We start from the raw sequence: 57,671 nt of genomic DNA, 5'->3' as shown, positions 1-57,671 counted from the left end.
CATGCTGCACCTCGGCATGCTCAGTGCGTGGCAAACCTTCGAACATGGCGGTATACAGCTGGTACACCACCTTGGCGGCGTGCAGCACCGCCTGCTGGTCGGCCACGTCGTCCAGCCGATCCATCAGGCTTTTGTAGGTGACCATGTGGTCCTGGTCCAGCGCGCCGTGGGAACTGAGGTAGCTGAAGGCCTGGTTGGGCAACCCGAGGGTGCTCTGGATCGCCCCGGCAGCATGGGTGGCCAGGGCGATGCTGGTGCCCTCCAGCACGTTGACCATGCCGAACAACCCCACCGGGTTGCCCCGTGCGATAAGGTCGTACAGATAGGCAACCATCAACTCGATGGGCAAGGCAGGCCGGCCGTCGCGTACCGCCTCCCAGTCACCGCCACAGGCCTTGATATCGTTGAGGATCCACTGCTCGTGGCCGTACTCCTCCTGGATGTACTCGCACACCGCGCCGCGCAACCACTCCAGCCGCGCCGGCAGCCGAGCGCCGCACGCCATCATCAGCGGCACGGTATGGCGCACGTGGTAATAGGCCTGGGTGAGGAAGGCGATGTAACTGGCCCGGCTTACCTGGCCGGCCAGCGCCTCGCGAATGACCGGCACCGCGAACAAAGCCTGACGTTCGTGGCTGGTTTGCAGCTGCAGGGTGTCGAAAAATGACATGGTAGACCTCATGACGGAATGTCGGACAACAAGGATTGATAACGCTGCAGGATCGCCTCACGGCGTGGGCGGCCATTGGCGGTCAGGGTGTGCTCGGCGACCGAGAATGGCGCTGGCAAACGCCGCCAGGCATGCACCCTGGCGTAGTCGGGCAAACTGGCATTACTGTGCTGCACGGCCTGCTCGATAGCCGCGTCCGTGGTGCCCGGGGCGAGCGGCCAGAGCAACGCCACGTTGCGCGGCATGCCCTCGCCATGAACGAACGCCTGGGCGATCACCCCGCTCTGGGTCAGCTCGGCTTCTACCCATTCAGGGTTGACGTTGCGCCCGAAGCTGGTGATGAACTGGTGTTTCTTGCGCCCGTTCAGGTGCAGGTAGCCTTCATCATCGAAAAAGCCCAGGTCGCCGGTGGCCCACCACGCGGTTTGGCTGGGCGTGTCGCCCAGATAGCCAAGCAGCAGGGTCCCGGCAACCAGCACTTCACCGTCTTCGGCAATACGCACCTGCACATGCGGCAATGGCCGGCCGACACTGCCCGGGCGCACCGCACCGGGGCGGTTCAGCGCCACCACAGAGGCACATTCCGACAGCCCGTAGCCCTCGAATACCGGCAAGCCTACGGCCTCGGCCCGCGCCAGCAGGCTGGGCGCCACACGGGCGCCACCCACCGCAACGAAACGCAGCATGCCAACCCCCATCAGCCCGCGCTCGATTGCCGTGACCAGCCCCAGCAGCAGTTGCGGAACCAGAATCAGGCTTTGTGCGCCGCTCAAGGCGATGGCCCCGAGCAGCCGCTTGAAATCGACCTGGCTGGCCCCCCCCATGCCCAGCTGGGCCTGTGGGTACAGCATGACACTGGCCCCTGCCAGCAAGGCGGCGTAAACGCCCAGGTTCTCCAGCAACACGCCCAGCGGAAGCACAGCGAGGTAGCGCCGAGGCTGCGTAGGCCGGCTGGCCTGTTCCAGTTCGTGTGCGACCCGCAACATGGCCTGCGCGCTCAGGCACACGCCTTTGGGGTTGCCGGTACTGCCAGAGGTGTAGGTGACCTTGGCGGTACCTTCAGGCAGGGCCACCGCAGGCAGCGCTGGCCGCGACCAGAAGCCTTGCTGGTCGACGAAACCCAACCGCCCGAGCAAGCTCTCCCAGGTGGGCGGGCCGAGCACCAGGCTGGCCCCGCTCTGTTGCAGGCAATGCTCCAACTGGGTTGGGCTGAAGAAGGTGGGCACCGTCACGCAGGCGCGCCCCGAGACCAGCGCGGCCAGGTCCCACAACAGCAGTTCGGGACCGTTATCCAGCCCCAGCACCAGCACACCGGCCTGACGCTGGCGCAGGGCCTCGGCACGCTGTAGCACCTCGGCAAGCAGCTGCTTGTAGGTGTAGCGTGCACTGGCCCCTTCCAGCGCGGGCGCGTCACCATGGGCCAGCAATGCCTGCCAGAAACGTTCAAGTTCAAGCGGCATGGCCGGTCTCCTCGTCCAGCACCGGAAAGCCCAGGCGGCGAAACACACCAGCGCTACGCAGCAAGTCGAAGCCTTGGCCGATTTCACCCGCGTACACCTGCGGATGCTGGGCGTAATAGCTGCCCCATTGCGCAACGGGCTCGTCCAGGCGTGCCGGGTCGGCCTGCGCCAGCACGGTAGGTGCCAGGCCCAGGCGCTGGAAACTGTTGATCAAGGTGGAGGCACCGGTGAACGCCACCCACTTCAGCCCACGGGTGGCAAGCAGCCAGGTCACGGCGGTGATCATGATGCGTGCGCTGCCAGCGCTCAGCGACGCCAGGTTGCCGACCTCGACCATGCACTCGCGGGCAACGGGCAGGCTGGTCAGGCGGGCAACCGCGGTTTCCAGGGGCACGTCCAGGTAACGCTCGAGAAACAGCGGCCCACTGCTGGCCGGGCGCAGACCCGCCGCCGCGATCAAGTGCCCGTGGCTATCACGCAAGGCCAGCAACTCGGGCAGGTAATGGTGTACATCGGCGTGGTGAACTTCAGCGAAACAGCGATGAATGAACTGCTCGAGCGCCTCCCGGTCAGGGTCGTCCGGCAGGTGCAGGGACAAACAGCCGTGATGCGCTGCATGGGTGCCTATCGGCAATGGGAGCAGGTGGCTCCAAAGGGTATGGGTCATGGGACTCCCCCCTGATTAATGGGTTGGGCGAAGTATCAGTGACGAATCTGAAGGGAATCTGAAGCCGGCAGAACAAACGCCCGGAAACCGAACGGTCGATAGCCAAGCCGTTGCTTTTATCTACCGCCTGGCCCAAGCTCAGCCCTTCTTGCCGCCATGGACCCCCCGATGCCCAGACGCAACCGCTACCTGATCGCCGTGCTGCTGTTGATCCTGGTATCGGCCCTGTTCGGGTACCTGTGGCGCGATACTCCGTCAGCCCAGCCGACCTTGCCGGCGCATAGCTATGCCAAGGCCCTGCGCCAGGCCCACGACGGTCGGCCTGGCGCTGCCAGGGTGCTTTACCAGCAGTTGCAACGCACCGACTTGCCCGCGATCCGGCGCGCAGCCCTGTACGCCGAGCTGCCCAACTACCCTTCGCCACTGGCCTTGAAAATCGCCCGGCAAGACCTGGAACACGCCGAGCCACTGGTGCGCCGTGCCGCCATCGCAGGTATCCGCCGGCTGCTGCCTGCGGCGCAGCGCAGCCTGGTGCTTGGCCCGCTGCTGGACGATGACGACCAAAGCGTGCGCTTCGCTGCCGTGGACGCCTTGCTTGGCCTTTCCCCGGATGACATAGGCCTGTATTTCGGCCCGCTGCAGGCGGCCCTGGAGCAATACCAGCAAGCGCTGGCGCAACAACCCGAGGAAGCAGACGCGCAAGTGCACCTGGCGCGCTTGTACATGCACGAAAATGACTACACCCAAGCTGCGGTAGCCCTGCAACGTGCACTGACCGTCGCCCCAGGCAACCTCGATGCGCTAGCCACCCAGGTGCGCCTGCTGGAACGTCAAGGCCAACACGATGCCTCACGCCAGGTGCTCGGCAAGGCATTGGCCCTGAGCCCGGACTCGGCCTTCCTGCAATACCAGCTGGGGCGCTGGCTGATCCGCCACCAGCAACGTGAGTACGCCTTGCTGGCACTGTCCCGCGCGGTTGAACTGGACCCGGACAACGTCGATTACCGCTATACCCTGGCGGTGACCCTGCATGCGCTTGAGCAACTTGATGCGGCGCAGAAGCAGCTGGAAACCGTGCTCAGCCAGCAACCGGCCAACCGTCGCGCGCGGGTGTTGCTGATCCAGTACTGGAAAGAATCCGGCCAACTTCAGAACGTGCAGGTGCTGCTGGCCGAGCTGGAGCAGCAAAACCCGGATGACCCCGCCCTGCAGCAAGGCCTCTAGGTCTGCCTGAAACCTGTTGAACCCTGAGCCCGTGCCCAGGGTCCAGTGGTTATCAGGCCACTCTGCAGGAGAATTGCCTTGGCCAGTTCGTTGGCGCTGGATGAACGTGCGTTGATCCTCGCCCCACCGCCGTTGGCGGCGCAAACCTCGCACCTGCTGTCGGCGGCCGGCATCAATTGCCTGTGTGCCACCGACCTGGCGCACCTGCATGCGCGCCTGGCAGAAGGCGCCGGCCTGGCGATCATCGCCGAGCAGGTGTTCAACGCAGGCCCTAGTGCCCTGCTGCAGGCCTTTATCGACCAGCAACCGCACTGGTCGGATCTGCCCATCGTGCTGGTGACCCAGGGTGCATGGTCGGCCAGCCGCGTGCACAATCACCCGGTCGGCAACCTTATCCTGCTGGTGCCCCCTTTCTGCGACGACCAACTGCTGCACATGACCCAGTCCGCGCTGCGCCACAGGCGTCGGCAATACCTGACCCGCGACCAGCTCAAAAACCTGCAGCAGCGGCTGGATAACGGGCTCGCCCAGCCTGATGAGCCGGCGGAGCGCTACGCCCAGGCCCGCTTCCAGGCGCGCAAGATGGAAGCTATCGGCCAACTCGCTGGCGGCGTGGCCCACGATTTCAACAACCTGCTCACCAGTATTGGCGGCAGTTTCGAGCTGATAGACCGGCGCCTCAAGCAAGGCCGCGCCGACGGCCTGGACGGCGTGTTGCGCCTGGGCCGCGAAGCGGTGTCACGCGCCGCCCGCCTGACCCATCGTCTGCTGGCCTTCTCATGTAGGCAGTCGTTGCACAGCCGATGCGTCAACCTGCACACCCTGTTGCAGACCAAGCAGCTGAAGGCTCAACTCAAGCCTGCGATAAAGTTGCAGGTGAGCATCGCCAAAGGCCTGTGGAACGCGGAAGCTGACGACCAGCAGTTGCGCGAGGCCCTCGACAATCTGATCCTCAATGCCTGTGAAGCCATGCCCAGCGGTGGCCTGCTGCGGATCGAGGCAACCAATCAGCCTATCTACAGCAGCCCCATGGCCGATGGCCCCCTGACCGCCGGCGATTACCTGCGCCTGAGCGTGATCGATAACGGCCAGGGCATGGCGCCAAGTACACTGGAGCACGCATTCGAACCCTTCTTCAGCACCAAAGCGACCAGCCAAGGCATCGGCCTGGGCTTGTCGATGGTGTACGGGTTCAGCAAGCAATCCCATGGCCATGTCACCCTGCACAGCCAAATTGGCAAGGGCACGCGGGTAGACCTGTACCTGCCGCGTCACATCGACCAGGCACCCTCGCCCGCCCAACCGTTGGTAACTGCGCAAGCCACACACGGCCACCGGGTGCTGTTGGTCGAGGACGACCTGCATGTTCGCGAACTGCTGTGCCAGGCCCTGCGTGACAATGGCTTCACGTGCCTGAGTGCGGCCAACGCCGAGGAGGGGCTTGAGGTGCTACGCGCCTCGCAACCCATCGACCTGCTGATCAGCGACGTAGGTTTACCCGGCATGAACGGTCGGCAACTGGCGGAGATTGCACGTAGCTTGCGCCCCCGGTTACCGGTGCTGTTCATTACCGGCTACGCGGAAACCGCGATGGCGCGCGAGGGCTTTCTGGGGTGCGATATGCACCTGATCTGCAAGCCATTCGAACTGCGACAGCTGCAGGAACAGGTGGCCATGATCCTTGGCCAACCCTGAGGGGCTCACTGTTCAAGCATGCGCAACGCCTGGTCTGCCAGGTCTGCCAGCGAAAACGGCTTGTTCATCAACGCTGTGCCAGGCTGTTCGAGCAACTGGGGCTCCACCGGTTGCCCCGCATAGCCCGTGATGAACAGGATGTTCTGCTGCGGCAGTTGCATGCGCATGGCCTTGGCCACCTGGCGCCCGCTGAAGCCTCCCGGCAAACCGATATCGGTGATCACCAGGTCGAACGGACCGTCATGGCGAAACCGCTCCAATGCGGTATTGGCGTCGCTTGCGTCAACCACCTGGAAACCGCGCTCAACCAGGTATTCACGCATCACCGCGCGCAGATTGAGTTCGTCATCCACCAGCAGCAGCCGCTCACCCTGGGCCATGCGTTGCGTACTTTGCACCGGTTTGCACTCATCAGGAAGCGGCTCGAACGTTCTGGGGAACAACATCGACACCTTGGTCCCCTGGTTCGGCGCAGACTCGATCCACGCATAGCCCCCCGACTGGCCGACAAAACCGTAGACCATCGACAGCCCCAGGCCGGAGCCACGGCCGATGGGCTTGGTGGTGAAAAAAGGCTCGAACGCCTTGGCGATTTCCGCAGCCGACATGCCGTGGCCATCGTCCTCGACATGCAAGGCCACATAGTCACCCGGCGGCAGCCCGTTCTCGTCCGGGAACGCCGCGATCAAGCGTTCGTTGACGCTGCGGATCGTGACATTGCCCCGCTCCAGGCACGCCTCGCGGGCGTTGGTACACAGGTTGATCAATGCATTTTCGAGCTGGGTGACATCCAGGTTGACCACCCACGGGGCGACGTCCAGTTGCCAGTGCAAGCACAACTCCGGACCCAAGGTCCTGCGCAACAACGGCTCGCACAGGCGCAACTGCCGGTTGAAATCCAGCGGCTTCGGCGCCAAGGGTTGGTGGCGGGAAAAGGCCAGCAAACGGTGGGTCAGCTCCATGGCCCGCATCACCGAATCGCGGGCAACATCCACATAAGCACCGATCCGCTCCGGGCGCCCCTCCTGGAGGCGGCGCTGGAGCAGCTCAAGGCTACCGCCGATACCAGACAGCAGGTTATTCAACTCATGGCCCATGCCCCCGGCCAGTTGCCCCACGACTTCCATCCGTTCAGTGTTGCGCATCAGCGCTTCGGACTGGCGCGCTGCCTCCTCGCGGTCCTCACTGATATCCTGGCCGACTACGGTGAGCAAGCGCCCATCGAAGCGCGCGCTCCAGCGGAAGGTATGGTAATGCCCATCGCGGTGCCGCAAGCGGGTCTCGATCGGGTCTGCGCTGCTGGCTTGCAGTAACGCCGACACCACCACCTGCACCTCGGTCCGATCTGCCGGGTGCACCAGTTCCAGTACCGACACCCCCTGGATCTGCTGTTCGTCCCAACCCAGCACCTGGTGCCAGGCGGGGTTGGCGGCATGCACCTTCAGCTCCGGGGTAACCCTCATCATCGCATCGCGTGACATCTGCCAGATCTGCTCGTGCTCCAGCACATGCCGCTCGATCTGCTGCTCGAAGCCTTGCGCCTGCTCGCGCCAATGCCGGTGTGCCTCGACGCTGGCAGTGGTCTCGATCACCGTGTGCAGAAAGCCCGCGACATTGCCTTGCTCATCGTGCAGGGGCGCGTAACCGAATGCGCACCACAGTGGCTCGCCGCACGGGTCACTGCCGATGCGCAAGGGAGGGTCCTCGACAAAGTTCGACTGCCCTTCCAGGGCCTTGAAAACCCACGGCCCCACTGTCGGCCAGATTTCGCGCCACAGCGTGTCGAACGCCTGGCCGAGCCCATCCGCAGCGCCGCCGCGCAATGCACGGTAGGCATCATTGTGCACCACCGTCAGGTCTGGCCCCCAAACCACGGCACAGGGGAACGGCGACAGGTGCATCATATCCACCGCGATGCGCAACGAAGCCGGCCAGCGCGGCAGCGGCCCTAGCGAGGTGCGGCTCCAGTCCAGCTGCACGATGCGGTCGTCAACCGGCCTGCGGGCTGCGGCAGCAGGCGGGTGAAGGCGGATCTGTGGCTCAAGGCCAAGTGATGATTTTTTGGTGACCAATGTCATGGCTCCAGCATGGCCAAGGGGGCTGGGGGTAATGCTATTGAAGGTAGCACAGCACGTTCGGCCCACCATGGCGGAGTTCAAGGTGCTGGCCCGGCTGGCAGGCCGATAGGGCTTACGCAGGTTTGCGCAATTACTGTCACGCGCGCTTTCTTCGGCCTACAGCCGAACGACCATCGAAGACCTAGGCTTTGGGCTCGGCTGTTCAACTGGAACAGCGTTGCAGCGGAGCGCAATAGGTCTATGTCGTACATCGTCAACGCCGGGCGTAGCATGCTGGAGTTGCTGTTGCTGATCGTGGTGGGGCTGGTACCCGTGGTATCCGGGTTGCTGGTGATGATCCTGCAACTGCAAACGAAACTTGCGGAGAATGCGGCTGTTTCCGTGAAGGAAGCGGTTTACAGTGTCGATCAGGCATTCAACCGCATGCAGGAAACCGCGTTGCGTTCACTACCGCTGGCCGGGCAGCCTTGTGCCAGCGCCCTGAACACCTTGCAGGATCATGTCACCAGCCTGTCCATGCTCAGGTCCCTCACGCTGGTAGAGGACGAGCAGGCCTATTGCAGTACCACGCCGGACCCGCTGGAGGATTTGACCGCATTTGCCACGTCTGGCCGCCAGGTCGAGATTTCCTATGGGCTCGCAGACACCCGCCGCAAACTGCTGGTGAACCTGTATACGGCCGACAATAACCAGGGTGTCATTGTCACGGCGTATGCCTCCCAGCTTCGCAGCGAGCTGGACGCTTTCCAGGACGGGTTGACGCTGCTGCTGGAATTCGACGACCGCTACCTGTGGAGTGGCGGCGACAGCCGCGCCGGCGCACGCCCCTCGCAGGACGAGTTTTCGACCAGCATGCTTTCGCAGAAATACGGCTATCGGGTCGTAGGCGGCTATGCCGAAGGTTTCACCGCGCGGGAGATTCGCCAGTCGATGCGCCAGACCCTGCCCTCCTTGCTACTGGTGGGGGTTCTGACCGCCTCGGTGGTTTTCCTGGCGCTGATGAAAGGGCGCGCGAACAGGCGTAGCCGCGCCGCCGAAGGGACATGACGGCGGCGCCACTACCAGCGTGTCAGTCGGTGCTCAGCACGCCGCGACGCACCTGGTCACGCTCGATGGATTCGAACAGGGCCTTGAAGTTGCCTTCACCAAACCCGTCGTCGCCTTTACGCTGGATGAACTCGAAGAACACCGGCCCGAGCAGGGTTTCCGAGAAAATCTGCAGCAGCAGGCGCTTGTCTTCCGGCTGCGAGGCACCATCGAGCAGGATACCCCGCGCCTGCAACTGATCGACCGGCTCGCCATGGCCGGGCAGGCGCTCTTCGAGCATTTCGTAATAGGTTTGTGGCGGCGCCGTCATGAAGCGCATGCCGAACCCCTTCAGCGCGTCCCAGGTCTTGAGCAGGTCATCGGTCAGGAAGGCAACGTGCTGGATGCCCTCACCGTTGAACTGCATCAGGAACTCCTCGATCTGCCCGGCGCCCTTGGACGACTCTTCGTTGAGCGGAATGCGGATCATGCCATCCGGGGCGGTCATCGCCTTGGAGGTCAGGCCGGTGTACTCACCCTTGATGTCGAAGTAGCGGATTTCACGGAAGTTGAACAGCTTCTCGTAGAAGCCCGCCCAGTAGGCCATGCGCCCACGGTAAACGTTGTGGGTGAGGTGGTCGATGACCTTGAGGCCGGCACCGACCGGGTGGCGGTCGACACCCTCGATGAATTTGAAGTCGATGTCGTAGATCGAGCTACCTTCCTCGAAACGGTCAATCAGGTACAGTGGCGCACCGCCAATGCCCTTGATCGCCGGCAGGCGCAGTTCCATCGGGCCGGTTTCGATTTCTACCGGCTGCGCGCCCAGTTCCAGCGCACGGGCATAGGCCTCATGGGCATTGCGCACACGGAAGGCCATGCCACATACCGATGGGCCATGTTCCGCGGCAAAATACGACGCGATGCTTCTGGGTTCGTTGTTCAGAATCAGGTTGATGCCACCCTGCCGATACAGGTGCACATTCTTGGAGCGGTGGGTCGCGACCTTGGTGAAGCCCAGCATCTGGAATACCGGCTCCAGCACGCCAGGGGCCGGGGCCGCCAGTTCGATGAATTCAAAGCCCATCAGGCCCATTGGATTTTCAAAGATATCTGCCATGTTCGTGTCCTCATCTGCAGCTAAAAATTAATGATTGCTTGGGATGCGGAACAGAAATGGCGGGGAGCACGGGATCCCTCGCACGCTGCGGGCGAGGAAGTCACCTATGATCAGCTTGAACCCATGGTATGTCATATGGACCCATTCTCGGCGGGCTTGATCCTTCGGAACTGAAGGATCTTATTGTTTTATTCGTAAACCGATTCTACATTGCGTAAATCCCTTTGTCGCGTTTTTGTTAAGGCCTCTGCCCGACTAACGGCTATGCTCTGTTGACCCTTCAGCGTAGCCCTTCAACGTAGCCACCCAGCATGCCCCTTACAGCCAAACACCGCAGCGTCTTCAGTCGGCGCACCCTGCTACCGCTGGTGGTCGGCATGGTGCCGGTAGTGAGCGGCCTGGCGATCATGAGCTGGCAGATCGAACGGGAAATGCAGGCCAGCAGCCACGCCACCACGCAGCACGTGCTCGGCCATATCGAACACATCCTCGACAACCTGTCGAGCGCCGCCGACAGCTTGCTGGCGCACACCGATGTCCCCTGCGAGCAAGCCCAGTTGCTGCTGCGCACCCAGGTCACGCGCAATGCCTTCGTGCGCTCCACCAACCTGTTCAGGCACAACAGCATTTTTTGCACGTCGCTGTTCGGCGCATTCGATGAGCCAGTCAACCCCGCCGACTATGTCGATGGCAAACTGTGGCTGATGGATGGCAACTCGATCACCCCCGGCCACCCACTGTTGGTGTACAGGGCCAGCCAAGGGGACCACGGTGCGATCAGCACGGTCGACGGCGATCACCTGCTGACGGCGCTGCGCCTGATAGGCGCCGACGAAGCGCTGTATATCCGCGTCGGCTACGCCTGGATGGGCAAGGACGGCATCGTGCACCATGGCCAGCCGCCGGTCGCTGATCACGCCAATGTGCTGCTGGCCTCCACGCGTTATCCGCTGAGCGTACAGGGCGGGTACAGCGCCGCCGAGCAAAGCCGCCTGTGGCGCAGCCATTACCCTGCCCTGCTCGGCATGCTGCTGGTGCTGGGCGTGATCGCCGGCCTGGTATGCCACTGGCAGGTGCGCCGCGCCAACTCACCCCGCGCCGAGCTGAGGCGGGCGCTGGAGGCCGACGAATTCCTGCCGTACTTCCAGCCGGTGGTACGCAAGGGTGATTACCGCTGGGCCGGCGTCGAAGTGTTGATGCGCTGGAACCACCCTCAAGAGGGGCTGGTACGCCCAGACCTGTTCATCCCCTACGCAGAGCACAGCGGGCAGATCGTGGCCATGACCCGGGCACTGATGATGCACACTGCGCAAGCCCTGGCGCCCTATGCAACGCTGCTGGAGGACGGCTTCCACGTCGGCATCAACATCACGGCCGACCACTGCCGCGACCTGACCTTGCTGGAGGAATGCCGCACGTTCCTGCAGCACTTTCCCCCAGGCCGGGTGGTGCTGACCCTGGAGCTGACCGAGCGCAAGCTCATCGAACCCACGCCCGTGGCGCTCGAGCTGTTCGAAAAGCTCGATGCCATGGGGGTGAAGATCGCACTGGACGACTTTGGTACCGGCCAGTCCAGCCTCAACTACCTGCTTCAGTTCAAGGTCGATTACCTGAAGATCGACCAGCGCTTCGTGGCCATGATCGGTGCCGATGCGCTGTCGGTGCATATCCTGGAAACCATCATCGAATTGTCAGCCAAACTGGGCCTGGGCATTGTCGCCGAAGGCGTGGAAACCGAAACGCAGCGCGATTACCTGGCTCGCCATGGCGTGGACTATCAGCAAGGCTACCTGTTCGCCAGGCCCATGCCTGCAGAGCAGTTTCTCGAAGCGCTGGCCACCCGCCCCGGCGCCTCGCGGTTGCCGCAAGCCGCGCCCCCTGAGATCATTGGCGGCTGACCTAACCGCTCCACTCCTGTATTCGAGGCATTCGTGTCAAAAGGCATTGTTTCATCCGTCGTGGCGTCCTGCATGTTCGCCGTGATGTACTTCTATACCTCGTTACTCAGGCCACTCGATGGCGAAGAGATATTCGGCTGGCGCACGCTGCTGACCCTGCCCTGCCTGACCTTGTTCATGCTGGTTTCGAAAGACTGGAAACGCGTCGGCCAGTTGCTGGGGCGCGTGCGCCGCACGCCGGTGCTACTGCTCGGCATGCTCGGCACTTCGTGGCTGATGGGGGTGCAATTGTGGCTGTTCCTGTGGGCGCCCCTGCACGGGCGCAGCCTGGAAGTGTCGATGGGCTACTTCCTGCTGCCACTGGCCATGGTCCTGACCGGGCGGCTGGTGTACGGCGAGCGCCTGTCACGCCTGCAGGCAGTGGCCGTGGCCTGCGCCGCACTGGGTGTGGGCCACGAACTCTACCAGCATGGCAGTTTCGCCTGGGAAACCCTGGTGGTGGTGACCGGCTACCCCGTCTACTTCGTACTGCGCCGGCGCTGCGGCACCGACCACCTCGGTGGCCTGTGGTGCGACATGTGCCTGCTGCTGCCCTGGGCGCTGTATTTCGTGATGCAGGGACCGCTTTCCAGCGCTGACCTGCAGGCGCACCCAGGGTTGTATGCGCTGATTCCGCTGCTGGGGGCGATCAGCGCCTGCGCCCTGATCGCCTACGTGCTGGCCAGCCGCTTGTTGCCGTTCAGCCTGTTCGGCCTGCTCAGCTACGTCGAGCCCGTGCTGCTGGTGGGCGTGGCGTTGCTGCTGGGCGAAACCATCGGCCCAGACCAGTGGTTGACATACCTGCCGATCTGGGCCGCCGTGCTGGTGCTAGTGCTCGAAGGCGTCAAGCACCTGCTGCGTCAGCGTCGCCGTTCGGTGTAAGGCGCACCTGCCTTACCCGCCGTTCTTCGATCGCCTCCACGGTCAACGTCCAGCCATTGCAACACAGCTGATCACCCACCATTGGCAGGCGGTCGAGCAGGCTCATCACCAGCCCGGCGAGGGTCTGATAGTCCTCGGTGGCCCGGGCGCTGAAGCCGGTACGCGCCTGCACCTGGCTGAGGTTCAAGGCACCACTGACTACGAAACCCTCACCTTCCTCCACGATGCCAGGGCCGTCAACCTCGCTGGCATCCGGCAATTCGCCAGCGATCGACTCCAGGATGTCGGTCATGGTCAGCAGGCCGGTGAAGTCACCGAACTCGTTGACCACGAAGGCAATGTGCGTGGACTGGGCGCGCATCTGCTCCAGGGCGTTGAGGATACTGAAACTTTCCAGCAGGTTCAGCGGTACCCGGGCCATGCCTTCCAAGTCGGGCTGGTTACCCGACAGCAGCTCCTTGAGCAGCTCTTTCTTGTGCACGAAGCCCAAAGGCTCGTCGATTCGGCCGCCGCGTATCAGCGGCAGGCGCGAATACGGCGAGTTGGCCAAGGCCTGGGCAATGGCCTCGGGCGGCTGCGCCAGGTCAATCACATCGACCTCGGTACGTGCGGTCATCACCGTGCGAATCGGCCGCTCGGCCAGGTTCAGCACGCCGCTGATCATCACCCGCTCACGGCGGTCGAACAGCACCTGTTCTTCGCCACCCTCGACCAGGTCGGCGATTTCCTCGCCCACCTCGTCAGCTTCGACGCGGCGGCCGCCCAGCAGGCGCAGCACGGCATGCGCAGTGCGCTCACGCAGCGGCTTGTGCTGCTGCAGGCTGCGCTTGCGCCGGGCGCGCGCCAGCTGGTTGAACAGCTCGATCAGGATCGAGAAGCCAATGGCCGCGTACAGATAGCCTTTGGGTATGTGGAAGCCCAGGCCTTCGGCGGTCAGGCTGAAACCGATCATCATCAGGAAGCCCAGGCACAGCATGATTACCGTGGGGTGGGCGTTGACGAAGCGGGTCAGCGGCTTGCTGGCAACGATCATGATGCCGATCGAGAAAATCACCGCGATCATCATCACCGACAGGTGCTCGACCATACCCACCGCAGTGATCACGGCGTCCAGCGAGAACACCGCATCCAGCACCACGATTTGCGCGACGATTGGCCAGAACGCAGCATGACGCAAGGTGCCGCTGGCTTGGGTCACATGCCCTTCCAGGCGTTCATGCAACTCCATGGTGGCCTTGAACAACAGGAACACACCACCGAACAGCATGATCAGGTCACGGCCAGAGAAGCTCTTGCCGAACACCTCGAACAGCGGTGCCGTGAGGGTGACCATCCAGGAAATGCTGGCCAGCAGGCCCAGACGCATGATCAGCGCCAGGCTCAGACCAATGACCCGGGCACGGTCGCGTTGATGCGGGGGCAGCTTGTCCGCCAGGATGGCGATGAACACCAGGTTGTCGATACCCAGCACCAGCTCGAGGACGATAAGCGTCAACAGGCCTAGCCAGGCCGTAGGATCGGCTAGCCATTCCATTAGCGGGTACTCACGAGGGCAGCGTCACGAGGACGGGGAAGGTTTGGCCAGGACGGCCACGAACTGGGGGGCTCCGCGAAGGTGCTCATATAGACCTTGATAACAATTAGGGAGAATGATGCTACAAGGACATCAGGATTGTCCGACAGCGTAAAACTATTACAAAACCTGTAACAGACCGGCGGGCGGAATGAGGCCGGCCGCTGGGCGCGCATTTCGACGGGTCGCCTGGTGCGGGTACTTTTGTTCAATACACCCCACCCCGCGACCGGCCAGCATAGCCGCCTCACAACAAAATGGATCTCCTTCATGAGCTTGTCCCTCTCCATGGCCGCCTTCGCACTGGCGGCCTCCATCTCCCCCGGCCCGGTCAACATCGTCGCGCTCGGCAGCGGTGCCCGCCATGGCCTGCGGGCCAGCCTGGGCCATGTGACCGGCGCCACGCTGGGCTTCTGTGTGTTGCTGGTGCTGGTCGGCCTGGGCCTGCACCAACTGCTGGTGCGCTGGCCGGTGCTGGGGCTGCTGTTGCACTGGGGCGGTGTGGCGTTTCTGCTGTACATGGCATGGAAACTGGCCAGTGACAGCGGCGAGCTGAGCAGCACGCACCCCGAGCAGGCACCGTCGGCCTGGCACGGCGCCGCCATGCAGTGGCTCAACCCCAAGGCCTGGTTGGCAGCGGTGGCCGGGGTTGGCGCCTACACGGGCGGCGAGCAGCAGCTGCTGTGGCTGTTCACCTGGATCTACGGGCCTATCTGTTTCGTTTCGGTAGCGTGCTGGGCCTGGGCCGGCAGCGTTATCCGCCAGTACCTGGGCAACCCGCGGCATATGCGCCTGCTCAACCGAGGGTTGTCCGTGCTGCTGGTCGGCAGTGCGCTTTACCTGGCGATCTGAAGCCGGCCCAGCCGCCGCCTTTGGCGGCAGGCGCTGCCTAGGCAGGCGTGCACGCTTTGGCGCCAGCATTGCGGTAATGCCCCGGTGTTGCCGCCAGGTGCTGCTTGAAGGCGCGCTGCAAGTGCGCCTGGTCGGCGAAACCGGCTGCTTGTGCCACCTCGGCGATAGCCCGCCCTTGGCGCAGCTGCGCCCGCGCCAGTTGCACGCGCTGGTCGAGCAGATAGCCGTGGGGGGTCAGCCCGAAATGCTGGCCAAACGCGCGGATCAGGTAGGAACGCGAAAGGCCACAGGCAGCACAGATATCCTCAAGCCGCAGTGCATCGCAGCGATGGGCACGGATGAACGCGGCTGCGGCCTCCAGCCGTGGGTTACGCACTTCGGCGGCCTGCGCACTGCCCTGCAGCAGGGCGGGCAATTCGCGGAACAGCGTGGCCAGGCGCGCCTCGCGGTCCGGCACACTGGCATCGAACAGCTCGGCAAAAGCCTGCAACAGCCGCTGGTACAGCACGGCAGAGGTGCTGAGTGTCTGCACCGGCAAGGTGAACCCCAGCGCCTGCAGCCACGGCCAGTCGACGAACAGCATCAGATAGGACCACGGCTCCCCTGCAATCGGGTTGCAGGTATGCACGACCCCAGGGTTCATCAGGACGGTAGTGCCCGCCGCAACCTCATGGCGCTGATCGCCATTGAGGTAGGTGCTGCGCCCACCGGTGATCACCCCAATGGAAAAGCTTTCGTGGGAATGCGCGGCATAGCACACCTGGCGCCCGTCGCCTACCTTGCGGGCCTCGACAAAGGGTAGCGCAGGGTCGCGCCAGAACCGTGATACCTCGATCATTGCCATCCCCAGTTGCCGTGTGCCTGGATACTACACAGTTATTGCGGGAACAGGTCCAGAGTGCGTTCCACTTCACCGATATCGACCCTGAACCCGTCGCCCTCCGGCAGACCGACCACGAAGCCGAAGTGCTGCTGATCACGGTCGGTCAGGTACTTGTAGTAGCTGACGAAGCGGTTCGGCGGCTGCAGCGTCAGCAGGCAGCCGCCGGGCTGCAGCACATTCACGCCATGCACCAGTTGGCTGCCCTCCACGCCAATCACCACCTTGGCCCCGGCGCAGGCGGCGATGATGCTCGGCACATCCGACTTGAGCGGGTTGACGATGCGAAAACCCCGAGTAACTCGCAGGTGCTCGGCAAGCGCCAGCTCGTTGCGCAGCAGGCGCAGGTCACCATCACCGCCGCGCAGCAGGAACACACCCGGGTGCGGCGCATGGGCGACATGCGCCAACAGCTTGTCACCCATGGCACGGTAGCGGGCATGCCGGCTGCGGTTGTTGCTCTGATCGTCGAACAGCACCAGCTCCCGGAAAAACGCACTGCGCAGGCGCAGCGGCTGCATGTCCAACCAGTCTTCGTAGGCCGGCGCCTGGGTGAACAAGGGGTACCTGGCCGACGGTGCCGTAGTCACCGGCACGCCCTCGTTGCAGGCCAGCGCATACGTGGGGCAATCCTCCATCAGCCAGGTGCCGAACCACGAGTTGCCATTCTGCGTGCAGTAGATGGCAGCGCGGTCGATTTCATGGTCCACCACAATGCGCGGGAAAGTGTTCGGCTTCTGCGACAACCAGTGGCTGGCCTTCCCCTTGTACAACGCCCCGTCGACCAGCCAGACATCCTTGATCAGGTAGCCACGGGTGGGCCCTTGCGACGCACTGATGCCACCCTCCATGGTGCGCGCCGGGTGCACGTAGGGGTAGAACCGCTTGCCTTCCCATCCGGTGACCCGCTCCAACTGCCCCGGCAGGTAAATGGCCGGTGGCGACACCGTGGTCTCGCCCGGGGCGATGTCCCAACTTTTGCTGGCAAGGCTCTTGACGTCGATTGGCGGGGTTCTACCCAGCCGTTTGCGGGCGATGTAACGGTAGGCAGCCAGGGTCCAGCTGCGTGGCGCAGCGGCCGACGAAGCATTGAACTGCGAGATGTCGCTTGTCATGAAGCGTCCCCCTTGATGGCGAGGTTCAGCGCATGGCGCAATAGGATGACTCAACGCATCCGTGCGCCCCTTCAACTGCACATGACGCGCTGCATGATGGGGGGTGACTGCTGGTTGGCGTAGCGGTTGCGCAGGGCTTGCACGAAGGTTTCGCCAGTGGCGTTGTCGCCGTAGAGGTAGATCTTGTGCAGGCCGCCGAACACCATCTCATGGTAGCGGCTGGCAACTTCGTCATCACTGGGGCCTGCTGGCAGGCCCAGGTGCAGGGTCAGTTTGTCGCCTTCCATTGCAAACATGGGCGTGTCCCACAGAAACTTCGCCGTACCGGTCTTTGGCAGCCGCACGAACAGGTAAGCATGGTTGCCCAACGAATCGATGTCGCCCCCACGCCGCCGCTTCCACTTCAGCAAGCCGTCGTCCGGGCGCGCCAGGCACAGGCCGATGTCGTAATAATCGAAGCCGTGTTCCAGCGCCCATTCCAGGGCCATGAAGGTGGTGATCGAGTTCACTTCGCGCAACTTCCTGGCGTCTGAAAACACCGCTTCGCAATAGCCGAAGCGCAAGGTGCTCCAGTAACGCTTGCCATCACGCACCACCTCGCAGCCGAGGTGGCAGCCGATAACCTCATCGCCGCAGGTAATCAGGTCGAGCCGCCCGACACTCTGGGCAATGCGGAACACTTCGTCGGTGGGAAACTGCGCCGCATGAATGCCCTGCCTGGCAGTCGCGTACGGCCGCAACAGCTCACGGTCGGCCATGGCAATTTCGTCATCGGCAAGTGCCTGACGCATCTGGTAAAGCGGGCGGTTCTTGCGAATGCTGCGCCGCAGTTCACTGTCGTAGCGCGCGGTGATGTCTTCCAGGGGGCGCCCCAGTGGCACCACGGCGCTCAGATAGTGCGGCACCGACAGCGCGCCAGTGGTGGGCATTTCGCTGATCAGCACCACATGGTCGGCAGGTGCGCTAGCACTGGCGCTTTCCACGATCGCCGCACTGCCCTGGCCCTTGCCGCCAATCAGCAGCTTGGCCATTTCCCGTTGGTGCTTGCGGCCGATGTAAAGGATCTCGTAAGGGCTTTCCTGTTGCAGCCGAAACCTGGCAACTTCCCAGCGCCACAAACAGGCGCGCGCCATTACCTCACGCACTTGGCTGCCCAACTGTCTGATTTCGTAACGGGTGGAGGGCGATATGAATTTTCGCGCCGCTGCGGTCAAGGTCGCTTTCATTTCTTCTTCCACGTCCTTTGAAGTGCCAGGGTGTATCGGAACAAGACAGATAAACAGCGGAAAAACAGCTAACGCATTGATATTCAAAGGTTAGGCCGCACATTAACTTCACATTCAGTAACAATTTAAGGTGGGCGAAATCACTTTGGCAAGTGGCACTTGGCTGGTATTTGTCTGAATTATTCTGGCGTCAAATTTCCTGCCGCCACTGCGTTTAGTTGCAACAGATTGCTATAAGCGTGCCGACATCACGATAACCGGTTACCACTTCGCTATCGATAACTGGCGTTTGATGCCTTCTTTGCATAAAGAGGTGCATCATCATGATAGGCAACAATCCACACCACGCCCTGCTCGCGGCACAACTGCCGCATTGGGCACGCCGTGCCAACCCCGGGCAATGGGGCGCTTTACAGGCCAGTCAACATGCCCCGTGGCAGTTGCAGGACTGGTTCGACAATGCCGCACCCGACCTGCGCGAGGCGGTTATCGCCAGCCACAACCAGTTGCTGCATGCGCAAGCGGCGTTGGCGAAGGCGCTTAAAGGGCTCAAGCAGATCAGTGAGTTTGCCGAGCCACTGCTAAAAGGCCGCCTGGCAGAACATGGGCTGGACACGCCCTTGCTCCACACCCAACTACTGCGGGTCGAGCATGATTGGCATTGGCTGGGGCTGCGTCATCTTTACAGCCATCGTCGCGATAGCCTGCTGCAGGCTGCCCTGCAGAACTTCGCCGATGATGAAACCTTCACACCCGAAAGTGCCATTGCCCTGGGTAGTGATATACAGGTGGTTGCAGTTGAAGTACCCGGCACGGTACCGATTGGCATGCAAGCGCCCCCAGCACACTTCACCCTGCGCTCCGAGCGCTACCTGGTGAAGCGCCTGCCGCTGGCACCCCAGGCATTCGCGGCGCTGTGCCGGGAGCTGGACCTGGGCGGCACCTACCAGACCCACCTGGAGCAGCAGCTGGCCCGGCCCGAAACCCGGGCACTGGCTGTGCGCGCGCAGCAAGCACGCTTGCGCCTGGCCGCCGACCTGGCCTACCTGCGGCACCTGCTGGACGGGGCCTCACGGGACGAAATCCAGCGGCTGCTGCAAGGGCACCCCGTGCAATGTTGGCAGCTGGCGCTGTTCGGCATCACCCTGCACGAGGTCATGCTGATCGATGCCGGCGCGCACGGGCTGGTGTTGCATATGCCGGGCCACGAACCGGCCCTGCACCCGTGCAGTGACCTGGCGGCGGTGCACGCCACACTGGCAACCCTGCTGGTGGAACCCGCTGAACGCCAGGCATTCGCCGCCTACATCCGGCAGGATGAACAGGCGCACTTCTTCGACATGCTGCAGCAGAACCTGGATGCGGCCGGCAACACCACCTTCGACCGCCCATGGCCACGCGCAGCGCAGGCTGACCTGCGCCTGACCCGCCAGGCGATCACGAGCGAACCGTTCGGCTACTGCCATGACCAGTATCTGCTGCGCCTCAAGCATGAGGCCAGCCTGCTGGCCGTGCCCACCGCAGCAGCGGACGCCAGCGCCAGGGCCAGGCGGCTCGAAGCGTGGGAAAACCTGGGCTGGGACGCGCTCAATGCCGCCGCATTCTTCGTGCCCGGTGTCGGCACCTTGATGCTGGCGGTGACCGCCTGCCAGCTGCTGGGTGAAGCGGTGGAAGGCTATGAGGACTGGCAAGCAGGCGACCGCCAGCTGGCCCTGCGACACCTCGAAGCGATTGGCCTGAACCTGGCCCTGCTCGGTGGCTTCGTGGCGGCGGGCCAGGCGCTGCCTAAACTGTTCGACAGCCCCTTGATGGACAGCTTGCAGGAGGTGCGCAGCAATGATGGGCGCTACCGGCTGTGGAACCAGGACCTGGCACCTTACCGCAGTGACGTGCAACTGCCGGCCGACGTGCATGCCAATGCCCAGGGCCAGTACCTGCATGAGGGGCGCCTGTTCATCCGGATGGACCGCCACCTCTACGAACAACGCTTCGATGACGCCCGGCAACAATGGCGCATCGTTCATCCGCAAGCAGCCGAAGCCTGGCAGCCGCCACTGGAGCACAACACCCAAGGCGCCTGGCGCGGCGAACACGAGCAACCCGGTGATTGGGCGCTGGAGACAAGCGTACGCCGCCTGGGCGAGGCCTACGCCGCCTTTACCCCAGAGCAGGTCGAACACGCCGGCCGCATCTGCGGCATCGACAGCGAGCAGCTGCGCCAGGTGCATGTCGAAGGGCTGCCACCGCCCCCGCTGCTGCTCGACACCCTGCAACGCCTGAATGCGCAAGCCGCGGTGCAGGCCCTTGGCGACAGCGCACCGCCTGGGCTTTTCCAGCATCTTTACGAGGGTAATGGCGCGGTAGCGCCGGCGGTGCAGCAGTTTCTCGACACCTACCCACGGCTAACGTCCACCCTGGCCCGGCGCATGCTGATGCGCTTGAACGCCGCCGACACCGCTGCCTGGCAAGCGCATGGCAAGCTCCCTGCGTGGTTTGGCATGCAGCTGCAACAGCTGGACAGTGAATTGCCACTGGTGCGTGCCCTCGAGGGTGTGGTGCAACCGGCGTTTGCCAACGACGACAGCGAACGGTTGTTGTTCAGTGCACTCGACGCTCTGCCAGGCTGGCCCCGCGACCTGAGCCTGCAACTGCGCGCAGCCAGCCCTCAAGGGCCGCTGCTGGCGCGGGTTGGCAGTGAACACGCCGGCAGGCAAAGCCGGGTCATCAAGTCGGCCGAAGGCTACGAAGCTGACCTGGGTCAGCGGCCTGCCCCGGCAAAACGGGATCGGGACCTTTGCCGTGCGGTGGCGCAGGCGCTGCCAGCGCATGCCCGGCAATCTCTGGGTACGGCTACCGACGGCAATGCCTTACGCGAGCACCTGCTAGGCTGGGTTGCCGAACACCGACAGACCCTGCCACAGCGCCTGTGGGGGCCGCGGGCCGTGCAGCCCAGGCCAACGGGTGGCTTGCGCGGCGGTCGCCCGCTGGCGCCGCTTGCGCCTGAGCCCCGGCAAACCGGTTCCGTAGAAGGCGCTTATCGGCGGATCTACCCCAATGCCAGCGATGCCGAAATCCAGGCCTGGCTGGGCCATGACGAGGACGAGCCATTGGCCGACGACCTGAGCTCGACCACCCAACGCCTGCGCGATCTGCACCAGCGCCTGCAAGACCTGCGCGGCGACCTGCAACGCTGGGTGCAGGCAGACCCTGCGCGCGCAGCGCAGCGCCAGCCCGCGGTACGCCCATTGGTCAACGCCTGGCGGCGCCTTTCAACCCTGCCTTTTGCCGCCACGGGGCGCATGTACAGCCTTGAGCTTTCCGGCCTGGGGCTGAACGACGAGGACCTGGCAAGCCTGGCGCTGCCGGATGATTTCGCTCATATCGAGCATCTTTCGCTCAGCCAGAACAGTGAGTTGAGCCACCTGCCGGCATCGCTTGCGCAGCGCTTCCCCAACCTCAGGCGCCTGATGCTGTCGGACTGCCGCTTAGACCGTGTACCGCGCCTGCCCCAGCCGTGGCAATTGCACTGGCTGGACCTGGACAGCAACCGCATTACCTGGGATGCCAGCGCCCAGCGAACACTGGACCGCTACACGCGGCTGGTGCAACTGGACCTGTCGGACAACCCGCTGATCAGCGCACCGGACCTGCGCAATCTTGCGCAACTGAAAACCTTGTTCCTGTCCGGTTGCAGCCTCGTCGAGCTGCCGCAAGGCCTGGACCAGATCAGCGAACCGTTCGTGCTGGACCTGGCTTCCAACCAGTTCCAGCACCTGCCTGCAAACTTCGCGGTCACCCGGCCTGTCGCCGATGCCTTGCGCCTTGAAAGCGAGTGGCTGGGCGCGCCCGTGCGGGCTCAGATCGATGCCTACAACGCCGCGCACCAGGTCGACCTGCTGGTCAGCGAAAGCGACTACCTGGATTTCTTCGACGAAACAGGCCCCGACGAAGCGGCGCTGTGGCAGCGCCTGCCGCTGCCGTACCGCCGTGACCTCAGGGCATTGCTGGACATGGAGCCATTCCAGTCTCAACCGCAGCATGCACGCGTGGAGTTCTGGCGACGGCTGGCCGTGCTCGACGCCGATCCGGCGCTGCGCCAGCAAGGCCTGATGCGCCCGGCCCAGGCACTGTTCACCCTGGCGCTCTGAGCAATCCGCAGCGCCTGGTCGAAACACCAGGCGCTGCGCTCACGGGTGTACCACACTGGTGTTTTTCCCGGCGCCGGTGCATGCTCAGTGCTGAAGCGATTCACCTGGCTTGAAATCCGCCCTGTAACGTGAGGTGCAGTAACCATGGACCGTCTGCTCGATTCACTCTTCCCCACCGCTGATAGCATCCCGGAAACCTGGCGCCTGGGGGGCCCACTGGAACAACGCGAATACCTGGTCAACGGGCAACTGCGACGCTGGGAAGGCCCGCTGGCCACGGTGCGCAGCCCCGTGTGGCTCAAGCAGGGTGACGAGGAACAGCAGGTCATACTGGGCAGCGCACCCTTGCTCGATGCCGATACCGCCCTCACCGCCCTCGATGCCGCCGTGCAGGCCTACGACAAGGGCCGTGGCGCCTGGCCGAACATGCGGGTGGCCGAGCGTATCCAGCACGTGGAGACCTTCCTCGCCCGTATGCGCGAACAGCGCCAGGCGGTGGTCAAGTTGCTGATGTGGGAGATCGGCAAGAACCTCAAGGACTCGGAAAAGGAATTCGACCGTACCTGCGACTACATCGTCGATACCATCAACGCCCTCAAAGACCTCGACCGCCGCTCCAGCCGCTTCGAACTGGAACAAGGCACGCTGGGCCAGATCCGCCGGGCCCCGCTTGGCGTGGCGCTGTGCATGGGCCCCTACAACTACCCGCTGAACGAAACCTTCACCACGCTGATCCCGGCGCTGATCATGGGTAACACCGTGGTGTTCAAACCGGCCAAGTTCGGCGTGCTGCTGATCCGCCCGCTGCTCGAGGCGTTCCGCGACAGCTTCCCGCCTGGGGTGATCAACGTCATCTACGGGCGCGGCCGCGAAACGGTCAGCGCACTGATGGCCAGTGGCAAGGTCGACGTGTTCGCCTTCATCGGCACGCACAAGGCTGCCAGCGACCTGAAAAAACTGCACCCACGCCCGCACCGCCTGCGCGCGGCCCTGGGCCTGGATGCCAAGAACCCGGGCATCGTGCTGCCGCAGGTCGACCTCGACAACGCGGTCGAAGAAGCGGTGACCGGTGCGCTGTCCTTCAACGGCCAGCGCTGCACGGCCCTGAAGATCCTGTTTGTGCACGAGGACGTGGTCGAGGCGTTCCTCGACAAGTTCCAGCGCAAGCTGGCCGCGCTCAAGCCCGGCATGCCGTGGGAACCTGGGGTGGCCCTGACACCCCTGCCCGAACCCGGCAAGGTCGACTACCTCGATGGCCTGGTCGCCGATGCCAGGGCCAAGGGCGCCCAGGTACTCAACGAAGGCGGCGGCCACAGCCGCGGCTCGTTCTTCTTCCCGGCACTGTTGTACCCGGTCAACCCCAGCATGCGGGTGTACCACGAAGAACAGTTCGGCCCGCTGGTACCGGTGGTGCCCTACCGCGACCTGCAAACGGTGATCGACTATGTGCTGGACTCAGACTACGGCCAGCAACTGAGCCTGTTCGGCAACGACCCGCAGACCATCGGCAGCCTGGTCGATATATTCGCCAACCAGGTCGGGCGCATCAACATCAACGCGCAATGCCAGCGTGGCCCTGACACCTACCCGTTCAACGGCCGCAAGAACAGCGCCGAAGGCACGTTGTCGGTGGATGATGCCTTGCGGGTATTCTCGATCCGTACCTTGGTCGCCACACGCTTCCAGGACGCCAACAAGGAACTGATCAGCGACATCATTCGCAATCGCCAGTCCAGTTTCCTGACCACGGACTACATCTTCTGACCGCTCGCTTTTGCGCCTGCATGACCGATTCCCGGCAACAGGGCACCGCACCGGTGCCCATTGCCCAGGAGCATCGACTCGGCGGTAACCGAGCGGCCAGTTGAAAGCGGCAGCGCTTTGCTTGAAGCTTGAGGCTCGTAGCTTGGAGCTGCTTCATGCGAATCATCGACAAAACCGCCACCCAGGTGCGCAGCCTGACCCCTGCCGAAGAAGAGCTGCTGGTCGGCTTTGCCACCGGCACCCTGGTTGGCCCGCGCCTGCTGCAGGCCAACCAGCTGCTGATGAAGGTGCGCAATGCCAACCAGTGGCTGGCCTGCGATTGCCGTAACGACGCCTTGCCGGTGCTCAATGTCACGCTCAATGGCAACACCGGCACGTTGTTCCTGAAGAACAACCCGGGGACCGCCGAGCATACGGCCGGTTGCCCCTTCAGCAAAGACGAGCGCGAAGCCGCCGAGCGCGAAAACGACCCCGCGCCACCCGCCGCCTGGCTGCCACCCGACACGCCCCTGCGGCTGATTGGTGATTTCCGTGCCGGCGGCGCTGGCGACGGTGGCGAAGGCAGCGAGCGACGCGCACAGCAGCGCCTGCTGGCGCTGTTGCTGACCTGGATTGAGACCAGTGGCCTGAACCTGTATGCCACGCACCTGAAGAAGGACCTGACCGGGCAGTTTGCCGAACTGCGCAGCGTGGCAAGCCGCTACCCGCTGCTGGAGCGGGTGCCGGCCAGCAACTACCTGGAAACCCGCCTGGACATGAAGCACATGATGATGCTCAAGGCGCGGTTGCGCGAAGCCAAGGTGTTCGGCAACCACCGCCGGCACGGCCTGTTGCTTGACTGCGTCGATCAGATCAAGGGGCGCAAGCTGTTCAACAACCGCAACGAAGACGGGTTCGATTTCCAGGGGCATCACTTGTACTGGGGCGGCAGCCGCACCAGCGGACCGCTGCTGGCACTGATGCTGTACTCGCCGACCAGTGCCGGCAGCCATTACTACGAGCTGATCCATGTGGCCAGCGTACCCGTGCTGTCCCGCGCCCACCTGTTCCCCGTGTACCGCGACGAGGAGCGCGAGCCGCTCAAGGCGTTGGTGTCGCTGGTCGACTGGATGGCCAGCAAGGGTGTGAAAGTGCAGATGCGTCGGCCGGTGATCGGCGGCGCGCTGGCAGACGAGTTGGTGATGACCTCGGATCAGGACCGGGTTTTGTCGATATCGCTCCTGGAGCAACCGCTGGGCCCCGAGCCGGACGCGGAGAACTTCAAGCGCTACGCCGATTTCAAGAGCCCGGAAACCTTCCGCAAGTTCGTTGCCGGGTTCTTCATGCGCGAACGCTGAACATCGCCTGTTGTTCGCACCCATTGGCGCCATGGGCCAGCCTGCACTAGCGTTGTGCTACCAGCCAGGCAAAACGTTCATGCGGAGCCCCAACCCATCATGCCGGACCTGCGCCCGAACCCGACGCTGTGCCTGCAGTACCGCGCCGAGCAGCCTATTCACCAAGCCTTCCTGCAACAGGCTGAGCGTTGCCCCGAAGCCCCTGCAATCATCACCGCGCACAGGCTTTGCACGTACGCCCAGCTGGCGCAGATCAGCCAAGGTATCGCTGCGTATTTGCTGGAAATAACCGTCAATAGTGACGATCGTGTGCTGATTGTTGCCGAGCGGGGCGCGGCGCTGGTCTACGCCATGCTTGGCTGCCTGCGCGCCGGGCGGGCGTTCAGCGTGGCCGATGCGGCCTACCCTCCCGCCCGCCTGCAGCAGCTCGCCAGCAGCTTGGCACCTCGGGTAGTCCTGCGCTGTGGCCAGGCACACGTCGAAGCCGCAGACGCCTGTGTGGTAACTGTGCCTCAGGACCCGGTCGAGGCACTGCATGCGTTTGACCGGCCAACGGCGCAACTGCCCGCGGTCAGCGCAGGGCAACCGGCCTACATCACCTTCACCTCGGGCAGCACCGGCGAGCCCAAGGCGATCGTTACCCATCACGCGCCGCTGGTGCACTTCATCGACTGGCATGTGCACCAGCACGGGCTGACCCAGGCCGACACGTTCTCGTTACTGTCCGGCCTCGGCCACGACCCGGTTTACCGCGATGTGTTCACGCCACTGTCGCTGGGCGCCAGCATTGCCTGCCCGGCCCAGGCCAGCCTTACCGACCCTGCACAGCTGGCCAGCTGGATTGGGTTGCATCGTGTCAGCGTCATTCACCTCACCCCACCGCTGGGCAAGCTTATCGAGACCGGCGCGCAGCTGCAGGGCCATCTGTTCAGGCAACTGCGCTACCTGTTCTGGGGCGGCGATGCACTCAGCCCGGCGCTGTACCAGCAGATGCGTGCCGTGGCGCCGAATGCCGTCAACGTGAATTTCTATGGCACCACCGAAACCCCGCAAGCCATGGCGTACCACACGCTCGACCCGACCGCGGAACAGGCCCGGGTGCCCTTGGGCAAAGGCATCGCCGATGCGCAACTGCTGGTCGTGAACGCGGCCGGGCAACTGGTGGGCGAAGGTGAAACCGGCGAAATCCTGATCCGCAGTCCCTACCTGTCCCTTGGTTATTGGGGCGACCCGGCGCTGACCGAAGCCAGGTTCATCACCAACCCGTTCACCGGGCTGGCCAGCGACCGCTGCTACCGCACTGGCGACCTGGGCACTTACCTGGCCGATGGCAGTGCCTGTTTCCTCGGCCGGGCTGACGGCCAGGTGAAAGTGCGGGGGCACCGCGTGGAACTGGCGGAGATAGAAAACACCATCAGCCGCCTGCCTGCCGTCCGGCAGTGCGTAGTACTGGCCAACCATGACCACCCACTGCCCCGCCTGATTGCCTACTGCGTGTCGCATCAGCCAGCCAGCGCCGACGACCTGCGCCTGGCTGTCGCCCGCCAGTTGCCGGACTACATGGTGCCGGCACTGTTCATCTTCGTGCAGGCCATACCGCTCACCCCGAACGGCAAGGTCGACAAACGCGCCCTGCCCGCCCCGGTTCAAGCGCCGACCAGCCAACCCTCGTCAGCGCTGGCCGAGAAGCTGTGCAGCGAGTGGGCACGAATACTGCGGGTGCCGCGCCTGGACCCACGCTTGAGCTTTGTCGAGTTGGGCGGTGACTCGCTTTCATTCGTACAGGCCTCGAGGGTGCTCGAGCGGTTGATCGGCCACCTGCCAGATCGTTGGGAAAGCCTGTCGGTCAACCGCCTGGCTGAGCTCAGCGCACCGCATGAAGGCGGGTGGCGGGTCATGGAGATGCCTGTGTTCGTGCGTATGCTCGCCATCATCCTGATCGTGGTCGGCCACCTCAGCGGCATGACCCCTTGGCCGATCGTGGGCGAAACGTCGGTACTGTTCCTGGTCTCTGGCATCAGCCTGGCGCGTTTCCAGCTCAAGGCCATTGAAACCCGGGGGGATGCACGCACACTGCTGCCGTCCCTGGCCGCCATCGTGGTGCCGACCGTGCTGTATACCGCGCTACTGCAACTGGTGTTCGACCGGGTGCACTGGCAATCGCTGCTGTTGGTGTCCAACTGGTTTGCGACCGGCGAGGTTGGCCTGTTCAACTACTGGTATATCGAAGTGCTGGTGCAGATGATCGTGATCATTGGCCTGGTGCTGTCGAGCAAGCGGGTACGCCAGGCCGTTAACGCCGCCCCGTTCCGCTGGCTGATCCTGGCTGCCTGTACGCTGGTAGCGGTGGATGTGTTGCTCAACCGCTGGGTGTTCGACGCCAGTGGCCTGCTGCACCGGGTGCCGCAACACTTCCTGGCGGTGATGGTGCTGGGCATGGCCGTGCACCATGCCGATACCCCCGCCCGCAAAGCGGTGGCCAGCGCGGTAGCGGTGCTGGTGGTCGCAGAACTGGACCTGATGGCGGTGGCCGGTATTGGCTGGCAGGCCGTCACCCACTATGTCGATATTGCCTTGCCGGCGATGCTGGCGCTGATCTGGCTGCGCGCAGTCCCCGTACCGGCCTGGCTGGCACGTGCGGGTGCAGTGATTGCTTCGGCCACCCTGTTCATCTACCTGACGCACTTCCAGTTCCAGTCGGTGGCGGACCGTATCGCCCCGAACCTGCTGTTCGAGGTTGCCTTGGCCATCGCCGGGGGCGTGGCGGTGAGTGTGGCCTGGAATACCGCCACGCGCTGGCTGCTCAGCCGCTGGCGCGCTGGCCGAAAAACGCGCGGGGATGATGACGGGGTGCAACGCGTGACCTAGCCCGCCAGTTCAGCCAGGACTTCAGCCGACGTGGTGACCTGGCGGAAGTGGTGCTGCCATAGCTCGATGCCAAGCTTGCCGGAACGGTCCAGCGAGGAGCCGACCGTCATGTCGGTGACCAGGGTAGGCATCAGCCCGGCATCGAACAGGGCAAAGCCGGCGGCCAGCACACAGGTTTCGGTCTGCAGGCCACACACCAGCACGCGCTCCACGCCCATTTGCCGGATGTGGGCGATCGCTTCGGCACTTTGCCCGTAGCCATGCTTGACGAACACCTGGTCAGCCTCCACCAGGCTTTCGTCCTCTGCCGCCGGGTGCCAGCCGAGCTGGCGTGCAAACGGCGTGACCCGCTCGTCGTGCAGTTCGACCGAGGCTACGGTAGGAATATTGGCTGACAACCGACGCAGCCCATCGACCAGCCACTCGGGCGGGCTGAAGGTGGACTGGACATCGACGATTAACAACACCTGGCGCATGGGCGAATTCCGGCACGGGCAAAAGCGCGCAGTATAACGCGCCTGCACGGCTGCTGTGGCTGCCCACGCCTGGCTGGCGCTCAGGCACGGCCAAACTGCCCTGTAAAGGCTTGCCCCCCGGTCACATCCGGCGCTGTTTCAGCTATGATCGGGCATCCCGCGGAGGACGCCGTGAACCATGCCCGTAGACCTGCACGCGTTGTACCCCAGGCTGATCCACCTGATGCTCGACACGGTCTTCGTGGTCGACCGGGACAACCAGATCATCTTTGTCAGCGATGCCTGCGAAGCGCTGTTGGGCTACCGGGCATGCGAGCTGGTCGGTACCGCGATTACCGACCACATGCACCCCGAAGACTTGGCAACCACCCGCGCTTCGATCCTGCGGGTCATGAATGGCCAACCGCATTACGACTTCCACAACCGCTACATCCGCAGGGACGGTGGCGTGGTGCATATACTCTGGGCGGCCTGCTGGTCAGAGGAGGCCCAGGCCCGCATCGGCGTGGCGCGGGACATTACCGCCCAGCACCAGGCCGAAGCCGAACTGCGCTTTCTGGCGCATCACGACCCGCTGACCCGGCTGGCCAACCGGGCCATGTTCAACCAACGGCTGGACGCCGCCCTGGCCAGCGCTCGGCGCCATGACCGCTCATTGGCATTGCTGTTTATCGACATCAACGATTTCAAGCAGATCAACGATAACCACGGCCACAGCGTGGGCGACCGGGTACTGTGCACACTGGCCCGGCGCCTGGAAAGCTGCGTAGCGGGCAGCGCGACGGTGGCGCGGATGGGCGGTGACGAGTTCACCGTACTGTTGCCCGATTGCCCGTCAGCCGAGGTCGTGGCCGCGCAGGTGCAGCATATCCTGGCCGTCATGGCCGAACCGCTGGATGCCGAGTTGGCCGGGCTCCAGGCACCTTCCTGCAGCATTGGCATCGCGCGCTTCCCCGAAGACGGCACCGATGCCGACATGCTGCTGCGCCATGCTGACGGCCACATGTACCGGGTCAAACGGCAACGCACCGCGGCAGGCTGAACACAGATGAACCGGCGCGCCCCTGAAGACGCTTTGCTCGACAGCTGGCAGCACAATGCCCAGGCCTGGATTGACGCAGTACGCAGCGGCGCCATCGAGCGCCGCCGCGAGATGACTGACGCCCAGGCTCCAGGGCACCGCGTAGTCAGAGCACCGGCTTGCGCACCGCGCCGCTCCGGGCTTTGGCCATGGCCGCCAGGCGCACCGCGACGTTAGCCGCACCGTAGCCGCTATAACCCCCCTTGCGCTGGATGATCTCGAAGAAAAAGCGCTCTTCGAAGGGCTCGGTGTACACATGGAACAGCTCGCCACCCTGGGCGTCGCGGTCATAGAGCACGTTGTAGTAAGCCAACTCGCTGAGGAACTCGTCGTCGAAATCGAAGCGCGCCGCCAGGTCGTCATAGTAGTTCAGCGGAATTTCCAGCAACGGCACACCGGCCAGCTTGGCGCGCGCCACTTCGCCGAAGATGTCGTCGCAATCGAAGGCAATATGGTGCACCCCGGAACCGCGGTAGCTGGACAGCGCATGGGCAATGGCGGTGTTGCGGTTTTCCGAAATGTTCAACGGCAGGCGCAAGGTGCCGCACTGGCTGCGCAGGGCGCGGCTCTTGACCAGGCCGTACGGGTCGGGCAGCACCACCTCGTCGTCGGCGGCGAAATCGAACAGGCTCTTGTAGAACAACACCCAGCTGTCCAGCGACTCGGCTGGCAGCGCCAGGGCCATGTGGTCGATGCGGCGCAGGCCACCGGTGGCGGTCACGCTCGGGTCCAGGCTGAAGTCGGTGTCATACAGGGTATGCCCGGCGGTGCCCTGCTCTACCAGGTACAACAGGCTGCCATCGGGTGCGCGTACCGCTGGCACCTCGCACTCGTTGGGGCCGACCAGGCCGCGGAACGGCTGGCCACGGTAGGCAGTGGCACGCTTGAGCGCAGCCTGCTGGTCCTTGACCCGCAGCGCGGTGGCGCACAATGACGGGCCATGGGCTTCGAAGAAGTTGTGGCCAAAGGAGTAAGGCTCTGCGTTCAGCACGATGTTGATATCGCCTTGGCGCAGCAGCTGCACTTCCTTGCTGCGGTGCTTGCCCGCTTCGGCAAAGCCCAGCCGCTTCAGCCAGCTGCCCAGGCGCGCGCCAACGGCCTCATCGACCGCAAATTCCAGGAACTCGACGCCGTCATAACGACTGGCCGCGGGCGGGGTGAACAGTACGCCAGGCTCGATCGGGGTATTTTCCTGTTCCAGGCGCAGCCGGGTTTGCTCTTCCAGGTACAACAACGAGCGCAGGCCGTCGGCGGCGTTCTGCCGGGTGGGCGCTGCACGGAAGCCGTCATTGAAGATTTCCAGCGACAGCGGGCCACGGTAGCCGGTGGCCAGGATCGGCGCGAGGAAGCCGGCCATGTCCATTTCGCCTTGCCCCGGGAAGCAGCGGAAGTGGCGGCTCCACTCCAGCACGTCCATCGCCAGGATCGGTGCGTCAGCCATCTGCACGAAGAAAATCTTGTCGCCAGGGATGTCGCGGATCGCGCGCGGGTCGCCCTTCAGCGACAAGGTATGGAAACTGTCGAGGATCACCCCGAGGGCCGGGTGGTCAGCCTGGCGCACCAGGTTCCAGACCTGCTGGTAGGTGTTGACGTGGCGGCCCCAGGCCAGCGCTTCGTAACCGATACGCAGGCCACGCTTGCCAGCATGTTCGGCAAGCAGCCGCAGGTCGTCGACCAGCACCTGTTCATCGCCCAGGGCATCGGCCTGGACGTTGCTGCACACCAGCACCAGGTCAGTACCCAGCTCCTGCATCAGGTCGAACTTGCGCTCGGCGCGGTCCAGGTTTTTCTGCAGGCGGTCGCGGCGGCAGCCTTCGAAATCACGAAACGGCTGGAACAAGGTAATGGCAATACCCAGGTCGGCGCACATCTGCCGCACCTGGCGGGGGCTGCCGGCATAGTAGAGCAAGTCATTTTCGAAGATCTCGACGCCGTCGAAACCGGCGGCGGCGATGGCTTCGAGCTTTTCCGGCAGGGTGCCGCTCAAGGACACGGTAGCGATCGAACGCTGCATGGCGGGAGTTCCTTGTTGTTTGGAAGGTATACAGTGCCAGACAGGCAGAAAGACCTGTCAGAGTTTATGGCACGATCGATTATTCGCAGGTAGAGTCGCTGCTTCAATCTCTTTGTACGGAATGGTTAGTTTTGCGTTCGATTATCGCACAAAACCCGTTTTAGCGAATTGCCAGTCAACTGGCCCGTGGTCAACATGATCCACAGACGCAGGCACACCGACCGCTCCCTCCTGCCTTGGCAAACACCCCTGGCGGAACCTGCGCAAACAACAATAACAACGGAGACAACGATGGCTCACTCCAGCTCGCAAGCAAAAAAAGCGACCGCCAGTGGATGGATAGGCTCGGCACTCGAGTACTACGACTTTTTCATCTATGCCCAGGCCGCTGCACTGATTTTCCCGCAGATCTTCTTCCCCAACACCGACCCGAAAATGGCCATCATCGCTTCGCTGGCCACCTATGGCGTGGGTTACCTGGCCCGCCCGGTGGGCGCCTTCGTGCTGGGCCACTGGGGTGATACCCGTGGCCGCAAGAACGTGTTGCTGCTGTGCATGTTCCTGATGGGCCTGTCGACCATGGCCGTGGGCCTGCTGCCCACCTACCACGACATCGGCTTCCTGGCACCGGCCTTGCTGGTGGTGCTGCGCCTGATCCAGGGCTTCGCCGTGGCCGGGGAAATCTCCGGCGCCAGTTCGATGATCATGGAGCACGCGCCCTTCGGCCGAAGGGGCTACTACGCCAGCTTTACCCTGCAGGGTGTACAGGCGGGCCAGGTCATGGCAGCGGCGGTCTTCCTGCCACTGGCGTACTTCATGCCCAGCGAGGCCTTCAATGACTGGGGCTGGCGCATTCCCTTCCTGATGAGCGCCATCGTGCTGATCGCCGGTTTCATCATCCGCAAGGAAGTGCATGAAACCCCGGCATTCGTGAAGGAAGAGAAACAGGACAAAGTGGCCAAGTCGCCGATCAGCGAAGCGTTCCGCCACAGCTGGAAGCACATGGTGCTGGTGATGTTCATGGCCCTGATGAACGTGATTCCGGTAGTCGCCACCATCTTCGGTGCGGCCTACGCGGTGCAGCCGGCCTATGGCATCGGCTTCGACAAGAGCGTCTACCTGTGGATCCCCGTGGTCGGCAACATCGTCGCGGTACTGGTGATTCCGTTCGTCGGCAACCTGTCGGACAAGATCGGCCGCCGCCCGACCATGATTGCCGGCTGCCTGGGCTCGGGCCTGCTGGCGTTCGTCTACCTGTATGCGATCAGCATTCAGAACGTGCCACTGGCATTCATCACCTCGATCGTCATGTGGGGCATGGTCTACCAGGGTTACAACGCGGTATTCCCAAGCTTCTACCCTGAGTTGTTCCAAACCCGCTACCGCGTTTCGGCCATGGCCATTGCGCAGAACATCGGCACCATGCTGACTGCCATGTTGCCGGCGCTGTTCGCCCTGGTTGCGCCACCCGGCTCGGACAACATCCCGCTGGTGGTCGGTGGGCTGGCGTTCTTCATCACTTGCGTGTGTGCCCTGGCGGCCTACATTGCCCCGGAAACCCATCGCCTGGCGATGGAAGACCTGGGTAACCCGCAGGCCAAGCCGATGGAAAAGGAAGCCTATGAAGCCAGCCGCAAAGGCAGCGTCCAGGCGGTAAGCCACTGACAGGCGCGGGGCCGCAAAGCGGCCCCAGCCATTTCAGCCCTGAACCACGCCCTGCAAGCGCGCCCACAGCCGCTCCACATCGCCCCGCTCGGTCGGCAAGGCGCCGATCGACACCCGTACCATCCAGCGGCCATCCAGCGTCGCCGGGGTCACGTAGGCATCACCGCTGGCGTTGAGCCGCTGCGCCCAAGCCTGGGTGTACGTGTCCAACGCCTCGCCCTCCAGCCCCTGCGGCCGATGACGAATGCACAAGGTCTGCAACTGCACGGGCGCCAACAGCTCCCAACCTTGCGCAGCGCTGACCTGCCCTGCCAGCCAGCGGGCATTGTCCAGGTCGCGTCGCAGCCGCGCCTGCAACGCTTCCACGCCCTCGCTGCGCAACATGAACCACAGTTTCAACGCACGGAACCGGCGCCCCAGCGGGATGCCCCAGTCGCGCAGGTTCTTCACCTCGCCATCCACTGCCGACTGCAGGTAGCTGGGGTTGGTGCTCATCACTCGGATCAGGTGCTGCGGGTCACGCACGTAATAGATCGAGCAATCGAACGCCACGCCCAGCCACTTGTGCGCGTTGACCACAACCGAGTCTGCCAGCTCGATGCCGTCCCACATCCAGCGGCATTCCGGCAGGATCATCGCCGAACCGGCCATGGCCGAGTCGACGTGCAGCCACAGTCCATGGGCCTGGGCAATTTCGCCGATCGGGCGCAGCGGGTCCAGCGCTGTGGTGGTGGTGGTGCCGGTGGTGGCCACGACGGCACAGGGCTGGTTGCCGGCAGCCAGGTCCTGCTCGATGGCTGCCTGCAAGGCCTGCGGGCGCAGCGCGTAGTGTTCGTCGGTGGGGATCAGGCGAATGTTGTCACGCCCGAAGCCGGCCAGCAGCGCGGCCTTGTCCACCGAGCTGTGGGCGTGGGCACTGACATACACGATCAATGGCTTGGCTTCGGCCTGCAGGCCACCCCGCACCAAAGCGTAACCGGTGGCGCGCTCGCGCGCGCTGATCAACGCCACCAGGGTGCTGGTCGAGGCGGTGTCCTGGATGACCCCGCTCCATTGGCTGGACAAACCCAGCAACTGGCGCAGCCAGTCGAGGGTGGTTTCTTCCAGTTCGCTCAGGGCCGGGCTGGACTGCCATGACAGGCCCAGCACACCCAGGCCGGTACTGAGGAAGTCACCCAGTACCGAGGACAAGGTGCCATTGGAGGGGAAGTAGCCATAGAAGTCAGGGTGCTGCCAGTGGGACAGGCCAGGCATGAGCAGTGCGTTCACGTCGTCGAGAATGGCCTCGAAGGGTTCACCTTGCTGGGGGGCTTGCCCTGGCAAGGCGGCCTTGAGGTAACCGGGTTCGACCTGGGCCATGACCGGGCGCTCGCCCACGGTCTGGCGGTAGTCGGCGATCAGGTCGATCAACTGGTGGCCGTATTGGCGGAATTGTTCGGGGGTCACGCGGGCTCTCCTTTGGGTCATCCGTAGCCTGTTATGGCCCTATCGCAGGCAAGCCAGCGCCCACAGAACAGGACGCTGGCTTGGACAGGTCCAGCACAGGCAACACAATGCCCCCAGTCTAGGCGCCTACGCCCAGACGAATACCCCCATGTCACGCATAGTTGCTATGGCAAACGCGCATGCCCACCCTGCACGCCGAACTGCGACTGGCGCCACAACTCGAATACCCGGTTGCGTAACCAGCGGTGCTCGGCCGAGGCCTGCAAACGCTGGTGCCACACCACCCAGTAGCGCTGGCTATGGTCGATAAAGCCCAGCGGCCGCCAGGCCAGGCCATGCAAGCGGCTCAGTTGCCGGGCGATGTGCTCGGGGACGGTGGCCACGGCCTGGCTGCCGGCAACCACCTTGACCGTGGCGCAGAAGAACGGCACCTCCAGGCTGACCCGCCGCTGCAGGCCCTGGGCGCGCAGGTGGCGGTCGATGAAGCTGTCCTTGTCGCCGCCACCGGAAATCCGCACGTGCTTGTGCGCCAGGTAGTCCGCCTGGCTGAGGGTGGCTTGCGCCGTCAACGGATGATCGCGGCGCATCAGGCACACCGCGCGGTCCTCACCCAGCAGGCGCCCGTGCAGGTTGGGTGGCGACTCGTCGAACAGCGTGGTCGCCAGGTCGATCTCGCCGCTGGCCAGCAAGGCGTACTGGCCGGCCTGCCAGGTGCGGTATTCCAGGGAAACCCCCGGCGCTTCCTGTTCCAGCGCAGCCACCAGCAACGGCAGCATGTGTTCGGCCACGTAGTCCGAGGCAGCCAGGCAGAAGCGCCGCTCGCAGCGGGCCGGGTCGAAGACTGCAGGCTGACGCAGGGCCTGCAGCTCTTCAAGCACTTGTCGCAGGGGCTCGACCAAGGTTTCGGCGTGTTCGCTGAGCACGTAGCCACGGCCTTGGCGGACCAGCAAGGGGTCGCCGAACGCTTCGCGCAGCAGGGCCAGCTGGCGGCTGAGGGCCGGCTGGCTGACGCCGAGGCGCTCGGCAGCGTGGCTGAGGTTCTTCAGCTGCAGCAGGTGGTCGAGGGTGCGCAGGTGGGCGAGGCTGAGGGAGGCGAAGGTGGGGTTCATCGGGTTCGGCTCCGGACCGCTGCGAGGGCTTCGCCCTCGTTTCGCGACACAAGCCCGCGCCTACAGAAGCGGCCTTGCGACGCGATGGGCCGCAAAGCGGCCCCAATTGCACAGATCAGTCGGTCAGACCAACATAAACATTCTGCACATCATCGTTCTCGTCGATCGCTTCGAGGAACGCTTCAACCTCAGCCAGCGCTTCGGCGCTCAGGCTGGCCGCGCTCACCGGGTTTTTCGGGGTATAGCCGATTTTCGCCGAGGTCACGGTGAAGCCATGCTCGGGCAGGGCCTTCTGCACCGCGTCCAGGTCGGTAGTGTCGGTAATGAACAGGGTCGAGCCCTCTTCTTCACCTTCTTCGAAGTCCTGGGCGCCGGCTTCGATCGCGGCCATTTCCGGGTCGGCATCGCCTTCGGGGGTGGCTTCGATCAGGCCGACATGGTTGAAGTCCCAGGTCACCGAACCGCTGGCGCCCAGCTGGCCCTTGCGGAACAGCACGCGGATCTGCGCAACGGTGCGGTTGACGTTATCGGTGAGGCACTCGACGATCAGCGGCACCTGGTGCGGGGCAAACCCTTCGTAGCTGACGGCATGGTACTGCACGGCCTCGCCGTCCAGGCCAGCGCCTTTCTTGATGGCGCGTTCCAGGGTTTCACGGGTCATCGAGGCTTTTTTGGCCTGGACGATGGCCAGACGCAGGCGCGGATTCATGTCCGGGTCGGCGCCAGATTTGGCCGCAATCTGAATTTCCTTGGCCAGCTTGCCCATGATCTTGCCCTTGGCATTGGCAGCTGTTTCTCTATGCTTGGCTTTCCACTGTGCGCCCATGTCGACTCTCTTTGTTTCAGCGGCCGGTTCAGGAAGCGACCGGCCAAAAGTGGGTGCAGTTTATACGCCCTCGCGCATGGGTTCGACAAGAAATCTCATCAGCCTCGATCCGCTTGCCTGCCGCCCTGGCAGCCGCCTGGCGCTGAACTGCCCCTAGCGCGTAGCGATCACGAACAGCCTCGGGAACGGCAACAGCACCTTGCCATCGGTGGCCGGCGGATAGTCGCGCTGCATGGCCTGCAGGTACATCTGCAGGAAATCACCCTGCGCGCGCTCATCGAGCCTGGCCAGGTAAGGGCGCAAAGCCGAGCCTTTGAACCACTCCACCACCGCCTCGGCGCCGCCCACCAGCGGGTGGTGATAGGTGGTGCGCCATACATCGACCCGCGCGCACAGCGGGCTGAGCAGGTCGTAGTAAAAGGCCGCCCCGTGCCGTGGCGGCAGTTGCAGGTCGGCGAACTTCGCGGCCCACGGGCCCTGGCTGGCAATCTCGCGCAATTGCCGGTGGGCCGGCTCATCGAGGTTATCCGGGGTCTGCACCGCCAGGCTGGCGCCTTCGCTCAACTGGCGCACCAGGTGCGGGTACAGCTTGGCATGCTCGGGCACCCACTGCAGCGAGGCGTTGGCAAGGATCAGGTCCTGCGGCTCCGGGGCCGACCAGCCGCTGATGTCGGCAACCACCGTGCGCACCCGGGGAATGCACAAGCGCTTGCGTTCCCGGGCCTTGGCAATCATGTCCGGGTCGCTGTCCAGCGCCATTACCTGGGCATCGGGGTAACGTTGCAGCAGTACCTCGGTGGAATTGCCAGGGCCGCAACCCAGGTCGGTGGCGTGGCGTACCGGGCGTGACGGCACGGCGGCGAGCAGGTCGCGCACGGCGCGGGTACGTTCGTCTTCGAACAGCGAATACTGGGTGGCGGACCAGGCCATGTGCAGCTCCTCCAGGCGGGTGATAGGTGGAGCATACGCCATGTGGCGGCCGGCGCGTTCGTTGCGGCACACGCAATGAACTGTCTGGCTGGGTGCAGGGTCATCTGCTGTATGCGCACCCACCTGAAAACCTATATCGCCATTGCCATCCTGGCCCTGATCGCGGCCGCCGCCCTGCTCGGCTCACCGTGGATGAACCAGGGCTTTCACATGCCCGCCGAAAAAACCCAGGCCCAACAACGCGAAACGGCCGGGTCCCCACGGGAGCCGGCCGTTTCCAAGCGCGAGTGACGCTTAGTGCTGCTTGCTGCCAGAGCGGATCTGGTGCACCACACCCATGGCCACCACGATGGCCGCCGCCACACCGGTGGAGATCACCAGGATCTGGTAGTCAGGCATGAAGGCCATGGTGACCAGTGCCGCCACGATGAAGGCGATGACCAGGTAGGTCAGCCAGGGGAACAGCCACATCTTCAGGCGCACTTCCTTGCCCTCGGCGATCAGCTTGCGGCGCATGCGCAGCTGCGAGAAAGCGATCACCAGGTACACCAGCAGGGCAATCATGCCAGTGGTGTTCATCAGGGTTTCCAGCACGTCTTTCGGGCGCAGGGTCTCGCTGAAGTTGATCAACGCGCAGACCACAGCCACGGCGCACGAACCCATGATCGCGTACACCGGTACACCGGTGCCGGCGCGGGTGATCTTGAAGAACGACGGTGCATCGCCCCGCTGGGCCAGCGAGAACAGCATGCGCGAAGCGGTGTAGTGGCCCGAGATCAGGCAACTGCTGACCGAGGTCAGTACCACGAAGTTCATCAGCAGCTCGGCGTACGGCACGCCCAGCAGCTCCAGGGTACGGCGGTAGGCGCCATAGCCGGAAACCCCCAGGTGCGGGTCGTTCCACGGTACCAGGCAGACGATCAGGAAGATCGAACCGACGTAGAACAGGCACACCCGCCACACCACCGAGTTGGTCGCCTTGACGATCTGAGCAGCAGGGTCTTTGGCTTCAGAAGCGGCAATGGTGACGATTTCTGCGCCGAGGAAGGCGAACATCACCCCCAGCAAGGCGCCGATGACCGTGGTAATGCCGTTGGGCATGAACCCTTCGGCGGTGAGGTGGCTGATGCCACGCACTTCACCGAATTGCCAGACATTGGTTACCGCAGCGGTACACACGATCAGGAAGCAGACGATCGCGATCACCTTGATCAGGGCGAACCAGAACTCGAACTCACCGTAGTGCTTGACGTTGAAGAAGTTGACGGTGATCAGCAACAGGGTCGTGGCCAGCACGAACACGTTGACGCTCACATCCGGGAAGAACCCATGCAGGATCTTGCCGGCTACGTAAGCTTCCCAGGCCATCAGAATGACCCAGTACCACCAGTACAGCCAGCCAATGGTGAAGCCGGCCCAGCGGCCGATGGCGCGGTCGGCGTAAGTGGAGAACGAGCCGGTATCAGGCGAGGAAGTCGCCATTTCACCGAGCATGCGCATGATCAGCACCACCAGGATGCCGCCTGCCAGATAGGCCAGGACAGCGGCTGGGCCGGCGCTGTGGATCACGCTGCCGGAACCGACGAACAAGGCGCCGCCAATAACCCCGGCGATCGACATCATCGTCAGGTGGCGCGACTTCAGCGAGGCACTGAGCTTGCTCTCGTGCCCGCTTTTCGCGGTGGTGGTAGTGGATGTTGCGTCCATCAGTTGTGTACCCCGTGCTTCTTTTTATCCAAGGAAAACCGTGAAACCCCGATGGCTGGCGGTTTCACCTGTACATCAGTGCTAATGCGGGCAGGATGGTGTGCGCGAACACACGCAGGCCTTCCATGGCGGCCTGCTGACGCGCCCCAGGGCTGGCGCCTGGCGCGAACTGAACATGCTATTGGTGGCGATATCTGACACCTAATGTAAAAATGTCCGACGCAGAGAGCCATGCACAGTGGCATCAAACTCGCACTGCACTGTACAGGTCGCCTATGCAGTACACCCTGCAATTGCCTGGCGATACGCACCCTGAAGGCCCCGAATGCTCGAACTACATCCAGACTCCTCGACCCCGTTGGTGAACCAGATCATCGACGCGCTGCGCGAGCTGATCGATAACCAGACCCTCAAGCCTGGCGCCAAGGTGCCCTCGATTCGCGCCTTTGCCGCGAGCTACTCGGTGAGTACCTTCACCGTGGTCGAGGCATACGATCGCCTGGTGGCCCAGGGCTTGCTGGTGAGCCGGGGCAATGCAGGTTTTTTCGTCAACCGCGCGGCAGCCGAGCTGCTGGATCAGCACAACGCCGAGGCCGACACCAGTCGACCAACGTTCAACTCCGAGTGGTACCTGCAACAGATCTTCGAGATCCGTCAGTTGCCCTACAAACCCGGATGTGGCTGGCTGCCCAACGACTGGATGTACGAAGAGGGCCTGCGCCGTGGCTTGCGCCAGGTGGCCGGCAGCCCGCTGGAACTGTCGGGGTATGGCGACCCCATGGGCCTGCCGGAGCTGCGTGCACTGACCGCGCAGAACCTGCAGCAGGAATTGTCGATAGTGGCCAACCCGGCGCAGCTGATGCTGACCCACGGCGCCAGCCAGGCGCTGGACCTGGCCGCACGCACGTTGGTCCGGCCGGGGGACGTGGTACTGGTGGACGACCCGGGCTACCCGAACCTGATGAGCATCTTGCGTACCCAGGGCGCGACGCTGGTCGGCGTCCCGCGTACCCCGGCGGGCTACGACCTGAACCAGTTGGAGCAGTTGCTCGCCCATCACCGCCCGACGGCGTTCTTCACCCAGCCGCATTTGCACAGCCCGACCTGCTCGCGCACCCCGCTGCCGCAGCTGCACCGGCTGTTGCAGCTGGCCAGCCAGCACGGCTTCCGCCTGGTCGAGAACAACCTGTACGCCGACATGGTCGCCGAGCCGCAGCCCTGCCTGGCCAGCCTCGACCACCTGCAGCAGGTGGTGTACGTAGGCAGCTACTCGAAGAGCATTTCGCCCAATGTGCGCGTCGGCTACATGCTGGCCAACCCCGAGCTGATGCAGAAACTGCTGCAGCTGAAAATGCGTTCGGGCCTGACCACATCGCAGGTGATGGAGCGTGTGGTCTATGCCGCGGTCATCGACGGCCGCTGGCGCAAGCACCTCAAGCGTCTTCGCCAGCGCCTGGCGGAGGCGCATCAGGAAGTTGGCCGGCATCTGCATCGATTGGGCTTTGAACTGTTCATTGAGTCCGACGAAGGCATGTACATCTGGACTCGCCATCCGGCGCTCCCGGACAGCGCGGCATTGCTGGACGACGCGCTGGAGAAAGGCATCATGCTCGGGCCTGGGCAGTTGTTCATGGTCGATGCCAAAGCCACCGGCTGGATGCGCTTCAACGTGGCGTTCAGCACCGACCCGGCGATGTGGGAGTTGCTGGAGAAAGTGTTGGTCAAGCATGTGCGTCGGGCTGGGCTTTAAGCCATACCGGTCGTGTGAACTTGAGATCGAGCGCCGCCCGCGCGGCGCATCGCGAGCTGCGCTCGCTCCTACGTTTGTTTCGGGCCAATTATGCCTGTGGGGTTTGCGCGCGAACCATTTGGCGCATGCCTCAATATCGCGCCGTACTGACATGGCGGTCGCGCGCGCCTCTCCCAGACCTCACTGGCCCGAAACAAACGTAGGAGCGAGCGCAGCTCGCGATGCGCCGCGCGGGCGGCGCTCGATCTAACAGGCGCGGCATATCTTATGGCAACCACCTGTCAGCCCTGATGCGATCCCTGTGGGGTTCATCCCCGAAATAAACAGCCTGGTAGCACTCACCGCCAATCCGCTTTGTCAGCAAAAAACGCCCGAGCATTCGCCTCCAGGCTCTGCAGATGGTACCCGCCCTCCTGCACAATCAGGCATGGCAAGCGCAATGCGCGGATACGCTCGCCCAACACGGCAAAGCCCTCGGTCGTCACCGCCACCTTGCTCTGGGGGTCCAGCTCATAAATGTCGAAGCCCAGTGACAACACCAACACTTGCGCACCAAAATCCTTCACCGCAGCCAGTGCGGTGTCCAGCCGGCTCAGGAAGTCCGCTTCGCTGGCGCCGTGGGGCATCGGCAGGTTGAGGTTGTACCCCTCCCCCTCACCACGGCCGCGCTCGTCCTCGAACCCGGCCACGCCTGGGTAGAAGTTGGTCGGGTCGCCGTGCACCGACACATACAGCACATCGCGCCGGTCGTAGAAGATTTCCTGGATGCCTTGCCCGTGGTGCATGTCGGTGTCGAGCACCGCCACCCGGCTGTAGCGGCCGCGCAAGGCCTGGGCAGCGACGGCAGCGTTGTTGATGTAACAGAAGCCACCCGCCGCATCGAACCGCGCATGGTGCCCCGGTGGCCGGCACAGCGCGTAGGCCGCGGGCTCACCCTCGGCAATGGCCTTGGCGCCAGCTACCGCGCTCTGCGCGGACCAGTAGGCCGAATGCCAGGTACGCTCGCCTACCGGGCAACTGCCATCGGCCAGGTAGCGCGCGGCCTGGGCGAGAATGCCACGCAAGGCGTTGGGCTCACGCACGAAGATGTTCGACATGACCTCGTCGCCCCAGTCCTCGGGCACTTCCTTCCAGCGCGCATGGGCGTCTTCGAGGAAGGCCAGGTAGGCCTCGCCATGCACCGCCGCCAGCGGCTGCAGGCCAGCATCCTCTGGCTGGCGGATGTCGAAGCCAAGGTTCCTGGCAGCCTGCAGCAGGCGCTGGGCGCGCTCGGGCACTTCCTGGGGGGTGCGCATGGCGCCACGCGAGTAGTAGCTGCGCGGGTGATGCAGCAATTGTTCAGGGTGGAAGTAGCAACGCATCAGGCTTCTCCTGGTTCGACACGGCCGGCGCGGGCCAGCACGGCATTGAGCAATACATCGGCACCCTGGCGGGCATCGTCGGGCAGCACATCCTCGGCTTCGTTGTGGCTGAGGCCGCCGATGCAGGGAATGAACACCATCGCCGTCGGGCAATAGCGGGCCAACAGGATGGCATCGTGCCCAGCGCCACTGACGATCGACTGCTGCGCATAACCCAGGGCATCCACCGCTTGCTGAACAGCGGCCACACAGTCCAGGTCGAACGGCGTGGCCGGGCTGACCCAGTGCCGCTCGATGCGCACCTGCAAACCGCGCTGGCGGGCGATGGCCTGCAGCGCCAGGGTCAGGTCGCGTTCCATGGCCTCGATGGTTTCATCGCGGTGGTGGCGCAGGTCCACCGTGAATTGCAACACCCCGGGGATGGTGTTGCGTGACGACTTGGCGATGGTCAGCTCGCCGACAGTGGTCAGCGCCTCGGGGGCATAGTCTGCCGCCAGCCGCTCAAGCGCCTGAATCATCTGCGCCGCGCCGAACAAGGCGTCCTTGCGCAACGGCATCGGCGTGGTGCCGGCATGTGCGGCCATGCCTTCGACGGTCACATCCAGCCAACGAATAGCCTGGCCGCCGCTGACCACACCAATGGCCTTGGCGTTATCTTCAAGGATCGGGCCTTGCTCGATATGCGCTTCAAAATAGGCATCCACCGGCCCGCCCAGCGGCCGCAGGCCAGCGTAACCGGTACGCTGCAACGCGTCGGCGACGCTGATGCCTTGCGCATCGCGTATGGCCAAGGCTTGCTCCAGCGCCAGGGTGCCGGTGAACACGGCCGAACCGAACATCGCCGGGGTAAACCGGGCGCCTTCCTCGTTGGTCCACACCGCGAGCTCCAGCGGCTTGCGGGTGCTGATGCCCAACTCGTCGAGGCGGCGCACCACCTCCAGCCCGGCCAGCACGCCATAGACACCGTCGAAACGGCCGCCCTCCGGCTGGGTATCCAGGTGGCTGCCAATCATCACCGGGGCGGCGTCGGGGTCGGTGCCAGGGCGGCGCGCGAACAGGTTGCCGATGGCATCCAAGCTCAGCGTCAGGCCCGCTTCGCGGCACCAGTGGCTGAACAGCTCACGGCCAGCCTTGTCTTCGTCGCTGAGGGCCAGGCGGCAGCTGCCACCGCGTGCGGTGGCGCCGATTTCGGCCATGGCCATCAAGCTCGCCCACAGGCGTTCGCCATTGCTTTTCAACATGTGCAGGTACTCCAGAATAAATCGGTTCGCTCAGGCCAGCTCAAGCTGCTGGCTGCGCGCGTACTGGCGCGCCAGGGCAAGCACGCAGACCAGCGAAAGGGTGGCGATCAGCGTGTAGAACACTGCCATCGGCCACCACTGCCCTGTGAAATGGTGGGCCAGCCAGGTGCCGATCAACGGGGTCAGGCCCCCGGCGATGGCGCCACACACCTGGTAGGCCAGGGAAATGGCGGTATAGCGCACACGGGTGTCGAACATGCCGCTGACGTAGCCTGCGATGACCGCGTAGAACGAGGCCATGCAAGCAGCGGCCAAGGCGATGCCGAGCACGATCAACGGGCCTTGGCCCGAGCTGACCAGGGTGAACATAGGGTAAGGCGAGGCCATGGCCAGCATGGCCACCAAGGCCAGAAAGCGAGTGGCGCCGAGCTTTTCCGACAGCCAGGCAGCCAAGGGCTGCACGCAAAACTGGATGATCGCCACGAAGAACAGGCACTCCAGGATCAGCGAGCGCTCCAGGTGCAGCTGCTGGGTGGTGTAGCTGATCATGAAGGTATTGGTGAAGTAGACCCCGGCAATGCCCAGGGTGTTGGCACCGATGCACAGCAACAGCGGGCGCCAGGCGCTGCGCAGCACCTCGAAGACCGGGGCCTGCTCCTTGCGCCGGGCCGTTTCTGCCTGCTCGCGGCTGGCGATGAACTCGGGCGACTCGTTCACCCCCAGGCGAATGGCCAGGCCGACCAACAGCAGCAAGGCGCTGGCCAGGAACGGCACGCGCCAACCCCAGCTCATCAGGTCTTCTTCCGGAAGGCGGGTGACCGCGCCAAAAGCCAGCAGTGACAGAATCAGGCCCGCCGGGCTGCCGAGCTGGGCGAACGAGGCGAAGAAGTTGCGCCGCCCTTTGGGGGCATGCTCGCCGGCCATCAGCACGGCCCCGCCCCACTCGCCGCCCACCGCAATGCCCTGGACGATGCGCAGCAGCACCAGCAGCACCGGCGCGCTGGCGCCGATTTGCGCATAGGTCGGCAACAGGCCGATGCACACCGTGACGATGCCCATCATCAGCAAGGTGATGACCAGCGATTTCTTGCGGCCGATACGGTCGCCCACATGGCCGAAGACGATTCCGCCCAGCGGCCGGGCGAAAAAGCCCACGGCGAAGGTACCAAACGCTGCCATGGTGCTGAACAGGCTGTCATCGGAGGGGAAGAACAAGGCACCGAACACCAGGGCCGCGGCGGTGGCATAGATGTAAAAGTCGTACCATTCGATCATGGTACCGATGAAAGCGGCGGCAGCGGCACGGCGTGGCTGGGCGCAAGTGGCGGGCTTCATGGGGGCTCCTTTGCTTGTTGTTCTGGCAGGAGTGACGGGAATTCACGGTCGCGCTCTGACGGCGCTTGGCTTGTGGGCCTCGATGCCTATGATTTATCGGGCCAGGGCTATGATTAGTCAATTTTCTATTTATTATTCCAACTATTAACCCTGCTTATCATAGAGCCTTGCCATGTCTGACCGCCTGCTCAACGACCGCCTCGACTGGAACCTGCTGCGTACCTTCCGCGTCATTGGCCAGGAACTGTCAATCAGCCGCGCCGCTGCCCGCCTGCATCTCACCCAGCCGGCAGTCAGCCAGGCCTTGAAGCGCCTGGAAGAACAGCTTGGCCGCCAACTCATCGCCCGTCGTGGGCCGCGTTTCGTGCTGACCGAAATGGGCGAACAGCTGTTCCAGCTGGCCGGCGAGGTGTACGGGCAGATGTCGCAGATCGGCAGCCTGCTGGCGCAGCCCACCGACGAACTGGTGGGCAAGGTGCGCTTGCTGATGATCAGCCGCATCGTCAGCGACCGCTTCGACGACTTCCTGGCCGACTTCCATCGCCAACACCCACGGGTGGACCTGGAAATCGACGTGATGCGCAGCTCCGACATCGTCGCAGCCTTGCAAGAGAAAACTGCCAGCGCAGGCTTGAGCTTGAACCGGCGGGCCCAGCCCAGGCTGGAGCAACGGCTGTTCCTGCGCCAGCGTTACGCGTTCTTCTGTGGCAAGCACCATGCACTGTTCGGCCAGGCCGAGGGCGACTTGCAGCGGGAGAACTTCGTCAGCTTCACCAGCGACCAGATTGGAGGCATGTTGTCGCCACTGACCATTTTCCGCGACCAGCAGGGCTTTGCCGGGCGCATCGTGGCCTCGTCACCCAGCCTTGAGGAAGTGCGCCGCCTGGTAATTGCCGGGTTCGGCATCGGCTGCCTGCCCGAGCACGTGGTAGCGCCGGATGTTGCAGCTGGGCTGCTGTGGAAGCTGCACCCGCTGGAGGGCATTGCCGATGTGGACATTCACCTGTTGTGGAACCGGGACCAGCGCTTCAGCCGGGCCGAACAGGTGTTCATCGAGGGGCTGCAACAGCGCCTTGACTGACCTGCAGCGCCATCACCGGCGCTGCCAAGCGCGCATCGCGCCGGTGGCCTTGGCCGCCTTGTAGTGCAACTTGGATCCGATCAGGGGAAAGGGTATGCTGACATATAGCTAAATGCCATCACCCAGGCCGGCGCGATGCCTGCCTTCAAGGACGAACCCTTTGCCCAGCCACCCTACCCGCCATACCATTGCCCGCCAGTGGCAATTGCTCAAGCTGCTGCCAGGGCGCCACCCGGGCGTGAGCTCTACCCAGTTGCAACGCGCCCTGAGCGGCGTGGGCCACACCACCAGCAAGCGTACCGTAGAGCGCGACCTGGTCGAACTGGCCGCCCTGTTCCCGCTGCAATGCAACAGCAAGGGCATGCCCTATGGCTGGTACTGGCAACCGGGCCTGAGCCTGGAGCAAGCGCACCAGTTGCAACCCGACGCGCTATGCCCGGCGGCCCAGGTGGAGCTGCGCGCCTGGGTCGATGACGCCCTTGCCCGGCGCCTGGAGCAGGCGCCGCTGTCGGCCGACATGCAACTGACCGCGCAAGGCGACGGTGGCGCTGTGCTGGTGGCCACGGTAGACGACAACCGGGCGCTGATGAGCTGGCTGCTGTCCCAGGCCGGCGCTATCCGCGTGCAGGCCCCCAAGGCGCTGCGCCTGGCCATGCTGGCGCAATTACGCCAGAGCCTGGCCCTGCACGAAACGGTTGGTTGAAACCATTGGCGGGCGCTACTGGCGCAGCCGCTCCAGCGCCTGCAGCACGAACGCGGTAGCGCGCTCCACCTGCCCTTCCCTGCAGGCGATACCCAACTGCCGCCACAGCCCGGGCCGCAGCGGCCGGTGGGCAATGCGCTGATCAAGCTCGGCGGCCTCCCCCTCCTGCGGCAGCAACGTCGCGCCATACCCGGCACCGACCAGCTTCTTGATGGCATCGTTGTAGTTCAGCTCGATACGCGGCTCGGGGTGCAACCCCGCCGCCGCAAACCACTCGTTAGTCACCCGCGACAGCTGGGTACTGCTGTCATTCAGGATCAACGCCCGTTGCGCCAGCCAGGCCGGCGTGACCTTGGCCGGGGGCTGCCAGTCGGCCGGCACGTAGGCCAGGATCGGGTCGCGCCGCCAGGGTGTTACGGCCAGCCCCTTGACCGCCACCTGCGGCAACGCCACCAGCGCGACATCCAGGGTGCCCTCGCGCAAACGCGCCAGCGACGCTTGCGAAGTGAGCACCTGCACCTGCACATCGATTCCCGGATGCTCCACCCGCAAGGCGGCCAACGCCTGTGGCAGCAGGTGGGCGATGGCCCCGGTCGAGGCCCCCAGGCGTACCCGGCCGCTCAGGCCCTGCACCTGGCGGCGAACTTCGTCCAACGCCAGGTCCGCGTCGGCCAGCAAGCGGCGGGCGCGGGCCAGCAGCGTTTCACCGATGGCCGTGGGCCGTACCTGGCCGCGGGTACGGTTGAGCAACGGGGCGCCGACGCGCGCCTCCAGCTCGGCCACGTGCAGGCTGATGGTGGGCGGCGCCAGGTTGAGCTGGCGAGCCGCCTCGGCAAATGAACCCAGGTCGCTGATGACCACCAGCGTACGCAGGCGGTCGAGGCTGATTTCGCGCATGGTCGCTGCGGCTTCCTCACAAAACAAAGACTGACGGCTGAATGCCAAGGCAGCTTTCAGGGGCAGGTTCACCGCGAAAAGGCCAGCATATCATTCAGAAAAGCTGAATGCGGCGGTCATGATATTCAAATTTTCTTTATCAACGCCACCCGCGAACATAGGCCATCCCCTCCCCAACCCGGACCCCGACCATGCATACCCCTGTTGTCTTCATCGACGGCGACCAAGGCACCACCGGCCTGCAGATCCACGCTCGCCTGCAAGGCCGCAGCGACTTGCGCCTGCTGACCCTGCCCGAAGCCGAACGCAAAGACCCTCAACGGCGTGGCGAGGCGATCAACAGCGCCGACATCGCCCTGCTGTGCCTGCCCGATGCCGCCGCGCGCGAAGCGGTGGCCGCCATCCACAACCCGCAGGTGCGGGTGATCGACGCCAGCTCGGCACACCGCACCAGCCCAGGCTGGGTGTATGGCCTGCCCGAACTGGACCCGCACCAAGCCGAACGCATTGCCCAAAGCAAGCGCGTCAGCAACCCCGGCTGCTACCCCACGGGCGCCATCGCGTTGCTACGCCCGCTGGTCAAGGCCGGTCTGCTGCCTGCCGATTACCCGCTGAACATCCACGCCATTTCCGGCTACTCCGGTGGCGGCCGCGCGGCGGTAGAACGGCATGAACAGCCCGCTGCCGACAAAGCCCCGGCCTTGCAGCTGTACGGCCTGGACCTGGCGCACAAGCATGTGCCCGAGATCCAGCAGCACGCCGGGCTCTCGGCACGGCCCCTGTTCATGCCTGGCTACGGCGCCTACCGCCAGGGCATCGTGCTGAGCATCCCGCTGCAATTGCGCCTGCTGCCCGGGCAGGTCAGCGCCGAACAGCTGCAAGCCTGCCTGGAACAGCATTACCAGGGAGCCCGCCATGTTCAGGTAATGCCCCTGCACCAACAAGGTGGCGCGGCCAACCTCGACCCTGAAGCCCTGAACGACAGCAACGACCTGCGCCTGGCGCTGTACGCCAACCCTGAACACGGCCAGGTGCTGCTCACCGCCATCTTCGACAACCTGGGCAAAGGCGCGTCGGGCGCGGCGGTGCAAAACCTGGACTTGATGCTCGGCGCACTACAGGCACGCGGCTGATGGGTCAAAACCGGTTAGACTGTACAGCCCGCGCCCTCCCGGTGCGGGCTGTACAGTCCAACCGCCGGAGCCTGCCCCCCGATGTTCATCCTGAGCCGCCTTGACAGCGTGCCGCCCGAGTCTTTCCAGAACCAGATCCGCGAGCTGGTGATTCACAACGTCGGTGAATTGAGCAGTGTCGCGATCACTGCAGACAACCCGCTGTACCCGCTGTACCAGTACGGCGTCGGCATGGAGGTGCACCAGTACCTGCAAGCCCTGGACGGCACTCGCGGCCTGGCCGTGGCACTGACCCTGGCACTGGATGCAGAAGCGCCTGACCAGTTGTTGGGCTTTGCCTTGTCGCTACCCGCCGAGGACGATGAGCAGGCCTGTGCCCTGGCATTCATGGCCGTACGCGCCAGCCATCGTCGCCAGGGCATCGCCCGGGCGCTGCTGGGCGACCTGCAGGCGCGCCATGCCTGCGTCGAGCTGAACGCCTTCGCCAACCAGGTACCGTGGTTCGAAGCCATGGGTATGCAGGTGGTGGCCGCCAAGGGTCCGCAGGTGCTGATGAGCAGCACCGGCCAGGCCAGCGGGGCACTGATCGGCCGCCTGGACATCGCCCCCATCTACCAGACCGCCGAGGTGCTGCAGATTCATACCTACCTGCTCAACCAGCAAGGCGAGGATGCGATGATCGAAGCGGAGCAGATGCGCGACGAGCGGCTGGACGCGCTGACCGCACAGGCGCAGGAGTGTGTGCGCCAGCGCCAGCACGTGCACTGATCGCACCGTCAAGCACAACGCTCATGGCCGCACCGGTCAAGCTCGGCGCGGCCCGGCGGCTCAGCCATGCACCCAGCGCCGGTGCAGCCCGCGCGCCAGGGCATCGAGCAGAAAGCCCAGCACACCGATCAACAGCACCATGGCCATCAGCTCGGAGTACGCCAGGCGGTCGCGGGTATCGAGAATGAAATAGCCCAGCCCTGCACTGACGCCCAGCATCTCGCAGGGCACCAGCACGATCCACAGGATCCCGATGGCCAGGCGCACGCCCGTCAGCACATGGCCAATCACCCCCGGCACGATCACCTTGCACAAGGTTTCCCAGCGCGTGGCACTCAGGCTGCGGCTCAACTGCAGCCAGCGCGGGTCCAGTTGCCGCACCCCGGCGGCGGTGTTGAGCAGGATCGGCCACAACGCGGCGAACGCCAGCAAAAAGTAGATCGGCTGGTCACCCACGCCCATCAGCATCACCACCACCGGCATCCACGACAACGGCGAGATCATGCGCAGGAACTGGAATGCCGGCGTGGTCGCCGCCTCCAGGTGCCGGTAGCTACCTACCAGCAACCCCAACGGCACACCGATCAGCAACGCCAGCAACAAACCCACCAGGATGCGCTTGAGGCTGACCCAGATATGCCCGTAGACCTCGCCCTGCCCCAACAGCTCGACCAGGCTGGCCAACGTGGCCTGCGGTGCAAACCGGGCCGACAGGCCATCGGCCTGGCCGAACACGGCGACCCCGGCCCACCACAGTGCCAGCAAGCCCAGCAAGCCGGCCAGACCAAGCCCGGCATGTACCACGTGCGTACGCATCAGACGGCGAACTCCTCGCTGCGCTCGTAGTTGTCGGCTATGCCGAACACCGACGGCCCGCCCACGGCGGCAATGGCGTTACGCACGAAGCGGTCATCCACCAGGTCGCGGGCAGTCTGCGCCGGGTCCAGGCCGGCGAGGAACGCGTGGTCACCTTCGATCAGGGTGTGCTGCAAGCGCTTGACCAGTGCTTCGGTGTAGCTCGGGAACGGGTAAGGCTGGAAATCGATGCGCTTTTCGTCCCACTGCTGGTGGCGAATGGCGCCGCTGGCGATATAGCCGGCACGGTCCTCGGCCGCCGGGGCAAGGACCTTGGCCAGCACCGCCAGGTCATGGGGCGTGTACTTGTTGGCGCCAGCACGCGACAGCAAGGCTGCTGCTTCAGCGCGGTGGTCGCGGGTCCAGTGCTGGGCCTTGACGATGGCATTGACCACCTTCTGCGACCACTCGGGGCGGTTGTCGAGGTCGTGTTCGTGCATGAACACCACGCAGCAGGCATGGTTGCGCCAGACATCGCCCGTGAAGCGCTGCACGCGGCCAACCTTGAGGTTCTCGGCCAGGGCGTTGAACGGCTCGGCGACGATGTAACCGGCTATGCGCTTGCTGGCCAGGGCCGGTGGCATGTCGGAGGGCGGCAACACCAGCAGGTTCACTTCATTGTCTGCCAATGCCGCACTGGCCGGCTTCGACACCGGTGTCAGGCCGTTGTCGTTGAGCATCTGCTGCAGCACGACGTTATGGATCGAGTACCAGAAAGGTATGGCCACGGTCTTGCCACCCAACTGCTTCATGTCTGTGATGTCGGGGGCGACGGTCAGGCCCGAACCGCCCACGTGGTTCCACGCCACCACCTTGGCCGGCACCTTGCTGGCATAGCGCGCCCACACGGTCATTGGCGACAGCAGGTGAATGACGTTCACCTGGCCAGAGATGAACGCCTCGATCACCTGTGCCCAGCTGCGCAGCAATACCGGGCGTTCGGCCTTGATACCCTCGGCTTCGAACAGGCCGTTGTTGTGCGCCACCAGCAAGGGCGTGGCGTCGGTGATCGGCAGGTAGCCGATACGTACCGGCGCGTCCGGCTCGGCAGCGGCGCGGGCCTGCAGGCTCGACAGCAACGGCAGTGCACCGGCGGCGGTGAGCATGGCGCCCAGCTTGAGAAAATCACGTCGTGAAGACGAGGAACAGCAGTCATCCATGCACATGGGCAGCCTCCGAGGCCTGGGGGGTTGGGGTGGGTTCGACCGTGCGGCTTGCTCGCCGGAGCGTCTTGAGGATTTCAATGCGAAGGGCGCCCAGTTCTTCTACCCGCTGCGTGCGCGGCTGCGGCAGGCCGATGTGCCACTGGCCGAGGATGTGCGCTGGATGGTCGCCCAGCAGCAGCACACGGTCGGACAGCAACAGGGCTTCGTCGATATCGTGGGTGATCAGCACCGCCGCCGTGTTGTGGGTGGCGATCAATTGCAGCAGCAATTGCTGCATGTCGGCACGGGTGACTTCATCCAGCGCGCCGAACGGTTCGTCGAGCAACAGCACTTCCGGCTGCCGTGCCAGGCAACGGGCCAGCGCGGTCCGCTGGGCCATGCCGCCAGACAGCTGCGCCGGGTAGTGGCTGCGGGCGTGGCCCAGGCCCACGGCGGCGATAGCGTGGTCGATACGTGCACGGCGTTCGGCAGCCGCCAGCTTGGGCTGGCGGGCGAAGTCCAGGCCGAAGGCGACGTTTTTCTCCAGGCTCAGCCAAGGCAGCAGGCTGGGGTCCTGGAAGGCTACCGCCAGGCGCGGGTGTGGGCCCTGCAGCGGCTGGCCATGCAGCCGCACGCTGCCACCACCCGGCTGCTGCAGGCCGGCCAATACCCGCAACAGGCTGGACTTGCCAACGCCGCTGGGGCCCAGAATGCTCACCACCTCGCCGCGCCCCAACTGCAGGTCGAACTGCGCCAGCACTTGCTGCCAGCCGCCCTCGCCCGGGTAGCCCAGGCTGATGTCAAGGGCTTCAAGCAACATTGCACTCATGCGGCGCCGGCCTGGCGGTGCAGCTCGGCCCGCAGTTGCACCAGGCTGGGCGTGACGATCGGCACGAACGCCGATTCGCGCCAGCGGCGGGCAAAACCTTCGCCATACTCGTTGAGGTAGGCTTTGCCACCACTGGCCTGCAATTCCAGTTGCACCGCGTCGGCGGCACTTTCGGCCAGGGTGATGCGCAGCTTGAACAAGGCCGCCGGTTGTTGCAGGAAGCGGCCGTCGAGCAAACCTTGCTTGAGTTCGCTGACGGTATTCTCCAGGCGCTCGCTGAGCACCTGGCGGGCTTCGTCCAGGAATGAGGCACGCCCCTGCAGGTGGGCCTGCACTTCGTCCAGTGCCCGGCGCGCCAGGCCAATGGCCATGCCGCACTGCAACCCCAGGAAGGCCGGGCGTACCTGCGGCAGGAACACGCGGGCATTGTCGTGCAGCAACCAGTCACGTGCCAGCGGCACCTGGTGGAAGGCCAAGGCAGCGGTGTTGCTCGACTGCAAGCCCATCAGTTGCAAGTCGTCGGAACGTTGCAGGCCCTGGGCATCCGAAGGAATGGCCAGTACGAACGGAGCACCGCCCGCGTCGTCCTCGATGGCCGCCGCTACCACGAACCCACTCTTGCGCAGGTTGGTCACCCAGTGCAGGCGGCCCTCCAGGTGCCAGCCATCGCCCGCCGGGCGGCCGCGCACTTGCAGGGCTTCGATGCCAGAGAGGAACTTCATGGCATTGGACAGGCCGGTGGCACCGGCCAGCTCGCCGGCCAGCAGCTGTGGCAGCAAGCGCGCGCGCAGCGGCTGGTTGGGGCTTTGCAACAGATACTCGATAAAGGCGCGCTGGCCCCAACACACGAAAGCGGCAGCCAGCGAGCGGCTGGCAATGGCAGCGATGGCCTCGACGGCGTCGGTCACCTGCCCGCCCGTACCGCCCAGGGCCGGGTCGACGCCCACGCGCAGCAGTTGCGATTCGGCAATTTGCGCCAGCACGTGCTGCGGCTCGCACAGGCCCCGATCTATGGCCTCGGCATTGGCATCCAGCCACTGTCGAAATGCACAATCCTGCATGGTCTTGCTCCTTTGAGAACGCCGGGCCGCCTGGCGGCCCCTTTGCGGCACATGGCCGCTCCTACAACTACCGCTGTACCGCCGCTAGCAGGGGCAGATCATGCAGTGGGCTGCCAGCGGTACTTGCCAAGCTCGTCATTGAGCGGCGTTTGGGCGAACACATTAGCAAAGTTGCACAGGGTTGCGAGGCTCACGCCAAGAATCACTTCCAGCGCATTGCCTTCGCTGAAGCCGGCATCCCGGAATGCCTGGTAGGTGGCCTGGCTCACATTGCCGCGGGTCGCGATCACTTCACGGGCGAAGGCGGCCAGGGCTTCGTAACGGGCATTGGGCAGCTCGCCGCGGGCCCGCAGGGCATCGACCACCTCCTGCGGCAGCTTGGCCTTGTTCAACGCCACGGCGGTGTGCCCCGCCACACAGAAATCACAGCCATGCTGGGTGGCGGCAATCAGTTGCACCACTTCGCGGTCGGCCAGGCTCAGGTCGGACTTGCCGTTCAATGCCGAAACGGTCACGTAGGTTTCCAGTGCCGCTGGCGCGTTGGCCAGCACGCCGAGCAGGTTGGGGATGAAGCCCGAATTCTTCTGCGCGTTCTCAAGGAACGGGCGCGCTGCTTCCGGGGCGCTTTCCAGGGTGTGTAAGGTAATGCGCGAGGACATGGAGTGGTCTCCCTGATGGATGTCACTACAGTCTGGTGGTTATAAGAAGTACCCTCCATATTCATCAGTCGCCTTTCCTTGCTCCTGAGTCTTTGCATTAGATGATTTCGTCCGCCGCGCTCGTCGATTGGTTATTAGAAGGCCTGGAGCTGGATGCCAGCCTGTTTCATGTCGGCCGCTACTGTGGCGGCTGGCACGCCAGCACCCAGGGTATGGGCCGTGCCAGCTTCCACTTGGTGGTGCAGGGCGATTGCTGGCTGCACCTCGACGGCCAGGCGCAGCCGGTGTGCCTGAAAAAAGGCGACGCCGTGTTCCTGTTGCGCGACCTGGGTTATCGCCTGTCCAGCGACCAGGACGCGGCAGGCGCCTGTGCGCAACCGCGTCAAACCATGCAGGCGCTGGACGGCGACGCCAGCGATGGGGTCGGCCTGGTCTGTGGCTTCTTCCGTTTCCAGTCGGGTTTGTCTTCGCTGATTGTCGAGGGCCTGGCCGACTGGATCCTGCTGCGTGCCGAAGACCCCGCCGGGAGCGCGGCGGGGGCGTTGTTCGGGCTTATCCTGGACGAATGCCAACGCCAAACCGGGCCTTCGCAAACCTTTCTGGAGCGCCTGACGCACTTGCTCTTTCTGTATGCACTGCGCCAGCAAGTGCATGCCGGGCAGCCCCTGGGCGGGCTGATCGCGCTTGCTCGGCAGCCGGCGTTCGCCGGGTTGCTCGAGCAACTGATCGAGCAACCCGGCCAAGCCTGGACACTGGAGAGCATGGCGGCCTGCACCGGGTTGTCGCGCTCGGCTTTCTTCAAACGCTTCAGCGAGCTGGCCGGGCAGTCGCCAGGCCAAGTGCTGCTGGCGTTGCGTATGCGCCATGCTTGCCGGTTGCTGCAGGCGGGCAACACGGTGGAGCAAGTGGGTGCACAGGTGGGGTACCAATCGGTGGCCGCTTTTACCCGGGCCTTCGCCAAGGCAGTAGGCATACAGCCAGGGGCCTACCGGCGCGGCCACGAAGGGCGTTAAGCGGCTCTACTGCGCCGCAAGCCGGCTTGCGAGGCGCCACGTTGAAGCTGATTTCCCGGATAAAACCGACAATTTTCCTTGGTTTATCAGCAGATCCCGTAACTTGAATGCCTGTTCAAGAATGATGGCCATATGGCATCATCGCATCCAAAAACAGTAAAGAGGGTGAGATCTACAACCGACTTTGCGGTGCATCCGAAGCCTGGCGCCACTGCGGTGACACCGGTAGCCGCCTGCGTTCTCGAGGCCTGCACGCCACCATCAAGGAGTACTTCATGCAGTTGAGGAATTTGAAGATCGGCATTCGCGCAGCATGCGCATTCACCCTGTTGGGCGTTCTGGTGCTGATGATGGGCCTGATCGCACTTTACGAAACCCGGCAGATGGACAGCGCTACGGACGAGATCCGGGTGACCTGGATGCCGGCAGTGGTAGCCCTCAGTGGAATCAGCACCGACCTGGGCCGCGCCCGCGCCCTTACGTTACGTGCCGCGCTCGACGACAACAGCGATGATCGCAAGCGCAACCTGCAGATGCTGGACAGCATCAACATCGAGCTTTCCAAGGGCTTGAAGCATTACGCTGGCATGGTGGCTGCCACCGATGACCAAAACCTGTTCAACGCTTTCATGACTGCCCATCAGCAGTATTCCGACGTACAGGGGCGTGTGCTGCAGGGGCTCACCAGCGGGCGGATGGACGACGCCAGGCAACTGATCAGCGGGCCGCTGACCCAAAGCGCCGATAGCATGATGCAGGCCATGACCGCGCTGATTGCCTACAACGGCACAAGTGCCGAGCAAGCCTCGCAGCGCAGCAGCGATGTGGCTGACGAAGCGTTCCAGGCGCTGATAGGCGCGCTGTTGGTGATTGTGCTGGCGCTTGCCGCCATCGCCACCCTGCTCACCCGCAGTATCGTGCGGCCGTTGGCCGAGGCCGTGGCCGTGGCTGAACGCGTGGCCACCGGCGACCTGACTCGCGAAATCCAGGTGGTGGGCCGCGACGAGCCGGCCTTGCTACTGCGCGCGTTGAGCCGCATGCAGACCAGCCTGCGCGACACCATTCGGCAAATAGCCGCCTCGTCCGACCAGCTGGCCTCGGCGTCCGAAGAGCTGCACACCGTCACCGAAGACACCAGCCGCGGCTTGCACCAGCAAAGTGCCGAAATCGACCAGGCGGCTACGGCCGTCAACCAGATGACCGCGGCGGTCGAAGAAGTGGCCAACAATGCGGTGAGCACCGCAGACGCCTCCAGAGGTGCCGACCAGACTACCCGCGATGGCCGCGACCGGGTCAACCAGGCGCTGGCCTCCATCCAGCATCTGGTGGCGGACGTGACCGGCACTTCCAGCGAAATCGAACAGCTGGCCAGCAATGCCAACGAGATCAGCCGGGTGCTGGATGTGATCGGTGCAATTGCCGGGCAGACCAACCTGCTGGCGCTCAACGCCGCCATCGAAGCCGCCCGCGCCGGTGAGGCAGGCCGTGGCTTTGCGGTGGTGGCGGACGAAGTTCGTGCCCTCGCCCACCGTACCCAGCAGTCGACGGCCGAAATCGAGCAGATGATTGCCGGGATCCAGAACGGCACCGAGCGCGCGGTGACCGCGATGCACAGCAGCCAGGGGCGTGCCACGGGCACGCTGGAAGTGGCCGAGGGCGCCGGGCAGGCGCTGGAGGTGATTGCCGAAGCGATGGCCTCGATCAACCAGCGTAACCTGGTGATAGCCAGTGCCTCGGAACAACAGGCGCAGGTGGCCCGTGAGGTGGACCGCAACCTGGTGAATATCCGTGACCTGGCCATGCAGACCTCGGCGGGGGCCAACCAGACCAGTGCGGCAGCGCAGGACCTGTCGCGCCTTGCCGTGGACCTGAATGGCATGGTGGCAAAGTTCAAGGTCTGATCTGAGATAGCCGGGGCCGCATCGCGGCCCATCGCAGGCAAGCCAGCTTGTATGGTTAGACTTGAAGGGAGGAGGAGGGACAAAGCCAGCTTCTGACTGTTAGCGCAGTACAGACCGTGGGAGACCTCGCCCCTCCTCCCTTTTCACCCAAGCGCCGATAAAG

General features: G+C 64.2%; 46 protein-coding genes and 1 pseudogene (2 of these 47 only partly in view). 21 read left to right on the top strand and 26 right to left on the bottom strand.

Features of this window, described 5'->3' with window-relative positions:
* On the bottom strand, nucleotides 1-3 hold the start of the coding sequence (locus tag QME24_RS04400; RefSeq protein ID WP_054903831.1) for an SDR family oxidoreductase. Its footprint begins 804 nt before the window's first position; the window shows 3 of its 807 coding nt (coding positions 1-3); it begins with the start codon at nucleotides 1-3; its stop codon lies off the left edge, out of view.
* Nucleotides 1-670: the 5' portion of an iron-containing redox enzyme family protein gene (locus QME24_RS04395; protein ID WP_029887138.1), read on the bottom strand. Its footprint begins 11 nt before the window's first position; the window shows 670 of its 681 coding nt (coding positions 1-670); it begins with the start codon at nucleotides 668-670; the stop codon falls past the left edge of the window. The genes QME24_RS04400 and QME24_RS04395 overlap by 14 nt, the downstream gene beginning before the upstream one ends.
* Before the next feature lie 8 nt (nucleotides 671-678).
* Nucleotides 679-2,130, bottom strand: coding sequence for an AMP-binding protein (locus QME24_RS04390; protein WP_235768812.1), 1,452 nt, complete (start codon nucleotides 2,128-2,130; stop codon nucleotides 679-681).
* Nucleotides 2,120-2,797, bottom strand: coding sequence for a thermostable hemolysin (locus QME24_RS04385; RefSeq protein ID WP_054903829.1), 678 nt, complete (start codon nucleotides 2,795-2,797; stop codon nucleotides 2,120-2,122). The genes QME24_RS04390 and QME24_RS04385 overlap by 11 nt, the downstream gene beginning before the upstream one ends.
* Nucleotides 2,798-2,965: 168 nt before the next feature.
* Between QME24_RS04385 and QME24_RS04380 the strand changes: the two genes are divergently transcribed.
* Nucleotides 2,966-4,021, top strand: a complete 1,056-nt coding sequence (locus QME24_RS04380) for a HEAT repeat domain-containing protein (protein WP_054903828.1) — start codon at nucleotides 2,966-2,968, stop codon at nucleotides 4,019-4,021.
* Nucleotides 4,022-4,099: 78 nt separating this feature from the next.
* Nucleotides 4,100-5,716 (top strand): ATP-binding protein, encoded by a 1,617-nt coding sequence (locus QME24_RS04375; RefSeq protein ID WP_232892179.1) that lies wholly within the window; start codon nucleotides 4,100-4,102, stop codon nucleotides 5,714-5,716.
* 5 nt (nucleotides 5,717-5,721) lie between these two features.
* Here the strand turns inward: QME24_RS04375 and QME24_RS04370 are convergent, their stop codons facing one another.
* Nucleotides 5,722-7,794 carry a PAS domain-containing sensor histidine kinase gene (locus tag QME24_RS04370; RefSeq protein WP_281690791.1) on the bottom strand — a complete coding sequence of 691 codons (2,073 nt, stop codon included), beginning with the start codon at nucleotides 7,792-7,794 and terminating at the stop codon, nucleotides 5,722-5,724.
* Between the two features lie 240 nt (nucleotides 7,795-8,034).
* Here QME24_RS04370 and QME24_RS04365 point away from each other — a divergent pair, with 240 nt between their 5' ends.
* Entirely contained in the window at nucleotides 8,035-8,841 is an 807-nt protein-coding gene (locus QME24_RS04365) for a CSS-motif domain-containing protein (protein WP_029887132.1), read from the top strand.
* 22 nt (nucleotides 8,842-8,863) lie between these two features.
* On the opposite strand, the gene hppD is transcribed toward QME24_RS04365, so the two are convergent.
* Complete coding sequence (gene hppD / locus QME24_RS04360; RefSeq protein WP_054903825.1) at nucleotides 8,864-9,940, bottom strand: 4-hydroxyphenylpyruvate dioxygenase; 1,077 nt, start codon at nucleotides 9,938-9,940, stop codon at nucleotides 8,864-8,866.
* Nucleotides 9,941-10,251: 311 nt separating this feature from the next.
* Here hppD and QME24_RS04355 point away from each other — a divergent pair, with 311 nt between their 5' ends.
* Complete coding sequence (locus tag QME24_RS04355; protein ID WP_280091293.1) at nucleotides 10,252-11,838, top strand: EAL domain-containing protein; 1,587 nt, start codon at nucleotides 10,252-10,254, stop codon at nucleotides 11,836-11,838.
* 33 nt (nucleotides 11,839-11,871) lie between these two features.
* Nucleotides 11,872-12,759 carry an EamA family transporter RarD gene (gene rarD / locus QME24_RS04350; RefSeq protein ID WP_235768810.1) on the top strand — a complete coding sequence of 296 codons (888 nt, stop codon included), beginning with the start codon at nucleotides 11,872-11,874 and terminating at the stop codon, nucleotides 12,757-12,759.
* Here the strand turns inward: rarD and QME24_RS04345 are convergent.
* Nucleotides 12,722-14,293 (bottom strand): TerC family protein, encoded by a 1,572-nt coding sequence (locus QME24_RS04345; RefSeq protein ID WP_235768809.1) that lies wholly within the window; start codon nucleotides 14,291-14,293, stop codon nucleotides 12,722-12,724. The genes rarD and QME24_RS04345 overlap by 38 nt on opposite strands.
* Nucleotides 14,294-14,602: 309 nt before the next feature.
* On the opposite strand from QME24_RS04345, the gene QME24_RS04340 reads away from it, so the two are divergent.
* Nucleotides 14,603-15,184 (top strand): LysE family translocator, encoded by a 582-nt coding sequence (locus tag QME24_RS04340; RefSeq protein WP_054903821.1) that lies wholly within the window; start codon nucleotides 14,603-14,605, stop codon nucleotides 15,182-15,184.
* 37 nt (nucleotides 15,185-15,221) lie between these two features.
* Here the strand turns inward: QME24_RS04340 and QME24_RS04335 are convergent, their stop codons facing one another.
* From QME24_RS04335 to QME24_RS04325, 3 genes are all read right to left on the bottom strand, one after another.
* A complete protein-coding gene (locus QME24_RS04335) occupies nucleotides 15,222-16,022 on the bottom strand; it encodes an AraC family transcriptional regulator (RefSeq protein ID WP_054903866.1) in 801 nt (266 codons plus the stop codon).
* A 38-nt stretch (nucleotides 16,023-16,060) separates the two neighbouring features.
* The gene (locus QME24_RS04330) at nucleotides 16,061-17,179 is read right to left on the bottom strand and encodes a glycosyltransferase family 61 protein (RefSeq protein ID WP_054903820.1); all 1,119 of its coding nucleotides are present in this window, start codon (nucleotides 17,177-17,179) and stop codon (nucleotides 16,061-16,063) included.
* A gap of 71 nt (nucleotides 17,180-17,250) precedes the next feature.
* Nucleotides 17,251-18,405: a hypothetical protein gene (locus tag QME24_RS04325; RefSeq protein ID WP_009685564.1), complete on the bottom strand. Its 1,155-nt coding sequence runs from the start codon at nucleotides 18,403-18,405 to the stop codon at nucleotides 17,251-17,253.
* Between the two features lie 323 nt (nucleotides 18,406-18,728).
* On the opposite strand from QME24_RS04325, the gene QME24_RS04320 reads away from it, so the two are divergent.
* From QME24_RS04320 to QME24_RS04305, 4 genes are all read left to right on the top strand, one after another.
* Nucleotides 18,729-22,553, top strand: a complete 3,825-nt coding sequence (locus tag QME24_RS04320) for a DUF6543 domain-containing protein (RefSeq protein ID WP_280091294.1) — start codon at nucleotides 18,729-18,731, stop codon at nucleotides 22,551-22,553.
* 144 nt (nucleotides 22,554-22,697) lie between these two features.
* Entirely contained in the window at nucleotides 22,698-24,317 is a 1,620-nt protein-coding gene (locus QME24_RS04315) for an NADP-dependent glyceraldehyde-3-phosphate dehydrogenase (RefSeq protein WP_054903818.1), read from the top strand.
* A 155-nt stretch (nucleotides 24,318-24,472) separates the two neighbouring features.
* Nucleotides 24,473-25,654 (top strand): hypothetical protein, encoded by a 1,182-nt coding sequence (locus tag QME24_RS04310; RefSeq protein ID WP_280091295.1) that lies wholly within the window; start codon nucleotides 24,473-24,475, stop codon nucleotides 25,652-25,654.
* A gap of 99 nt (nucleotides 25,655-25,753) precedes the next feature.
* Nucleotides 25,754-28,522, top strand: a complete 2,769-nt coding sequence (locus tag QME24_RS04305) for an amino acid adenylation domain-containing protein (RefSeq protein WP_280091296.1) — start codon at nucleotides 25,754-25,756, stop codon at nucleotides 28,520-28,522.
* Here QME24_RS04305 and QME24_RS04300 read toward each other — a convergent pair.
* Complete coding sequence (locus QME24_RS04300; protein ID WP_054903815.1) at nucleotides 28,519-28,998, bottom strand: isochorismatase family protein; 480 nt, start codon at nucleotides 28,996-28,998, stop codon at nucleotides 28,519-28,521. The two genes, QME24_RS04305 and QME24_RS04300, sit on opposite strands and share 4 nt — an antisense overlap.
* 178 nt (nucleotides 28,999-29,176) lie before the next feature.
* Between QME24_RS04300 and QME24_RS04295 the strand changes: the two genes are divergently transcribed.
* Both QME24_RS04295 and QME24_RS04290 read left to right on the top strand, forming a co-directional pair.
* Nucleotides 29,177-30,040 (top strand): sensor domain-containing diguanylate cyclase, encoded by an 864-nt coding sequence (locus QME24_RS04295; RefSeq protein ID WP_281690790.1) that lies wholly within the window; start codon nucleotides 29,177-29,179, stop codon nucleotides 30,038-30,040.
* 6 nt (nucleotides 30,041-30,046) lie between these two features.
* Nucleotides 30,047-30,160 (top strand): annotated as a pseudogene (locus QME24_RS04290) (class I SAM-dependent methyltransferase); the annotation flags it as partial.
* Between the two features lie 25 nt (nucleotides 30,161-30,185).
* Here QME24_RS04290 and quiC read toward each other — a convergent pair.
* A complete protein-coding gene (gene quiC / locus QME24_RS04285) occupies nucleotides 30,186-32,093 on the bottom strand; it encodes a 3-dehydroshikimate dehydratase QuiC (RefSeq protein ID WP_192439956.1) in 1,908 nt (635 codons plus the stop codon).
* A gap of 291 nt (nucleotides 32,094-32,384) precedes the next feature.
* Here quiC and QME24_RS04280 point away from each other — a divergent pair, with 291 nt between their 5' ends.
* Complete coding sequence (locus QME24_RS04280; RefSeq protein WP_029885538.1) at nucleotides 32,385-33,758, top strand: MFS transporter; 1,374 nt, start codon at nucleotides 32,385-32,387, stop codon at nucleotides 33,756-33,758.
* Nucleotides 33,759-33,791: 33 nt separating this feature from the next.
* Here QME24_RS04280 and QME24_RS04275 read toward each other — a convergent pair whose 3' ends face one another.
* The 4 genes from QME24_RS04275 to tam form a co-directional block, all read right to left on the bottom strand.
* Nucleotides 33,792-35,204, bottom strand: a complete 1,413-nt coding sequence (locus QME24_RS04275; RefSeq protein WP_182389340.1) for a DOPA decarboxylase — start codon at nucleotides 35,202-35,204, stop codon at nucleotides 33,792-33,794.
* A 164-nt stretch (nucleotides 35,205-35,368) separates the two neighbouring features.
* On the bottom strand, nucleotides 35,369-36,313 hold the full coding sequence (locus tag QME24_RS04270; protein ID WP_054903811.1) for a LysR family transcriptional regulator: 945 nt from the start codon (nucleotides 36,311-36,313) through the stop codon (nucleotides 35,369-35,371).
* A gap of 115 nt (nucleotides 36,314-36,428) precedes the next feature.
* Entirely contained in the window at nucleotides 36,429-37,139 is a 711-nt protein-coding gene (locus QME24_RS04265; protein WP_009685578.1) for a YebC/PmpR family DNA-binding transcriptional regulator, read from the bottom strand.
* Between the two features lie 153 nt (nucleotides 37,140-37,292).
* Entirely contained in the window at nucleotides 37,293-38,069 is a 777-nt protein-coding gene (gene tam, locus QME24_RS04260) for a trans-aconitate 2-methyltransferase (protein ID WP_110677259.1), read from the bottom strand.
* A 111-nt stretch (nucleotides 38,070-38,180) separates the two neighbouring features.
* Here tam and QME24_RS04255 point away from each other — a divergent pair, with 111 nt between their 5' ends.
* Entirely contained in the window at nucleotides 38,181-38,360 is a 180-nt protein-coding gene (locus QME24_RS04255) for a hypothetical protein (protein ID WP_280091297.1), read from the top strand.
* 3 nt (nucleotides 38,361-38,363) lie between these two features.
* On the opposite strand, the gene QME24_RS04250 is transcribed toward QME24_RS04255, so the two are convergent.
* A complete protein-coding gene (locus QME24_RS04250) occupies nucleotides 38,364-39,776 on the bottom strand; it encodes an amino acid permease (RefSeq protein ID WP_009685581.1) in 1,413 nt (470 codons plus the stop codon).
* 325 nt (nucleotides 39,777-40,101) lie between these two features.
* Here QME24_RS04250 and QME24_RS04245 point away from each other — a divergent pair, with 325 nt between their 5' ends.
* Entirely contained in the window at nucleotides 40,102-41,526 is a 1,425-nt protein-coding gene (locus QME24_RS04245) for a PLP-dependent aminotransferase family protein (RefSeq protein ID WP_054881119.1), read from the top strand.
* A gap of 338 nt (nucleotides 41,527-41,864) precedes the next feature.
* Here the strand turns inward: QME24_RS04245 and QME24_RS04240 are convergent, their stop codons facing one another.
* Genes QME24_RS04240 through QME24_RS04230 form a run of 3 tightly spaced genes read right to left on the bottom strand, consistent with a single transcriptional unit; the run spans nucleotide 41,865 to nucleotide 45,463 of the window.
* A complete protein-coding gene (locus tag QME24_RS04240) occupies nucleotides 41,865-42,887 on the bottom strand; it encodes a histone deacetylase family protein (protein ID WP_232892188.1) in 1,023 nt (340 codons plus the stop codon).
* On the bottom strand, nucleotides 42,887-44,128 hold the full coding sequence (locus tag QME24_RS04235; protein ID WP_280091298.1) for a Zn-dependent hydrolase: 1,242 nt from the start codon (nucleotides 44,126-44,128) through the stop codon (nucleotides 42,887-42,889). Before QME24_RS04235 ends, QME24_RS04240 begins: the two co-directional genes overlap by 1 nt.
* Nucleotides 44,129-44,158: 30 nt before the next feature.
* Nucleotides 44,159-45,463, bottom strand: coding sequence for an MFS transporter (locus QME24_RS04230; protein ID WP_054903806.1), 1,305 nt, complete (start codon nucleotides 45,461-45,463; stop codon nucleotides 44,159-44,161).
* A 172-nt stretch (nucleotides 45,464-45,635) separates the two neighbouring features.
* Between QME24_RS04230 and QME24_RS04225 the strand changes: the two genes are divergently transcribed.
* Together QME24_RS04225 and QME24_RS04220 are read left to right on the top strand one after the other, a co-directional pair.
* On the top strand, nucleotides 45,636-46,544 hold the full coding sequence (locus QME24_RS04225) for a LysR family transcriptional regulator (RefSeq protein WP_054903805.1): 909 nt from the start codon (nucleotides 45,636-45,638) through the stop codon (nucleotides 46,542-46,544).
* A 160-nt stretch (nucleotides 46,545-46,704) separates the two neighbouring features.
* Nucleotides 46,705-47,247 carry a WYL domain-containing protein gene (locus QME24_RS04220; RefSeq protein WP_054903804.1) on the top strand — a complete coding sequence of 181 codons (543 nt, stop codon included), beginning with the start codon at nucleotides 46,705-46,707 and terminating at the stop codon, nucleotides 47,245-47,247.
* A gap of 15 nt (nucleotides 47,248-47,262) precedes the next feature.
* Here QME24_RS04220 and QME24_RS04215 read toward each other — a convergent pair whose 3' ends face one another.
* A complete protein-coding gene (locus tag QME24_RS04215) occupies nucleotides 47,263-48,144 on the bottom strand; it encodes a LysR family transcriptional regulator (RefSeq protein ID WP_054912281.1) in 882 nt (293 codons plus the stop codon).
* Nucleotides 48,145-48,335: 191 nt separating this feature from the next.
* On the opposite strand from QME24_RS04215, the gene argC reads away from it, so the two are divergent.
* Both argC and QME24_RS04205 read left to right on the top strand, forming a co-directional pair.
* Complete coding sequence (gene argC / locus QME24_RS04210; RefSeq protein WP_110677269.1) at nucleotides 48,336-49,277, top strand: N-acetyl-gamma-glutamyl-phosphate reductase; 942 nt, start codon at nucleotides 48,336-48,338, stop codon at nucleotides 49,275-49,277.
* 81 nt (nucleotides 49,278-49,358) lie between these two features.
* A complete protein-coding gene (locus QME24_RS04205; RefSeq protein ID WP_054903801.1) occupies nucleotides 49,359-50,045 on the top strand; it encodes a GNAT family N-acetyltransferase in 687 nt (228 codons plus the stop codon).
* Between the two features lie 60 nt (nucleotides 50,046-50,105).
* Here the strand turns inward: QME24_RS04205 and QME24_RS04200 are convergent, their stop codons facing one another.
* The 5 genes from QME24_RS04200 to QME24_RS04180 form a co-directional block, all read right to left on the bottom strand.
* The gene (locus QME24_RS04200) at nucleotides 50,106-50,861 is read right to left on the bottom strand and encodes an ABC transporter permease (RefSeq protein ID WP_009685594.1); all 756 of its coding nucleotides are present in this window, start codon (nucleotides 50,859-50,861) and stop codon (nucleotides 50,106-50,108) included.
* On the bottom strand, nucleotides 50,861-52,066 hold the full coding sequence (locus tag QME24_RS04195; RefSeq protein ID WP_280091299.1) for an ABC transporter substrate-binding protein: 1,206 nt from the start codon (nucleotides 52,064-52,066) through the stop codon (nucleotides 50,861-50,863). The genes QME24_RS04200 and QME24_RS04195 overlap by 1 nt, the downstream gene beginning before the upstream one ends.
* Nucleotides 52,053-52,874, bottom strand: a complete 822-nt coding sequence (locus tag QME24_RS04190) for an ABC transporter ATP-binding protein (RefSeq protein ID WP_192439948.1) — start codon at nucleotides 52,872-52,874, stop codon at nucleotides 52,053-52,055. Before QME24_RS04190 ends, QME24_RS04195 begins: the two co-directional genes overlap by 14 nt.
* A complete protein-coding gene (locus QME24_RS04185) occupies nucleotides 52,871-53,935 on the bottom strand; it encodes an acyl-CoA dehydrogenase family protein (protein ID WP_280091300.1) in 1,065 nt (354 codons plus the stop codon). The genes QME24_RS04190 and QME24_RS04185 overlap by 4 nt, the downstream gene beginning before the upstream one ends.
* Nucleotides 53,936-54,033: 98 nt before the next feature.
* Entirely contained in the window at nucleotides 54,034-54,594 is a 561-nt protein-coding gene (locus QME24_RS04180) for a carboxymuconolactone decarboxylase family protein (RefSeq protein WP_009685599.1), read from the bottom strand.
* Between the two features lie 101 nt (nucleotides 54,595-54,695).
* On the opposite strand from QME24_RS04180, the gene QME24_RS04175 reads away from it, so the two are divergent.
* Entirely contained in the window at nucleotides 54,696-55,607 is a 912-nt protein-coding gene (locus QME24_RS04175; RefSeq protein WP_054903796.1) for an AraC family transcriptional regulator, read from the top strand.
* Between the two features lie 275 nt (nucleotides 55,608-55,882).
* Complete coding sequence (locus QME24_RS04170; protein ID WP_054903795.1) at nucleotides 55,883-57,508, top strand: methyl-accepting chemotaxis protein; 1,626 nt, start codon at nucleotides 55,883-55,885, stop codon at nucleotides 57,506-57,508.
* Nucleotides 57,509-57,671: the final 163 nt, after the last annotated feature.

Source organism: Pseudomonas sp. PARCl1 (assembly GCF_947311875.1).
In the GTDB taxonomy this organism is placed as follows: Bacteria; Pseudomonadota; Gammaproteobacteria; order Pseudomonadales; family Pseudomonadaceae; genus Aquipseudomonas; species Aquipseudomonas juntendi.
This window is presented reverse-complemented; position numbering and strand designations above follow the sequence as displayed.

Excerpts from the sequence above, each read along its gene's own strand:
- QME24_RS04390 (WP_235768812.1), bottom strand. The coding sequence starts at position 2,130 with ATGCCGCTTGAACTTGAACGTTTCTGGCAGGCATTGCTGGCCCATGGT.
- QME24_RS04385 (WP_054903829.1), bottom strand. The coding sequence starts at position 2,797 with ATGACCCATACCCTTTGGAGCCACCTGCTCCCATTGCCGATAGGCACC.
- QME24_RS04380 (WP_054903828.1), top strand. The coding sequence starts at position 2,966 with ATGCCCAGACGCAACCGCTACCTGATCGCCGTGCTGCTGTTGATCCTG.
- QME24_RS04370 (WP_281690791.1), bottom strand. The coding sequence starts at position 7,794 with ATGACATTGGTCACCAAAAAATCATCACTTGGCCTTGAGCCACAGATC.
- QME24_RS04365 (WP_029887132.1), top strand. The coding sequence starts at position 8,035 with ATGTCGTACATCGTCAACGCCGGGCGTAGCATGCTGGAGTTGCTGTTG.
- hppD (WP_054903825.1), bottom strand. The coding sequence starts at position 9,940 with ATGGCAGATATCTTTGAAAATCCAATGGGCCTGATGGGCTTTGAATTC.
- QME24_RS04355 (WP_280091293.1), top strand. The coding sequence starts at position 10,252 with ATGCCCCTTACAGCCAAACACCGCAGCGTCTTCAGTCGGCGCACCCTG.
- QME24_RS04345 (WP_235768809.1), bottom strand. The coding sequence starts at position 14,293 with ATGGAATGGCTAGCCGATCCTACGGCCTGGCTAGGCCTGTTGACGCTT.
- QME24_RS04340 (WP_054903821.1), top strand. The coding sequence starts at position 14,603 with ATGAGCTTGTCCCTCTCCATGGCCGCCTTCGCACTGGCGGCCTCCATC.
- QME24_RS04335 (WP_054903866.1), bottom strand. The coding sequence starts at position 16,022 with ATGATCGAGGTATCACGGTTCTGGCGCGACCCTGCGCTACCCTTTGTC.
- QME24_RS04330 (WP_054903820.1), bottom strand. The coding sequence starts at position 17,179 with ATGACAAGCGACATCTCGCAGTTCAATGCTTCGTCGGCCGCTGCGCCA.
- QME24_RS04325 (WP_009685564.1), bottom strand. The coding sequence starts at position 18,405 with ATGAAAGCGACCTTGACCGCAGCGGCGCGAAAATTCATATCGCCCTCC.
- QME24_RS04320 (WP_280091294.1), top strand. The coding sequence starts at position 18,729 with ATGATAGGCAACAATCCACACCACGCCCTGCTCGCGGCACAACTGCCG.
- QME24_RS04315 (WP_054903818.1), top strand. The coding sequence starts at position 22,698 with ATGGACCGTCTGCTCGATTCACTCTTCCCCACCGCTGATAGCATCCCG.
- QME24_RS04310 (WP_280091295.1), top strand. The coding sequence starts at position 24,473 with ATGCGAATCATCGACAAAACCGCCACCCAGGTGCGCAGCCTGACCCCT.
- QME24_RS04305 (WP_280091296.1), top strand. The coding sequence starts at position 25,754 with ATGCCGGACCTGCGCCCGAACCCGACGCTGTGCCTGCAGTACCGCGCC.
- QME24_RS04300 (WP_054903815.1), bottom strand. The coding sequence starts at position 28,998 with ATGCGCCAGGTGTTGTTAATCGTCGATGTCCAGTCCACCTTCAGCCCG.
- QME24_RS04295 (WP_281690790.1), top strand. The coding sequence starts at position 29,177 with ATGCCCGTAGACCTGCACGCGTTGTACCCCAGGCTGATCCACCTGATG.
- quiC (WP_192439956.1), bottom strand. The coding sequence starts at position 32,093 with ATGCAGCGTTCGATCGCTACCGTGTCCTTGAGCGGCACCCTGCCGGAA.
- QME24_RS04280 (WP_029885538.1), top strand. The coding sequence starts at position 32,385 with ATGGCTCACTCCAGCTCGCAAGCAAAAAAAGCGACCGCCAGTGGATGG.
- QME24_RS04270 (WP_054903811.1), bottom strand. The coding sequence starts at position 36,313 with ATGAACCCCACCTTCGCCTCCCTCAGCCTCGCCCACCTGCGCACCCTC.
- QME24_RS04265 (WP_009685578.1), bottom strand. The coding sequence starts at position 37,139 with ATGGGCGCACAGTGGAAAGCCAAGCATAGAGAAACAGCTGCCAATGCC.
- tam (WP_110677259.1), bottom strand. The coding sequence starts at position 38,069 with ATGGCCTGGTCCGCCACCCAGTATTCGCTGTTCGAAGACGAACGTACC.
- QME24_RS04255 (WP_280091297.1), top strand. The coding sequence starts at position 38,181 with ATGCGCACCCACCTGAAAACCTATATCGCCATTGCCATCCTGGCCCTG.
- QME24_RS04250 (WP_009685581.1), bottom strand. The coding sequence starts at position 39,776 with ATGGACGCAACATCCACTACCACCACCGCGAAAAGCGGGCACGAGAGC.
- QME24_RS04245 (WP_054881119.1), top strand. The coding sequence starts at position 40,102 with ATGCTCGAACTACATCCAGACTCCTCGACCCCGTTGGTGAACCAGATC.
- QME24_RS04240 (WP_232892188.1), bottom strand. The coding sequence starts at position 42,887 with ATGCGTTGCTACTTCCACCCTGAACAATTGCTGCATCACCCGCGCAGC.
- QME24_RS04235 (WP_280091298.1), bottom strand. The coding sequence starts at position 44,128 with ATGTTGAAAAGCAATGGCGAACGCCTGTGGGCGAGCTTGATGGCCATG.
- QME24_RS04230 (WP_054903806.1), bottom strand. The coding sequence starts at position 45,463 with ATGAAGCCCGCCACTTGCGCCCAGCCACGCCGTGCCGCTGCCGCCGCT.
- QME24_RS04225 (WP_054903805.1), top strand. The coding sequence starts at position 45,636 with ATGTCTGACCGCCTGCTCAACGACCGCCTCGACTGGAACCTGCTGCGT.
- QME24_RS04215 (WP_054912281.1), bottom strand. The coding sequence starts at position 48,144 with ATGCGCGAAATCAGCCTCGACCGCCTGCGTACGCTGGTGGTCATCAGC.
- argC (WP_110677269.1), top strand. The coding sequence starts at position 48,336 with ATGCATACCCCTGTTGTCTTCATCGACGGCGACCAAGGCACCACCGGC.
- QME24_RS04205 (WP_054903801.1), top strand. The coding sequence starts at position 49,359 with ATGTTCATCCTGAGCCGCCTTGACAGCGTGCCGCCCGAGTCTTTCCAG.
- QME24_RS04200 (WP_009685594.1), bottom strand. The coding sequence starts at position 50,861 with ATGCGTACGCACGTGGTACATGCCGGGCTTGGTCTGGCCGGCTTGCTG.
- QME24_RS04195 (WP_280091299.1), bottom strand. The coding sequence starts at position 52,066 with ATGTGCATGGATGACTGCTGTTCCTCGTCTTCACGACGTGATTTTCTC.
- QME24_RS04190 (WP_192439948.1), bottom strand. The coding sequence starts at position 52,874 with ATGAGTGCAATGTTGCTTGAAGCCCTTGACATCAGCCTGGGCTACCCG.
- QME24_RS04185 (WP_280091300.1), bottom strand. The coding sequence starts at position 53,935 with ATGCAGGATTGTGCATTTCGACAGTGGCTGGATGCCAATGCCGAGGCC.
- QME24_RS04180 (WP_009685599.1), bottom strand. The coding sequence starts at position 54,594 with ATGTCCTCGCGCATTACCTTACACACCCTGGAAAGCGCCCCGGAAGCA.
- QME24_RS04175 (WP_054903796.1), top strand. The coding sequence starts at position 54,696 with ATGATTTCGTCCGCCGCGCTCGTCGATTGGTTATTAGAAGGCCTGGAG.
- QME24_RS04170 (WP_054903795.1), top strand. The coding sequence starts at position 55,883 with ATGCAGTTGAGGAATTTGAAGATCGGCATTCGCGCAGCATGCGCATTC.